Origin of the sequence: Brenneria uluponensis, assembly GCF_032395385.1 — a bacterium.
GTDB lineage: Bacteria > Pseudomonadota > Gammaproteobacteria > Enterobacterales > Enterobacteriaceae > Prodigiosinella > Prodigiosinella aquatilis.
The window spans coordinates 4,205,647-4,263,317 of the sequence record NZ_CP135917.1; the positions used below are offsets into that span (position 1 = coordinate 4,205,647).

The 57,671-nt window shown below is 51.3% G+C and carries 52 protein-coding genes, 3 tRNA genes and 1 pseudogene (1 of these 56 running past the window's edge); 25 read left to right on the plus strand and 31 right to left on the minus strand.

Features of this window, described 5'->3' with window-relative positions; all coding sequences use genetic code 11:
• Window positions 1-23: 23 nt before the first annotated feature.
• Entirely contained in the window at window positions 24-923 is a 900-nt protein-coding gene (xerD, locus tag RS889_RS19460; RefSeq protein ID WP_021014440.1) for a site-specific tyrosine recombinase XerD, read from the minus strand.
• 316 nt (window positions 924-1,239) lie between these two features.
• Here xerD and RS889_RS19465 point away from each other — a divergent pair, with 316 nt between their 5' ends.
• From RS889_RS19465 to fldB, 6 genes are all read left to right on the plus strand, one after another.
• Window positions 1,240-2,022 carry an IclR family transcriptional regulator gene (locus RS889_RS19465; protein ID WP_315708429.1) on the plus strand — a complete coding sequence of 261 codons (783 nt, stop codon included), beginning with the start codon at window positions 1,240-1,242 and terminating at the stop codon, window positions 2,020-2,022.
• Between the two features lie 35 nt (window positions 2,023-2,057).
• Window positions 2,058-3,263: an L-rhamnonate dehydratase gene (rhmD, locus tag RS889_RS19470; protein WP_021014438.1), complete on the plus strand. Its 1,206-nt coding sequence runs from the start codon at window positions 2,058-2,060 to the stop codon at window positions 3,261-3,263.
• A 71-nt stretch (window positions 3,264-3,334) separates the two neighbouring features.
• Entirely contained in the window at window positions 3,335-4,621 is a 1,287-nt protein-coding gene (locus RS889_RS19475) for an MFS transporter (protein ID WP_315708430.1), read from the plus strand.
• A gap of 25 nt (window positions 4,622-4,646) precedes the next feature.
• Window positions 4,647-5,483: a 2-keto-3-deoxy-L-rhamnonate aldolase gene (gene yfaU, locus RS889_RS19480; RefSeq protein ID WP_315708431.1), complete on the plus strand. Its 837-nt coding sequence runs from the start codon at window positions 4,647-4,649 to the stop codon at window positions 5,481-5,483.
• A gap of 341 nt (window positions 5,484-5,824) precedes the next feature.
• Entirely contained in the window at window positions 5,825-7,150 is a 1,326-nt protein-coding gene (locus tag RS889_RS19485) for an MFS transporter (protein WP_315708432.1), read from the plus strand.
• Window positions 7,151-7,310: 160 nt separating this feature from the next.
• Window positions 7,311-7,829: a flavodoxin FldB gene (gene fldB / locus RS889_RS19490; protein WP_315708433.1), complete on the plus strand. Its 519-nt coding sequence runs from the start codon at window positions 7,311-7,313 to the stop codon at window positions 7,827-7,829.
• A 171-nt stretch (window positions 7,830-8,000) separates the two neighbouring features.
• Here the strand turns inward: fldB and rlmF are convergent, their stop codons facing one another.
• From rlmF to sdhE, 3 genes are all read right to left on the minus strand, one after another.
• On the minus strand, window positions 8,001-8,933 hold the full coding sequence (gene rlmF / locus RS889_RS19495; protein WP_315708434.1) for a 23S rRNA (adenine(1618)-N(6))-methyltransferase RlmF: 933 nt from the start codon (window positions 8,931-8,933) through the stop codon (window positions 8,001-8,003).
• 200 nt (window positions 8,934-9,133) lie between these two features.
• Window positions 9,134-9,565: a protein YgfX gene (locus RS889_RS19500; RefSeq protein ID WP_315708435.1), complete on the minus strand. Its 432-nt coding sequence runs from the start codon at window positions 9,563-9,565 to the stop codon at window positions 9,134-9,136.
• Entirely contained in the window at window positions 9,546-9,812 is a 267-nt protein-coding gene (sdhE, locus tag RS889_RS19505; RefSeq protein WP_021014431.1) for an FAD assembly factor SdhE, read from the minus strand. The genes RS889_RS19500 and sdhE overlap by 20 nt, the downstream gene beginning before the upstream one ends.
• A 271-nt stretch (window positions 9,813-10,083) precedes the next feature.
• Here sdhE and ygfZ point away from each other — a divergent pair, with 271 nt between their 5' ends.
• Window positions 10,084-11,070 carry a tRNA-modifying protein YgfZ gene (gene ygfZ / locus RS889_RS19510; RefSeq protein ID WP_315708436.1) on the plus strand — a complete coding sequence of 329 codons (987 nt, stop codon included), beginning with the start codon at window positions 10,084-10,086 and terminating at the stop codon, window positions 11,068-11,070.
• Between the two features lie 67 nt (window positions 11,071-11,137).
• Here the strand turns inward: ygfZ and trhA are convergent, their stop codons facing one another.
• Window positions 11,138-11,785 carry a PAQR family membrane homeostasis protein TrhA gene (trhA, locus tag RS889_RS19515; RefSeq protein ID WP_315708437.1) on the minus strand — a complete coding sequence of 216 codons (648 nt, stop codon included), beginning with the start codon at window positions 11,783-11,785 and terminating at the stop codon, window positions 11,138-11,140.
• A gap of 226 nt (window positions 11,786-12,011) precedes the next feature.
• Here trhA and RS889_RS19520 point away from each other — a divergent pair, with 226 nt between their 5' ends.
• Window positions 12,012-12,620, plus strand: a complete 609-nt coding sequence (locus tag RS889_RS19520) for an HD domain-containing protein (protein ID WP_290181603.1) — start codon at window positions 12,012-12,014, stop codon at window positions 12,618-12,620.
• 367 nt (window positions 12,621-12,987) lie between these two features.
• Entirely contained in the window at window positions 12,988-13,920 is a 933-nt protein-coding gene (locus RS889_RS19525) for a restriction endonuclease (RefSeq protein WP_315708438.1), read from the plus strand.
• 480 nt (window positions 13,921-14,400) lie between these two features.
• Here the strand turns inward: RS889_RS19525 and gcvP are convergent, their stop codons facing one another.
• The 3 genes from gcvP to gcvT all read right to left on the minus strand — a co-directional run bounded on the left by gcvP (window position 14,401) and on the right by gcvT (window position 18,881).
• Entirely contained in the window at window positions 14,401-17,274 is a 2,874-nt protein-coding gene (gene gcvP / locus RS889_RS19530) for an aminomethyl-transferring glycine dehydrogenase (RefSeq protein WP_315708439.1), read from the minus strand.
• An 80-nt stretch (window positions 17,275-17,354) separates the two neighbouring features.
• Window positions 17,355-17,747 (minus strand): glycine cleavage system protein GcvH, encoded by a 393-nt coding sequence (gene gcvH, locus RS889_RS19535; protein WP_315708440.1) that lies wholly within the window; start codon window positions 17,745-17,747, stop codon window positions 17,355-17,357.
• Window positions 17,748-17,780: 33 nt separating this feature from the next.
• Complete coding sequence (gene gcvT / locus RS889_RS19540; RefSeq protein WP_315708441.1) at window positions 17,781-18,881, minus strand: glycine cleavage system aminomethyltransferase GcvT; 1,101 nt, start codon at window positions 18,879-18,881, stop codon at window positions 17,781-17,783.
• Window positions 18,882-19,799: 918 nt separating this feature from the next.
• Here gcvT and fucO point away from each other — a divergent pair.
• On the plus strand, window positions 19,800-20,951 hold the full coding sequence (gene fucO / locus RS889_RS19545) for a lactaldehyde reductase (protein WP_315708442.1): 1,152 nt from the start codon (window positions 19,800-19,802) through the stop codon (window positions 20,949-20,951).
• A gap of 135 nt (window positions 20,952-21,086) precedes the next feature.
• Here the strand turns inward: fucO and alsS are convergent, their stop codons facing one another.
• Together alsS and budA are read right to left on the minus strand one after the other, a co-directional pair.
• The gene (gene alsS, locus RS889_RS19550) at window positions 21,087-22,874 is read right to left on the minus strand and encodes an acetolactate synthase AlsS (RefSeq protein WP_425475090.1); all 1,788 of its coding nucleotides are present in this window, start codon (window positions 22,872-22,874) and stop codon (window positions 21,087-21,089) included.
• Between the two features lie 53 nt (window positions 22,875-22,927).
• A complete protein-coding gene (gene budA / locus RS889_RS19555; protein ID WP_021014420.1) occupies window positions 22,928-23,710 on the minus strand; it encodes an acetolactate decarboxylase in 783 nt (260 codons plus the stop codon).
• A 116-nt stretch (window positions 23,711-23,826) separates the two neighbouring features.
• Between budA and RS889_RS19560 the strand changes: the two genes are divergently transcribed.
• The gene (locus tag RS889_RS19560; RefSeq protein ID WP_315708443.1) at window positions 23,827-24,720 is read left to right on the plus strand and encodes a LysR family transcriptional regulator; all 894 of its coding nucleotides are present in this window, start codon (window positions 23,827-23,829) and stop codon (window positions 24,718-24,720) included.
• Between the two features lie 181 nt (window positions 24,721-24,901).
• On the opposite strand, the gene RS889_RS19565 is transcribed toward RS889_RS19560, so the two are convergent.
• The 11 genes from RS889_RS19565 to RS889_RS19615 all read right to left on the minus strand — a co-directional run bounded on the left by RS889_RS19565 (window position 24,902) and on the right by RS889_RS19615 (window position 34,655).
• Entirely contained in the window at window positions 24,902-26,320 is a 1,419-nt protein-coding gene (locus tag RS889_RS19565) for a gamma-aminobutyraldehyde dehydrogenase (RefSeq protein ID WP_315708444.1), read from the minus strand.
• A gap of 13 nt (window positions 26,321-26,333) precedes the next feature.
• A complete protein-coding gene (locus RS889_RS19570; RefSeq protein ID WP_315708445.1) occupies window positions 26,334-27,140 on the minus strand; it encodes an ABC transporter permease in 807 nt (268 codons plus the stop codon).
• Window positions 27,130-28,062, minus strand: coding sequence for an ABC transporter permease (locus RS889_RS19575; protein ID WP_173861220.1), 933 nt, complete (start codon window positions 28,060-28,062; stop codon window positions 27,130-27,132). Before RS889_RS19575 ends, RS889_RS19570 begins: the two co-directional genes overlap by 11 nt.
• Window positions 28,063-28,077: 15 nt before the next feature.
• A complete protein-coding gene (locus tag RS889_RS19580; RefSeq protein ID WP_315708446.1) occupies window positions 28,078-29,103 on the minus strand; it encodes an ABC transporter ATP-binding protein in 1,026 nt (341 codons plus the stop codon).
• Window positions 29,104-29,260: 157 nt separating this feature from the next.
• Window positions 29,261-30,418, minus strand: coding sequence for a putative ABC transporter substrate-binding protein YdcS (ydcS, locus tag RS889_RS19585; RefSeq protein WP_315708447.1), 1,158 nt, complete (start codon window positions 30,416-30,418; stop codon window positions 29,261-29,263).
• A gap of 159 nt (window positions 30,419-30,577) precedes the next feature.
• Entirely contained in the window at window positions 30,578-32,041 is a 1,464-nt protein-coding gene (locus RS889_RS19590; protein WP_021014413.1) for a gamma-aminobutyraldehyde dehydrogenase, read from the minus strand.
• A 146-nt stretch (window positions 32,042-32,187) separates the two neighbouring features.
• Window positions 32,188-33,096: a LysR substrate-binding domain-containing protein gene (locus RS889_RS19595; RefSeq protein ID WP_021014412.1), complete on the minus strand. Its 909-nt coding sequence runs from the start codon at window positions 33,094-33,096 to the stop codon at window positions 32,188-32,190.
• Window positions 33,097-33,311: 215 nt separating this feature from the next.
• Window positions 33,312-33,398, minus strand: a tRNA-Leu gene (locus RS889_RS19600).
• Window positions 33,399-33,428: 30 nt separating this feature from the next.
• Window positions 33,429-33,515: transfer RNA gene (locus tag RS889_RS19605), tRNA-Leu, on the minus strand.
• Window positions 33,516-33,549: 34 nt separating this feature from the next.
• Window positions 33,550-33,636, minus strand: a tRNA-Leu gene (locus RS889_RS19610).
• Window positions 33,637-33,752: 116 nt separating this feature from the next.
• The gene (locus tag RS889_RS19615; RefSeq protein ID WP_021014411.1) at window positions 33,753-34,655 is read right to left on the minus strand and encodes a LysR family transcriptional regulator; all 903 of its coding nucleotides are present in this window, start codon (window positions 34,653-34,655) and stop codon (window positions 33,753-33,755) included.
• 115 nt (window positions 34,656-34,770) lie between these two features.
• On the opposite strand from RS889_RS19615, the gene RS889_RS19620 reads away from it, so the two are divergent.
• Complete coding sequence (locus RS889_RS19620) at window positions 34,771-35,763, plus strand: aldo/keto reductase (protein WP_021014410.1); 993 nt, start codon at window positions 34,771-34,773, stop codon at window positions 35,761-35,763.
• A gap of 55 nt (window positions 35,764-35,818) precedes the next feature.
• Here the strand turns inward: RS889_RS19620 and rsmC are convergent, their stop codons facing one another.
• The gene (rsmC, locus tag RS889_RS19625; protein WP_315708448.1) at window positions 35,819-36,853 is read right to left on the minus strand and encodes a 16S rRNA (guanine(1207)-N(2))-methyltransferase RsmC; all 1,035 of its coding nucleotides are present in this window, start codon (window positions 36,851-36,853) and stop codon (window positions 35,819-35,821) included.
• A gap of 111 nt (window positions 36,854-36,964) precedes the next feature.
• On the opposite strand from rsmC, the gene RS889_RS19630 reads away from it, so the two are divergent.
• Both RS889_RS19630 and rimI read left to right on the plus strand, forming a co-directional pair.
• Window positions 36,965-37,378, plus strand: coding sequence for a DNA polymerase III subunit psi (locus RS889_RS19630; RefSeq protein WP_021014408.1), 414 nt, complete (start codon window positions 36,965-36,967; stop codon window positions 37,376-37,378).
• Window positions 37,347-37,790 (plus strand): ribosomal protein S18-alanine N-acetyltransferase, encoded by a 444-nt coding sequence (gene rimI / locus RS889_RS19635; protein WP_315708449.1) that lies wholly within the window; start codon window positions 37,347-37,349, stop codon window positions 37,788-37,790. Before RS889_RS19630 ends, rimI begins: the two co-directional genes overlap by 32 nt.
• Window positions 37,791-37,819: 29 nt before the next feature.
• On the opposite strand, the gene deoD is transcribed toward rimI, so the two are convergent.
• The 4 genes from deoD to deoC form a co-directional block, all read right to left on the minus strand.
• Window positions 37,820-38,539, minus strand: coding sequence for a purine-nucleoside phosphorylase (deoD, locus tag RS889_RS19640; RefSeq protein WP_021014406.1), 720 nt, complete (start codon window positions 38,537-38,539; stop codon window positions 37,820-37,822).
• A 56-nt stretch (window positions 38,540-38,595) separates the two neighbouring features.
• Window positions 38,596-39,819 carry a phosphopentomutase gene (gene deoB / locus RS889_RS19645; protein ID WP_315708450.1) on the minus strand — a complete coding sequence of 408 codons (1,224 nt, stop codon included), beginning with the start codon at window positions 39,817-39,819 and terminating at the stop codon, window positions 38,596-38,598.
• Between the two features lie 42 nt (window positions 39,820-39,861).
• Window positions 39,862-41,205, minus strand: a complete 1,344-nt coding sequence (gene deoA, locus RS889_RS19650; RefSeq protein ID WP_315708451.1) for a thymidine phosphorylase — start codon at window positions 41,203-41,205, stop codon at window positions 39,862-39,864.
• A gap of 89 nt (window positions 41,206-41,294) precedes the next feature.
• Window positions 41,295-42,047: a deoxyribose-phosphate aldolase gene (deoC, locus tag RS889_RS19655; protein ID WP_315708452.1), complete on the minus strand. Its 753-nt coding sequence runs from the start codon at window positions 42,045-42,047 to the stop codon at window positions 41,295-41,297.
• A 397-nt stretch (window positions 42,048-42,444) separates the two neighbouring features.
• On the opposite strand from deoC, the gene RS889_RS19660 reads away from it, so the two are divergent.
• Both RS889_RS19660 and RS889_RS19665 read left to right on the plus strand, forming a co-directional pair.
• Window positions 42,445-43,065 carry a helix-turn-helix transcriptional regulator gene (locus RS889_RS19660; RefSeq protein WP_315711124.1) on the plus strand — a complete coding sequence of 207 codons (621 nt, stop codon included), beginning with the start codon at window positions 42,445-42,447 and terminating at the stop codon, window positions 43,063-43,065.
• 141 nt (window positions 43,066-43,206) lie between these two features.
• On the plus strand, window positions 43,207-44,175 hold the full coding sequence (locus RS889_RS19665; protein WP_315708453.1) for a threo-3-hydroxy-L-aspartate ammonia-lyase: 969 nt from the start codon (window positions 43,207-43,209) through the stop codon (window positions 44,173-44,175).
• Window positions 44,176-44,323: 148 nt separating this feature from the next.
• Here the strand turns inward: RS889_RS19665 and lsrK are convergent, their stop codons facing one another.
• Both lsrK and lsrR read right to left on the minus strand, forming a co-directional pair.
• Window positions 44,324-45,919, minus strand: coding sequence for an autoinducer-2 kinase (gene lsrK, locus RS889_RS19670; protein WP_315708454.1), 1,596 nt, complete (start codon window positions 45,917-45,919; stop codon window positions 44,324-44,326).
• 258 nt (window positions 45,920-46,177) lie between these two features.
• Window positions 46,178-47,170, minus strand: coding sequence for a transcriptional regulator LsrR (gene lsrR, locus RS889_RS19675; RefSeq protein WP_315711126.1), 993 nt, complete (start codon window positions 47,168-47,170; stop codon window positions 46,178-46,180).
• A gap of 249 nt (window positions 47,171-47,419) precedes the next feature.
• Here lsrR and lsrA point away from each other — a divergent pair, with 249 nt between their 5' ends.
• The 6 genes and pseudogenes from lsrA to lsrG all read left to right on the plus strand — a co-directional run bounded on the left by lsrA (window position 47,420) and on the right by lsrG (window position 53,525).
• The gene (gene lsrA / locus RS889_RS19680; protein WP_315708455.1) at window positions 47,420-48,985 is read left to right on the plus strand and encodes an autoinducer 2 ABC transporter ATP-binding protein LsrA; all 1,566 of its coding nucleotides are present in this window, start codon (window positions 47,420-47,422) and stop codon (window positions 48,983-48,985) included.
• Window positions 48,979-50,056: pseudogene (lsrC, locus tag RS889_RS19685) on the plus strand (autoinducer 2 ABC transporter permease LsrC). Before lsrA ends, lsrC begins: the two are co-directional and overlap by 7 nt.
• A gap of 64 nt (window positions 50,057-50,120) precedes the next feature.
• The gene (lsrD, locus tag RS889_RS19690; RefSeq protein ID WP_315708456.1) at window positions 50,121-51,122 is read left to right on the plus strand and encodes an autoinducer 2 ABC transporter permease LsrD; all 1,002 of its coding nucleotides are present in this window, start codon (window positions 50,121-50,123) and stop codon (window positions 51,120-51,122) included.
• Between the two features lie 68 nt (window positions 51,123-51,190).
• Window positions 51,191-52,210 carry an autoinducer 2 ABC transporter substrate-binding protein LsrB gene (gene lsrB, locus RS889_RS19695; RefSeq protein ID WP_021014397.1) on the plus strand — a complete coding sequence of 340 codons (1,020 nt, stop codon included), beginning with the start codon at window positions 51,191-51,193 and terminating at the stop codon, window positions 52,208-52,210.
• A 70-nt stretch (window positions 52,211-52,280) separates the two neighbouring features.
• Entirely contained in the window at window positions 52,281-53,156 is an 876-nt protein-coding gene (gene lsrF, locus RS889_RS19700; RefSeq protein ID WP_315708457.1) for a 3-hydroxy-5-phosphonooxypentane-2,4-dione thiolase, read from the plus strand.
• 78 nt (window positions 53,157-53,234) lie between these two features.
• Window positions 53,235-53,525 carry a (4S)-4-hydroxy-5-phosphonooxypentane-2,3-dione isomerase gene (gene lsrG / locus RS889_RS19705; RefSeq protein WP_021014395.1) on the plus strand — a complete coding sequence of 97 codons (291 nt, stop codon included), beginning with the start codon at window positions 53,235-53,237 and terminating at the stop codon, window positions 53,523-53,525.
• Window positions 53,526-53,804: 279 nt separating this feature from the next.
• On the opposite strand, the gene RS889_RS19710 is transcribed toward lsrG, so the two are convergent.
• Window positions 53,805-54,122 (minus strand): hypothetical protein, encoded by a 318-nt coding sequence (locus tag RS889_RS19710; RefSeq protein WP_021014394.1) that lies wholly within the window; start codon window positions 54,120-54,122, stop codon window positions 53,805-53,807.
• A gap of 209 nt (window positions 54,123-54,331) precedes the next feature.
• Between RS889_RS19710 and RS889_RS19715 the strand changes: the two genes are divergently transcribed.
• Window positions 54,332-54,730, plus strand: a complete 399-nt coding sequence (locus RS889_RS19715) for a darcynin family protein (protein WP_315708458.1) — start codon at window positions 54,332-54,334, stop codon at window positions 54,728-54,730.
• A gap of 757 nt (window positions 54,731-55,487) precedes the next feature.
• Window positions 55,488-55,808 (plus strand): GIY-YIG nuclease family protein, encoded by a 321-nt coding sequence (locus tag RS889_RS19720; RefSeq protein ID WP_315708459.1) that lies wholly within the window; start codon window positions 55,488-55,490, stop codon window positions 55,806-55,808.
• Here the strand turns inward: RS889_RS19720 and RS889_RS19725 are convergent.
• Both RS889_RS19725 and ubiT read right to left on the minus strand, forming a co-directional pair.
• A complete protein-coding gene (locus RS889_RS19725; protein ID WP_021014391.1) occupies window positions 55,795-56,298 on the minus strand; it encodes a GNAT family N-acetyltransferase in 504 nt (167 codons plus the stop codon). The two genes, RS889_RS19720 and RS889_RS19725, sit on opposite strands and share 14 nt — an antisense overlap.
• A complete protein-coding gene (gene ubiT / locus RS889_RS19730) occupies window positions 56,292-56,816 on the minus strand; it encodes a ubiquinone anaerobic biosynthesis accessory factor UbiT (protein ID WP_021014390.1) in 525 nt (174 codons plus the stop codon). The genes RS889_RS19725 and ubiT overlap by 7 nt, the downstream gene beginning before the upstream one ends.
• A gap of 314 nt (window positions 56,817-57,130) precedes the next feature.
• On the opposite strand from ubiT, the gene ubiU reads away from it, so the two are divergent.
• On the plus strand, window positions 57,131-57,671 hold the 5' portion of the coding sequence (gene ubiU / locus RS889_RS19735) for a ubiquinone anaerobic biosynthesis protein UbiU (RefSeq protein ID WP_021014389.1). The gene runs 455 nt beyond the window's last position; 541 of the gene's 996 nt are visible here — the first part of the coding sequence; its start codon is at window positions 57,131-57,133; its stop codon lies beyond the right edge, outside the window.

The following is a 57,671-nucleotide window of genomic DNA, read 5'->3' on the forward strand; positions in this document are numbered from 1 at the left end:
CCATCATATCCGTAAATGGTCTGTCATGCCCGAGGATGATGCTGTTTATGCAGTTGTTTAAGGCGCTCTGTCGCGACATGTGTATAAATTTGCGTGGTGGAAAGGTCACTATGACCCAACAGCATCTGTACAACCCGCAAATCGGCACCGTGGTTCAATAAGTGGGTCGCAAAGGCATGACGCAAAACATGCGGAGAGAGTTTCGCACTATCAATAGAGGCGAGAATCGCATAGTGCTTGATACGATGCCAGAAAGTCTGGCGTGTCATTTTCTGACTCCGGTTACTGGGAAACATGATATCCAGTGTCCGACCATTCAGTAACCAGGGACGGCTGTATTCCAGGTACTGCTCCAGCCAGTAAACCGCTTCTTCCCCCAGCGGCACCAGCCGTTCCTTGTTACCTTTTCCGACTATGCGCACCACCCCCTGACGCAGGCTGACATCACTGATGGTCAGTCCCACCAGTTCAGAGACACGCAACCCAGTGGCGTACAACACTTCCAGCATGGCTTTATCCCGCAGTTCAAGCGGTTGCTCGACGCTGGGTGCCTTCAATAGAGAGTCGACTTGCGCCTCCGACAAGTCTTTTGGTAAACGCTGCGGTAACTTGGGAGAAGAGAGCACCGCACTAGGATCGTCCAGCCGCTGTTTTTCCCGATAAAGATATTGAAACAGGCGCCGCATGGCACTCAACAGACGAGCCGAACTGGTCGCTTTATAGCCACCCTCGATCCGTTCCGCCAAAAATGCTTGTAAATCCAGTGATTGAACCTGCAATAGATGATTGTCGTGATGCGCCAGCCACTCGGCCAGCGACTGCAAATCCAGCCGATAAGACGCCAGCGTATTCTCCGCCAGATTCCGCTCCAGCCATAAGGCATCGAGAAACTGCTCAATCAATGCCTGATCCTGTTCATGCATACGCTTTTCCTCTTTATCTTTCGGCTGACGCTTATCTGTCTCTACAGCCTATTTTCCGTTGCAACAGAACGTGAATGGAATAAAACCACACTGAATACCCCCCATGTTACGCCAACAAAAAATGAAGACGGCTCCGTAATATGAATTGTCAGTACAACCTGTTGTACTCAAAACAAAAAAAATCCGTGAAGTTGCTCACGATTATAAATGCTATTTTCCCGTTTTTTCGCACCACCTACGGTTACATGACCTCCGTCACATAATACCTGAAGAGAACCCACAATACTGATTCCACTAAGCAAGACAGGAGTCCAATATGTTGGAATCAAGCAAAGTTCCGGCGCTGACCCGCGCGATAGAGATCATGAATCTGATTGCCCACCGAGGTCCACTTTCAGCCGCAGAGATCATTGCTGAACTCACCATCCCGAAAAGCACCGCCTATCTGTTGCTGGCTGAACTGAAGCGGCATCGCTTCATCTCTGTGGATACCAACGATAACTATTGCCTGTGGACAAAACTGGTGGAGTTGGCAGAACACGCGCTTAGCAAAATCGATCTGCGTGAAATCTCCCGTGCACGCCTGACACAATTGATGGAGCAGACCAACCTGCTTTGTCATCTGGGAATCATTGACAATGGGAACGCCTACTACATTCTGAAAGTCGAATCCTCTTCCACCATCAGTGTGCGTTCACATGAAGGGAAAAGCCTGTCGCTCTCGCGTTCGGGTATCGGCAAATGTCTGCTCGCCTGGCAGCCGGAAGAACAGCGCGAAAAGATTATCGCCAATCTCGACTTCACAGCCAAAACCCCCAGCACCATCACGACACCGGAGCAATTACACACCGAACTCAACCATATTCGCCGCCAGGGCTGGAGCTATGACAATGGCGAAGATTATCGAGATGTTCGCTGCGTCGCCGCACCGGTATTCAACAGTCGTAACGAACTCACTGCCGCCATTTCGGCAGTAGGAACACGGTTGCAAATCAATAACGACAACCGTGATCTGCTCGCGAGCCAAACCCTCGCCTGCGCCAGGGATATTTCCCGTTTACTGGGTTGGAGAAGTCCGTTCGATTCCCAAACAGCCTAAACCTTATATATAACTACAATAGTGGAGAATGAAAGATGACCTTACCTACTATCAAACATATCCGCGCCTGGACCCTGGGTGGAGCCACCGCAGAAAAAGGCAGCGGTGGCGCCGATTACCACGATCAGGGTGGCAACCACTGGATCGACGATCACATCGCCACACCGATGAGCAAATACAAGCAGTATGAACAGTCACGTCAGTCTTTCGGGATCAACGTGCTGGGTACGTTGGTGGTGGAAGTGGAAGCGGATAACGGCCAAACGGGCTTTGCGGTGTCTACCGCGGGTGAAATGGGCTGTTTTATCGTCGAAAAACACCTCAACCGCTTCATTGAAGGCAAATGCGTCAGCGACATCAAGCTGATCCACGATCAGATGCTGAACGCCACCATGTACTACTCCGGTTCCGGCGGTCTGGTGATGAACACCATTTCCTGCGTTGATTTGGCGCTATGGGATCTGTTTGGCAAGGTCGTGGGGTTGCCAGTGTATAAACTCTTGGGTGGCGCAGTACGTGACGAGATCCGTTTCTATGCGACTGGCGCACGTCCCGACCTCGCCAAAGAAATGGGCTTTATCGGCGGCAAAATGCCCACGCACTGGGGACCGCACGATGGCGATGAAGGCATCCGCAAAGACACGGCCATGGTGGCGGATTTCCGCGAAAAATGCGGACCGGACTTCTGGCTGATGCTTGATTGCTGGATGAGTCAGGACGTCAACTACGCCACCAAACTCGCCCACGCTTGCGCGCCTTACAACCTGAAATGGATCGAAGAGTGTCTGCCGCCACAGCAATATGAAGGCTACCGGGAATTGAAACGCAGCGTGCCGGCAGGAATGATGGTCACCAGCGGTGAACACCACGGCACACTGCAATCCTTCCGTACACTGGCGGAAACCGGCATCGATATCATGCAACCGGATGTCGGCTGGTGTGGCGGCCTGACCACACTGGTCGAGATTGCCGCTATCGCCAAATCTCGCGGCCAGCTAGTGGTTCCGCACGGATCATCCGTCTATTCCCATCACGCGGTGATCACCTTTACCAATACACCGTTCAGTGAATTCCTGATGACCAGCCCTGACTGCTCCACCCTACGTCCGCAGTTCGACCCCATCCTGCTCAATGAGCCGGTGCCGGTAAACGGTCGTATGCACAAGTCAGTGCTTGATAAACCGGGATTCGGCGTCGAGTTAAACCGGGATCTCGGCCTGCTGCGCCCTTATACCCACTAATTGCGCCGTCACGGGCCCCATTACTGCTGGCGGACCGTGGCCACACATCACCTCTGACGAGGACACATACTATGAATACCGTTCTGGAAAGTGCGGTGAAGAAGAACCGTGCGCGGTTGATTCCGTTCATGTTGTCGTTATACATCCTGGCATTTCTCGATCGCTCCAATATCGGATTTGCCAAAGAGGCTTATCAGCTTGATACCGGTCTGAGCAACGAGGCGTATGCACTGGGTGCCGGTATTTTCTTTGTGGTGTACGCCTTCCTCGGCGTCCCAGCCAACCTGTTGATGCGCAAATGGGGAGCTCGTCGCTGGATTGGGAGCACCGCCCTGGTATGGGGTTTGCTCTCCGCCGTGATGGGATATGCTGATAGCGAAGCCAAATTCTTGCTCATACGTACCCTATTGGGTGCGGCGGAAGCTGGCTTCTTTCCCGGCATGATTTATCTGACCTCGCAATGGTTCCCACAAAACCATCGAGCCAGGATCATGGGACTGTTTTACATGGGGGCGCCGCTGGCGTTGACGCTGGGTTCCCCGCTATCCGGCGCGCTACTGGAGATGCATGGTTTTATGGGGCATCCTGGCTGGTACTGGATGTTCATCATCGAAGGCGGACTAGCGGTCATTGCCGGACTAGTGACATTCTTCTATCTTGATGACACACCACAACAGGCACGCTTCCTCAGCGCAGAAGAAAAACAGGCATTAATCACCCAGTTGGCAGGGGAAGAGGAGAAAAAAACCGCCTCTCGTTTTACCGATGCCATCACCAATGGTCGGGTCTGGCAATTAGCCATTATTTACATGACCATTCAGATTGCAGTATATGGATTGATCTTCTTCCTGCCGACGCAGGTAGCAGCGCTGATGGGCACCAAAGTCGGCTTTATCGTCTCTCTGGTTGCCGCCATTCCCTGGATAGCATCGCTGTTTGGTACGTTACTTATTCCCTATTACTCTGATAAAACCGGCAACCGTCGCAACCTCGCCGCGATGACGCTACTGGCAGCGGCATTCGGTATTGGTATTTCCGGCCTCGTCAGCCCTATATTGGCGATGATCGCTTTGTGTGTGGCGGCAGTCGGGTGTATCGCCGTACAACCGGTGTTCTGGACCATGCCGACGCAGTTGCTTTCCGGTACGGCACTGGCGGCAGGGATTGGTTTTGTCAATTTATTCGGCGCAGTTGGCGGTTTTCTGGCACCACTTATCCGTGTTAATGCCGAATCGTTCTTCCATAGCAGTGCTGCCGGACTATTGGCCCTCGCAGGCGTCGCGATTGTTGGCGCATTGATTATTCTCACCCTGAGTGTGGCAAAAAGGGCAACGCTGACGACCCAGGTCAATCGCTAAAGTACCACCTGAAGTAAGGATTATTATGAACAGTGAATTAGAAAAGGATGCCTTAAACAACAAGGTATTAGCCAACCCGTTCAAACGGGGACTCCAGAATGGAGAGGTACAAATCGGCCTGTGGCTCAGCAGTACATCGTCTTATCTGGCAGAGATAGCCGCAACATCATCTTACGACTGGCTACTGATCGATGGAGAACACGCACCCAACACGATGCAGGATCTCTATCATCAGCTCCAGGCCATTGCGCCCTATCGTAGCCAACCCGTTATCCGCCCGGTAGAAGGGCAACGCAGTGTCATCAAGCAGGTACTGGATATCGGTGCGCGTACCTTGCTGATCCCCATGGTGGATACCGCTGAACAGGCGCGGGACGTGGTATCAGCGACCCGTTATCCGCCGCATGGCATACGTGGCGTCGGCGCCAGCGTTGCCCGTGCCGCACGTTGGGGCAGAGTAGAAAACTATATGGCGAAAGCCAATGAAGAGCTGTGTCTGCTGATTCAGGCGGAAAGTAAAACCGCGCTGGATAATCTGGACGAGCTGCTGGAAGTAGAAGGCATTGACGGTATTTTTATCGGCCCCGCCGATCTCTCTGCGTCACTGGGCTACCCCGATAATTCAGGCCACCCGGAAGTACAGCGAATTATCGAACAGAGTATCCGACGCATTCGCGCCGCTGGCAAAGCCGCCGGTTTTCTGGCGGTAGATGTCGACATGGCGAAGCGATGTATTGCCTGGGGAGCCAATTTTGTAGCGGTTGGCGTAGATACCATGCTCTATACACAGGCGCTGGATGCGCGTCTGGCGCAGTTCAAACCCGCCACAGCCGCTGCAACGCAGCAAAAAACCAGCTATTAGTCGTTGTTCAACAGCCAGGGACGGCTGTACACCCGAGACGGTTTCACCGGTCAAAGCGTATCGTTTCTCATCAGAGCCGGCCGCTCCCTATTACCAACCCTTGCCTGTCAATTTCCCACTATTATTTTCCACAAGCATGAACGGGGTACAATTCGGCAATAACGCTCATATTTGTAACATCCTGTGGCAAAAACCAGACGTTAAGGAATTATGTTTCACCATTTCCCAATCTTCCGGGATACGCGCCCTACAAGGCCTGGCGACCAACGTTAGCCGAGTTTGAAAAGAAGTTTTTTCTATGCATAGAATGCGCGTTCGTATGTTAAAAAAAAGAAAAACTTATGCAAGCCTCCATCACATCCACCATCGAAAATGACGCTCTTGCCACACCGGTTAATTCCCGTAACAAGGTTGTGGTGGCTTCATTGATCGGTACCGCGATCGAATTTTTCGATTTTTATATCTATGCCACTGCGGCAGTGCTGATATTTCCGCATATTTTCTTCCCTCAGGGCGATGCCGCGGCAGCCACGCTACAATCACTAGCCACCTTTGCCATTGCCTTCATTGCGCGCCCCATTGGCTCGGCGCTGTTCGGCCATTTTGGCGACCGCATAGGACGAAAAGCCACACTGGTCGCATCACTATTAACCATGGGTATTTCCACCGTGCTTATCGGCCTGTTACCGAGCTATGCGTCTATCGGCGTTATGGCACCATTGCTGTTGGCACTGGCCCGCTTCGGACAAGGGCTGGGGTTAGGTGGTGAATGGGGTGGTGCCGCCCTGCTGGCAACAGAAAACGCCCCCGCCCATAAGCGTGCGCTGTATGGTTCATTCCCACAGTTAGGTGCGCCGATTGGCTTTTTCTTCGCTAACGGCACTTTCCTGCTGCTCTCCTGGGGACTGACCAACGAGCAGTTTATGAACTGGGGCTGGCGTGTACCGTTTATTTTCTCTGCGGTACTGGTCATCATCGGTCTTTATGTTCGAGTTTCCCTACATGAAACACCGGTGTTTGCCAAAGCGGTCAAAGCCGGGAAGCAGGTACGTATCCCGATAGGTACGCTGTTAAATAAACACCTAAAAGCAACAATTCTCGGCACTTTCATCATGTTGGCCACCTATACACTGTTCTACATCATGACTGTGTACTCCATGACATACGGCACTACACCAGTTCCTGTCGGTCTAGGCATCCCACGTAATAACTTCCTGTGGATGTTGATGATTGCGGTCATTGGTTTTGGCCTGACGATCCCGATAGCCGGCCATCTGGCAGATATTTTTGGCCGTCGCAAAACCATGATCGCGGTAACCTGCGCAATGCTGGTGTTCGCGATGATTTTCCCTTCTCTGTTGGGCTCGGGTAATCAAATACTGATCATGGCATTTCTGGTGTGCGGGCTGAGCATGATGGGATTAACCTTTGGCCCGATGGGTGCCCTGCTGCCGGAACTGTTCCCCACGGAAGTGCGTTATACCGGCGCATCGTTTTCCTATAACGTCTCATCCATTCTGGGCGCTTCCGTTGCACCCTATATCGCCGCCTGGCTGACCAACCACTATGGATTGTTCTATGTGGGTGTTTATCTGGCCGCAATGGCATCATTAACGCTGATTGCCTTGTTGCTGACCAAAGAAACTCGCCATCACTCGTTCGATTAATCTTCACGGTGAAGGCGCTATTGCCTTCACCGATTCCTGAACCGCATCATCATTTCGTCTATACGAGCACCGGATATTCCGTTAGGCTAGCGGCCATAACACCGTTCTGCCCATCGTGGTAAACGGTATCCTTCATCCATTCAATAATCATCAACTGCTTATGAATATCGGTCTTTTTTACGGTTCCAGCACGTGCTACACAGAAATGGCGGCAGAGAAAATCCGCGACATTCTGGGTGAAGAACTGGTTGAGTTGAACAATGTCAAAGATGTCGCCCCGCAACGCATGGAAGAGTACGACATCCTGATTCTTGGCATTCCCACTTGGGATTTTGGCGAAATTCAGGAAGATTGGGAGGCTATCTGGGCCCAGCTTCCCGAGCTGAATCTACGGGGAAAAATCGTGGCGTTATATGGCATGGGCGACCAGCTAGGGTATAGCGAATGGTTTCTTGATGCGTTGGGCATGTTGCATGACCAATTACGGCCACTGGGTGTGAAATTTATCGGCTACTGGCCGACCGAAGGTTATGAATTCATCAGTCCGAAAGCATTAACGGCGGATGGTAAACATTTTGTCGGACTGGCGCTGGATGAAGTGAATCAATATGACCTGAGCGATGACCGCCTCCAGCAATGGTGTGAACAGATTTTGCTGGAAATGGCGTCACTGCTGTGAATACCAGGCTCTGATACCGCATCACGCGATGCGTTATGTTCGACAACAACGCCATCACGAAAGGACCACTATACACGGGCCCGACACGCGTCGAGGCCCCTGCCAGAACCTCTCGCGCTCACCCTGAAATCCGACTCCGCTACGGTTTGCAGCTATTTTCCCGGCAAATGACTAACGTTTCTGAAACCATCTTGCACGCGCTGATGTATCAAAAAAGCTCCAGGCCACAAAGCGGCTTTGTTTCTGTCCCTGCGCCATATTGATGGTCCGCACTTTTTCGACGCCCACACTTTCCAGCGCACGATAAAGATCTGGCAGGTTTTCTTTACGGGAAACCAATGACGTAAACCACAGACACTGCCGGGCAAAAACGGCGCTTTCATGGATCATCTGGCTGATAAAGGCTTTCTCTCCACCTTCACACCACAGTTCATCCTGTTGACCACCGAAATTCAGCGGCGAATTTTTGTCCAGCCCAAGATTATGGAATTTACGCTGCGAGCCTTGTCGGGCATCGGCGGCTGACGCATGGAATGGCGGGTTACACAGAACGGCATCAAACGATTCACTCTTGTGGATGATCCCCGTCAGAATCGCGTTACTGTTTTTCTGACGGCGTAACCGAATAGCACGATTAAGACCGGGGTTCGCCTCAATGGTGGCATTCGCCGCCTGCATCGCCTGAGGATTAATCTCACTTGCAGTAAAACGCCAGCCATACTCTCGATAACCAATCAGTGGGTAGATACAATTGGCACCACAGCCAATATCTAGGATTGATGCATTACGCGGTATGACAGATTGATTATCCTCGGCCAGCAAATCAGCCAGGTAATGAATATAATCCGCGCGCCCCGGCACTGGTGGGCAGAGAAAGTCTGCCGGGATAATCCAATGCTCAATCTGGTAAAAATGGTGCAATAACGCCTGGTTCAGCGTTTTAACCGCCTGTGGGTCGGCAAAATCAACCGATTCATCACCATGGGCATTTACTTTCACGAACGGTATCAACGCCGGATGACTTTGTTTCAGCGTAGTAAAATCATAACGGCTGCGATGGCGATTACGGGAGTGCAGAACAGTTTTATCAGCGGGCGTGGTCATCAGCTTCTCTCTCATTGAACGGCGCGTAAGATACCTGCTGCGGTGCTCTCCGTAAATCATTGCCGTCATTTTTCTGCAAACGCCCAGCCACGAGACATCATGCAGGTGGGCAAAAAGTGTATCAACAGTATTGATAATAATGGGAAGGAACCGGGCCAGGCAGGAAAATTACAGACGCCGGCAAGGCGCAAAAAACCATTTTACATCAGGCGATCACTCTGCCAGTTCTTATGCTGCAACAGCAAATGACACAAATGACGCCACTCCTCGTTCCCCATACTGTCCGACGCCAGCCATAAACTACGGCGGCGCGGGCTTTTACCCTCTGTCGTGCGCAACGATAACAGGATACCGTTTTTCAATACCCACGGACGTTTTGTTATTTGCCATTCCCGGTGCTGCCAACGCAGATGGTTTTCGTTATATAGCACAATCTCCCCATGCCGGGATTTAATATTCCGTTGACTGCGAATAAAACCAAACATCACCAATGTCACCAGCCCCAGCCAGACAGACACATAACCATCTGGCCAAGGAGCCAGCAAAATCAGCAACACCAATAATCCGTGCGCCAGCAATGAGAAAAGCTGCATACGCCAGGAAACCCGCAAATTACATTGCCACTGGACCACGGTTTTTATTTCGCGTTTGAATAAGGGAAACCATATGCTTCAAGCCCTGATCCGTTGGCTCACCGTGATTCATCAGCCAGTTGAACAGATCGGGATCGTCGCACTGCAATAGACGGATAAAATTACGCTTATCGTCGTCACTCAGTGTGTCATAGTCATGCTCAAAAAATGGCATGATTGAAATATCCAGCTCACGCATTCCGCGTCGACACGCCCAGTGAATACGTGGTTTATTATCGATATCCATGCTCTTTGCCTACTGTATCTTGGTGATAACCACCAGCCGCGATGAGAAGCGGTAGTGTAACCCGATTTCATCCGGTGGTATTCAACTAATAGTAACACTTTGACATATTTTACCGCAGCATTGATTCCCGTACATTTATGCCCTGCGAACTGCATCGAAAATAAGCGTGGTAACCCCATGACTATTTATAAACCAATAACCGCTTGCAAAGTGTCGCCGCTCTTTTACCATGAAGTCATTCGCTTAAAGCACCTCACCGCAGGATGGTAATATGGCTAAGCCGCTTCCTTTTTCATCACAACCACTGTTTGCTTCATCCCAACTGCCCGCCACTCTGATGTCGCTGGAAGACTGGGGGATGGTCACCCTGTCTGGACCGGATACCGTCAAATACCTGCAAGGACAGGTTACTACGGATGTCGCAGCACTAACGGCGGAACAACACGTCCTGTGCGCCCACTGCGACGCCAAAGGAAAAATGTGGAGCGACTTGCGTCTGTTCCACTACGCTGACGGCATGGCATATATCGAACGCCGTAGCGTGCTCGAGACCCAACTAAACGAGCTGAAAAAATACGCCGTCTTCTCAAAAACCACCCTCACCGCCGAGGACAACGTGGTGCTGCTAGCTGCCGCCGGGCAGCATATCCGCGAACTCATCGCACCAGAGTTCGATACGCTGCCTGATGCAAAAAACACCGTAGTACAACTGCCGGGCGCGACATTGCTGCATTTTACGTTGCCTACCGAACGTTTTCTGTTGGTCCTTTCGGTTGAACGGGCGACCTCCCTGTTGGAAACGCTGGGAGACAGCATTCGACTCAACAACAGCCAGCAATGGTTAGCACTGGAAATAGAAGCCGGCCAGCCAATTATTGACAGCGCAAACAGCGCACAGTTCATCCCACAGGCGACCAATCTACAGGCGTTACAAGGTATTAGCTTTAGCAAGGGATGTTATGCCGGGCAGGAAATGGTGGCACGGGCCAAGTACCGTGGTGCCAACAAACGCGCCCTCTATTGGCTTTCGGGTAATGCGGCTATCGTGCCGGTAACGGGTGACAGTCTTGAACTACAGATGGGTGAAAATTGGCGGCGTACCGGCACCGTACTGGCCGCCTGTCGACTACAGGATGGGACGCTGTGGGTACAGGCAATACTGAATAACGATCTTGAGGTCGACAGTGTGCTACGGGTACGTGAAGACATCGGCAGTCAGTTGGCAATCCAACCGTTACCGTATTCACTGGAAGAATAACCGGATATTGGTCATCAAGCTCATGGTCACGGAAATAATGAGCTTGGTGACCAGCCAAGGCACGGAATCAGACATACAAATAGATCGCCAGAAAATGGCACAGACTGCCGCCCAGCACAAAACCGTGCCAGATAGCATGGTTGAAGGGAATACGCTTGCATACATAGAAGATAACGCCCAGCGTATAAAACGCGCCACCGATAACCAGTAGTGTAATACCGCCGGCAGAAATCTTCATCACCAACTGGTAGATGACAACCAGCGACGACCAACCCATAACCAGATACGTCATTAATGACAGCACTTCAAAACGGTGTGCGAACGCCAGCTTGAATATCACACCCAACAACGCCATGCTCCAGATGACAATCATCAACCCGTCAGCCAACGGGGTATTCAATCCCACCAACAGAAACGGCGTATAGGTTCCGGCTATCAGCAAATAGATGGCACAGTGATCAAACTTCTTCAGCCAGAGTTTTGCCCGTGGATGAGAAATGCCATGATAAAGCGTTGAAGCCAGAAACAGCAGAATCAAACTACCGCCGTACAGGCTGTAGCTGGTAATGGTCAGGGTATTATCACCATTGTTCACCGCCTGCACCAGTAGCAACACCAACCCGACAATCCCGAATACACAGCCAATCCCGTGGCTAATGCTGTTGGCAATTTCTTCTGCCAACGAATAATCCAAGCCCCATATTTTCTTTGTCATTGCCAACCTCTGGTACTGCGCGCAATCTCGCATCTCGTCAAAGACATTTTTGCGTCTGCGACGCACAAACCATGAACAGCTTAACTGAGAATAATTTCAGTGTACACGTGTAAGCTAAAATAAATCAGCTGATCCAACTTCATCACCTAATGGCAACCATCACTCGTATTAATCTCCACTCGCTTCCCCTACAATTGATGGGTTTTTATTGCCGGAGGTTACCTGGATGTCGCTTGCTTCAACCGTATTGAATTTTGGCTCCCTGACCGACGTAGTCGGGTTTTTAATGGAAATTGACAAGTTAAAAAGCGTGCAACGCCGTTCAAAAGTGATCGGCACATCACGCCATGAAGACTCCGCTGAACATAGCTGGCACTTTGCCGTCGCGGTAATGAGTCTGGCACCTTACGCGGGAAAAGACGTGGATATTCAACGCGTCATTCAGATGGCGTTAATCCACGACATCGTTGAAATCGACGCAGGTGATGTTCTGGTCTACGACTTGCCCGCTCGCGCTGCGGTACATCAGCAGGAAGTTGCCGCCGCCGCACGTATCTTCGGCCTGCTGCCGGAGCCGCAACGACATTATTTCCAACAGTTATGGCAGGAATATGAAACCGGGGAAACAGCCAGCGCCCAATTTGCGCTGATGATTGACCGCATCATGCCAGTCCTGATGAATTTGCATAATGGCGGTCAGAGTTGGGTTGAAAACGGCATCCGGCTGGAACAGGTATTGGCCCGCAACACCTTTATCAACGACATCAATCCAGAACTGTGGCAACACATGAAGCAACATCTGGAAGCCGCACAGAGCAAAGGTTGGCTGAAGTAGTCAGCTTTCTCATGCTTGAACAGAAGGTAAATCGGGTTCCGGCCACCGTGCTGGAATCTGATCTGCTATCGGGGGCGGTATCGCTTAAAACCCGATATGGGCGGTGATTTGCTCATGAGTGAAAGAAACCAGGCAAGTAATTGCTATAGATGTCATTGAGCCCTACACATTTTTCTCATATCCTCATCATGTTAGGTGTGACCATCTACTTAGGTTTGTGTTTTCCGATAAGAAGTCATCATTTACCTAACCCAATAGAAACCGTAAACCCTGCGGCAACACCGGAAATTCCGCTAGTGTCACGACCTTACAGATTTACAATGTTGACTGAAAACACCTGACACCTTCACAGAAAAAAGGACTGGACGTGATACCAAGTTACCAGCAATTTATGCAGCCTTTTCTTGAGATTGCCCATAATGCTCGTGGACAGGAAGTTAAACTGCGAGATGTTATCAATCAGCTTGCAAACCAGTTTGGTTTAACTGAAGAAGAGCGTGTTGAAACCCTGCCTAGTGGCAAACAACCGGTACTCGATAATCGTGTTGGGTGGGCCAAAACCTATTTGATCAAAGCAGGGATGCTAGATTCGCCCCGCAGAGCTCACTTTATCATCACTTCTCGTGGTATCGATGCACTGAAAGACCCCAACGTAGAGATCAATAACGACTACTTAAAGCAATTTGATGAATTTGTGGCCTTTAAGCAAAAAAGTAATGAGATAGAACTTCAGCCAACACAAATCTATGAACCCGGAATTGATACCGAGAGCGATATCACACCTGATGAAGCGTTGTTAAATGCATATAAACGTATTAACGAAGCTCTGGCTGAAGAAATGCTTTCTCGCACCAGAAAAGTATCCCCCGCGTTTTTTGAAACGCTGCTAATCGAGCTTTTACTTGCCATGGGCTATGGCGGTAGTGGCGAAGGCGCGGCCCAAGCATTAGGAAAATCTGGCGATAACGGTATTGATGGTGTAATTAACCAAGACCCGTTAGGCGTTGACCAAATATACATACAAGCCAAACGCTATGCCGAAAGCAATAACATTAGTGCCAGCGATATCCGCGACTTTTTTGGCGCATTGAACCTTAAAAAAGCACAGAAAGGGATTTTCATTACTACGTCAGATTTCACACCATCAGCAGTACAAACCGCCAAAGATCTATCTACGCGTATTGTACTAATTAATGGCGAAGAATTAGCCAAACTCATGTTGCGTTACAACATCGGCAGCCGTGATGAGCAGGTACTACACATGAAGAAAATTGACGAAGAGTTTTTTGAGGCCAGTTAAATGAGTCAAACGGAAGCACAAACCGGGGCAGAGTTAATTGATACACTATTGGCAATTTCCGGCTGAAATGTCAACGTTCCTACTCAGGTCGTCGAAGAGTTCGACATTCTCACGCAAGCGCTCAGGGAGTAAAAAAAACCGCACAGGTAGTGCTCTGGTTGATGCCCATATGCGAGATCAGGCCATGCTGAGAACGTGCTGTTTTTGGTTGACCGCTACAATTGCAAGAGATCAAACCCACCGCTAATAATGAAGTCCTGAAGCAATTTATCGACTTTCATGTTGACCTTGAATACCGAAATACAGATATGCCACCATGATGATACTTCTCTACTGACCTTTTTGATTTCGCAAACCCACATTGAGGCAGACACAAATTAAAACAAAAAAAGCGAACCTCTCGGTTCGCTTTTTCAGCTTTGGCATTTAACGACTTAGTTAATCACAGACTTAATTAACCGCCGTTAAATCTACTCGCTGTTACTCATAGTCGCTCATTGGTACACAGGAGCAGAACAGGTTACGGTCGCCATAAACGTCATCCAGACGCTTCACCGACGGCCAGTATTTGTGGCTCTGTCCAGCCGGGAATACCGCCAGTTCACGGCTGTATGTGTGTTGCCAGTCACCAGTCAGTTCGGTTTGCGTATGCGGCGCGTTAACCAACGGGTTGTCATCCAGTGGCCATTCGCCACTGACTACACGCTCAACTTCTTCCCGAATCGCCAGCATGGCGTCAATAAAGCGGTCCAGCTCAGCCTGGCTTTCAGACTCCGTAGGTTCAATCATCAACGTCCCTGCCACCGGGAATGACATGGTTGGAGCATGGAAACCGTAGTCGATCAAGCGTTTGGCAATATCCATCTCACTGATACCACTACTCTCCTTCAGCGGACGAATATCCAGAATACATTCATGCGCCACGCGTCCGCCATGGCCGGTGTACAACACGGGATAAGCCTCGTTCAGCCGGGCTGCCACGTAGTTGGCATTCAGAATCGCCACCTGACTGGCCTGCTTCAATCCTTCCGCGCCCATCATGCGAATATACATCCAGCTGATCGGCAGAATTGACGCACTGCCAAACGGCGCGGCAGAAACGGCGCCTTGCTGCGTCAGCATGCCATCCATTGTTACCACGGTATGGCCCGGAACGAACGGGGCCAGATGGGCTTTCACACCAATCGGTCCCATGCCCGGCCCACCGCCGCCATGCGGAATACAGAAGGTTTTATGCAAGTTGAGATGCGATACATCAGCACCGATGTAGCCCGGTGTGGTAATGCCGACCTGGGCGTTCATGTTGGCGCCATCCAGATACACCTGACCGCCATACTGATGCACAATCTGACATACTTCACGGATGGTTTCTTCATACACACCATGAGTAGACGGATACGTCACCATAATGCAGGCAAGATGATCATCCGCCTGCTGGGCTTTTTCCCGTAGATCGTGCAGATCGATATTGCCCTGTTTGTCACAGGCCACCACCACCACGTCCATTCCCGCCATATGTGCAGAAGCCGGGTTGGTGCCGTGGGCTGAACTGGGGATTAAACAGATGGTACGCGCCGCGTCGTTACGACTTTCATGATAGCGACGAATCGCCAGCATACCGGCATATTCACCCTGCGCCCCGGAGTTCGGCTGCATGCAAATGGCGTCATAGCCAGTCAACTGTACCAACCAGCCGGAAAGCTGTTCGATCAACTGACGATATCCCAGCGCCTGCTCTGGTGGGCAGAATGGATGCAGTTCGGCAAATTCCGGCCAGGTAATCGGCAGCATTTCTGCTACCGCGTTAAGTTTCATAGTGCAGGAACCCAACGGGATCATCGCCTGATTCAGCGCCAGATCCTTGCTCTCCAGACGATGCAGATAACGCATCATTTCGGTTTCGCTGTGGTAACGGTTGAAAACCGGATGGGTCAGGATGGCGTCATTCCGCCATAACGCTGCGGGAATAGACGCTGACTGAGCGCTGACGGCGGCATCGAGTGTATCAATGTTCAACCCGTGATTATCACCCAACAGAACGGCAAACAGCGTTAATACGTCATCACGGCTGGTGGCTTCATCCAACGCGATACCCACCGCACCGTTCAGATCACTGCGTAAATTGATGCCAAAATGTTGCGCCCGACTCAACACCGCGGCTTTATCAGCCACGTCAACGGTAATGGTGTCAAACCAGGTTTGATGACGCAGCGCCAAACCACGTTGTTGCAAGCCATAAGCCAGAATATCCGTCAGGCGATGAATACGCTGGGCAATCCGCGCCAACCCTTCAGGACCATGATAAACCGCATACATTCCGGCGATGTTCGCCAGCAATACCTGCGATGTACAAATGTTGGAGTTGGCCTTTTCACGGCGGATATGCTGTTCGCGGGTCTGCATCGCCATGCGCAGCGCCGTATTACCGGCGGCATCACGGGACACACCAATGAGTCGTCCCGGCATGGCGCGTTTGTATTCGTCATTGCAGGCAAAAAATGCCGCATGCGGACCGCCGTATCCCATTGGTACGCCAAAACGCTGGGCCGAACCAAACACCATATCGGCGCCTTGTTTGCCTGGTGCGGCCAACAACACCAGCGCCATGATATCGGCAGCCATACAACTGATAACCTTTCGTTTTTTCAGATCGGCCATCAGCGCGCTGTAATCATGCAGTTCGCCGGTCGTCCCACACTGCTGTAACAGCACACCAAACACATCTTCATGTTCCAGCGCATCCTGCGCCTTGCCGGTGACAACGTCAAAACCCAATGTCCGGGCGCGGGTGCGCACCACATCCAACGTCTGCGGATGCACATCATCCGCTACAAAAAAGCAGTTTGCCTGCTTGAGTTTGCTGACGCGCTTAGCCATTGCCATCGCTTCTGCCGCCGCAGTCGCTTCATCCAGCAATGAGGCCGAGGCCAGATCCAGGCCAGTCAGGTCTTGAGTCACCTGTTGGAAATTCAGCAACGCTTCCAGTCGTCCTTGCGACACTTCCGGTTGATACGGCGTATAAGCGGTATACCAACCTGGATTTTCCAGCACATTACGCAGAATCACCGGTGGCATCAGTACAGCGTGATAGCCCATTCCGATGTAGCTTTTGTAACGTTGATTGCGGCCAGCGATAGCTTTCAGCTCTGCCAGTGCCTGATGTTCCGTTACCGCCTCTCCCACCGCAGGCGGGCTGGGTAACTGAATATCAATAGGGACAATCTGCCGGGTAAGTGCATCCAGTGACTCGGCACCGATAGTCGCCAGCATCTGTTGCTGCTGGCTGACAGATGGGCCGATATGACGACCAACAAAAGCGCTGTCGTGTTCAAGTTGACTGAGAGTCTGGGTCATGACGGGAATTTCCTGCATCAAACAAAATCAAACGGGCACAATAAAACGCCCCGGTTCGTCTGGCGTCCGGGGCGTTGCGATTATTCGTCTTCTTCTAACAATAGCTGATATTCATTGGCATCAAGCAGTTCATTCAGTTCAGACTCATCAGCCGCTTTGATGCGGAACAGCCAACCATCACTATAAGGTGCGCTGTTAACCAGTTCGGGGGTACTTTCCAACGCGTCGTTGATTGCCACAATCTCACCGCTGATCGGCGCATAAATATCCGATGCGGCTTTCACCGATTCCGCAACAGCACAATCTTCACCCACAGCGACGGTCGTTCCTATTTCAGGAAGATCGAGAAACACCATATCACCCAACAATTCCTGGGCGTGTTCCGTGATACCGACACTATAAATACCATCACCTTCCGCCATCACCCACTCGTGCGAAGTGGTATATTTTAACTCTGCCGGGACATTGCTCATTGCCACTCTCTCCTTCAATTCATCACAAAACGGTTAATACTGAACAATCGATTTTCCTGCGCGGACAAAATTCGGTTTGGTTACTCGCACGGAGACTTCTCGATTACGAATCTGAACAATCGCGTTTTCACCAATACCTGCGGGTACCCGCGCCAGCGCAATACTGACGCCCAACGTCGGCGAGAATGAACCACTGGTGATAACACCTTCCTGCATGACGCCGTGGGTATCGGTAAAGTGGACCGGCAGTTCATTGCGCAGCACGCCTTTTTCCGTCATGACCAACCCGACCAACTGCTCAGTGCCGGTAGCTCGCTGGAGCTCCAGTGCTTCACGGCCGATGAACTGACGATCTTCCGGCTGCCAGGCAATAGTCCATCCCATATTAGCGGCCAGTGGTGAAATACTTTCATCCATATCCTGACCATAGAGATTCATACCGGCTTCCAGACGTAGTGTGTCGCGCGCACCCAGTCCACAAGGTTTAACACCCACTGCCAACAACTGCTGCCAGGTGCTGACGACCTGTTCTTGTGGCAGAGCGATCTCATAGCCCGCTTCGCCAGTATAGCCCGTCGTGGCAATAAACCAGTCATCTGCCTGCACGCCAAAAAATGGCTTCATGCCTGCAACCTGCTGACGCTGTTTTTCCGTCAGTAAACCTTGTACTTTTTCCTGTGCCTGCGGCCCCTGAATGGCGATCAACGCCAGATCGTCGCGCACCTGAATATCAACCCCGAAAGACGTAGCATGCTCGCTGATCCAGGCCAGATCTTTGTCACGGGTGGCGGAGTTCACTACCAGACGGAAATAGTCTTCTGTCAGGAAATAAACGATCAAATCGTCAATCACGCCGCCAGAAGGCAGCAGCATAGCGCTATACAGCGCTTTACCCGGTTGGGTGAGTTTGGCAACATCGTTCGCCAGCAGATAGCGCAGAAATTCACGCGTGCGTGCACCGCGTAAATCGACAATGGTCATATGCGACACATCAAACATCCCGGCACTGTTGCGCACCGTATGATGTTCTTCTAACTGAGAACCATAATGCAGCGGCATCATCCAGCCGTGAAAATCCACCATTTTGGCCCCATCGGCCACATGCTGTTCATATAACGGAGTTTGCTTTGCCATCTTTTCCCTCTGCTTAGCTGCGCCTTAAAGAGATAAAACCACGACGCAAACGTTATCTATACACTGAACTTACCACCGAAATCGTTTCGCCACCACCGCCACAGTCATAAGTTAATTTATATAATAATGATGTTTTTTCATTGATTTCAATCATCCAATGTCAGTTAATAACACCATTAAAATTATAAAAATAAGAATTTAATACAGATTAAAAATAAATTAATCGATTATTTATAGTGATTTTTATTAAAAACACAGAATTTTAAATAAATCATATATATTGTTAAAGCATTATTTAAAGTAATGCGAAAAACAGGCAAAATTAGATTATTTCAGGCAAGCGTACTTCATTGTGATCAGCGAAGGCAGCATCGTGATTCGTACCATGAAAACCAGACTGAAACATCTGATCTGCTCGCAGACACTGCCGCTCCATCGTCTCCCGCTTTCTTCTTCTGACTGCCACCCACCTGCCGATAATGGCAATTGCCGGAAGGTAACCTCTGCGCGTAAATACCATACTATTTGTAGTGGTACCAATTGGTTAAATATCGACATAAACGGGTTGAGCACAGACATCAGGCGCCCCTCCAGGTGCCTTCCCTGCCTATCCCAGTCTAGTTAACTGGACCATTCTGTATACCGGGATCACAGGTCTTTATCTTGCTGCCCATAGGGTTTGATTTGCATCAATGCCAAACAAACTTCCTGACTTGCCAAAGCATTACAGGATTAGAGTCATTGATAGATTGCGTCTTTTTCACATATAGGCACGGGTCGGTGGAGACAACAACTTACCTCTGTCGGTATCACCGACCCATCACAACCCGCTGACACTGCCGACCCGGTCTCCATACAGTGGGGAATCGAATTTTTGAGTCTGAAAGTTTAAAAATCAAAACGTTAAGGAGATACACCATGACACATAGAATGATACTGAACGAGACATCGTACTTTGGTAGTGGCGCGATCGCGCACCTCGTCGAGGAAGTAACAAGGCGGAATTTCAAAAAAGCGTTAGTGGTTACCGACAAAGATCTGATCAAATACGGCGTAGTGGGTAACGTAACCACACTGCTGGACAATGCATCGTTACCTTATGAAATATATGATGAAGTCGTTCCCAACCCTACCATCAGCGTGGTGCAGAATGGGGTTGCGCACTTTAAGGCCAGCAAAGCGGATTATCTGATTGCCATTGGTGGTGGTTCACCACAGGATACCTGCAAAGCCATTGGCATTATTATCAATAACCCGGAATTTGCCGATGTCCGCAGTCTGGAAGGCGTGGCGGCAACCAAACGGCCCAGTGTGCCGATCTTTGCTATCCCTACCACATCGGGTACGGCAGCAGAAGTTACCATCAACTACGTTATCACTGATGAAGAAAAGCGACGGAAATTCGTCTGTGTGGATCCGCATGACATTCCCATCGTCGCCATTATTGACGCCGATATGATGACCAGCATGCCGGCCTCGCTGAAAGCGGCCACCGGTATTGACGCGTTGACTCACGCCATTGAGGGGTTTACCACCAAAGGCGCCTGGGAATTGACGGATATGATGCACATAAAGGCCATCGAAATTATCAGCCGTTCACTGCGTGATTCCGTGGCTGGCAAGGCTGAGGGGGTGGAAGAAATGGCGCTGGGGCAATATATCGCCGGCATGGGTTTCTCCAACGTCGGTCTGGGGTTGGTACACGGAATGGCCCACCCGCTGGGGGCGTTCTATAACACACCGCATGGTGTCGCCAACGCGATTCTACTGCCGCATATCATGGCCTGGAACGCCGACTATACCGGTGAGAAATTCCGCGCTATCGCAGTGGCAATGGGAGTGAAAAATGTACAGAACATGTCGATATCCAAAGCCAGGGAAGCCGCTATTCAAGCTGTGAAGCAACTGTCGCAGGATGTGGATATTCCCGCCCGTCTGCGCCAGGTTGGCGTGAAAGAAGAAGATATTCCGGCATTGGCACAAGCCGCCTTTGATGATGTCTGCACCGGTGGCAACCCACGCTCCACCAGTGTGGAAGAAATAAAAACGTTGTATCAGTCTATCTTCTGATATTGAGAAAAATGCGCGTCTTATACGGAGTAAGACGCGCCGTGCGATAAGTATTCTTGTTGATATAACGACAACCGGGAATGTCGCACTCAAAAGCCACAGTAACTGTAGCAGGTAGGTACTGAATGAGAAGGATCAGATAAGCTGACTGATATTCAGATTCTCCATCAGGTAATGGTTATCGGAATAATCCACCGGAATCGCAATCACCGCAGGCCCTTGCACATCCATCGCCTGCCACAGCTTACTTACCAGCTCGTCAGCGGACTCTACTGCAAATCCTTTGGCGCCAAAGGCTTCGGCATAAGCCTTGAAGTCAATCGGGCCAAATTTCACGCCTGACGAACGGTGATATTTTTTCTCTTCCTGAATCTCAACCATGTTGTAGGCGTTATCAACCCAGATAATATGCAGAATATTGCTCTGCAAACGTACCGCGGTTTCCAGTTCCATACTGGATTGCATAAAGCCACCATCACCCGATACCGAAACCACCTTCTGATGCGGATTCACCAGCGATGCGCCAATTGCCCAAGGCAGCGCCACCCCCATCGTTTGCTGACCATTAGTCATCAGAATCTGGCGCGCCCGGAAGCTATACAAATAACGCGCCAGCCAGATATGAAAACTGCCCATATCCACACACAACGTGACATCCTTATTGACCAAATCCTGCATCGCCCGTACCAACCGTAACGGATGGATAGCAAAGCCGCTCATATCGATGCCGCGTGCAGCCAACTGTTGGCGCAGTTGGGTACGCTCTTCCAGAATGGCTATTGATGACGACGAAAGATGCAGAGGGGAGTGAATATATTCATTAAGCATATCGATGGTGATACAGATATCGCCCACCAGCTCGATATCCGGGCGATACGCGGTATCAATTTCGGCCGGTAAAACATCAATATGTATCAGCGTTGCGTTACCACTGTTCCACAGTGATGGCGCATATTCAATCGGACTGTACCCCACGGTAATGATCAGATCTGCCTGCTGTAACAGCTTGTCTCCCGCCTGATTATTGAACAAGCCAACCCGCCCGGCAAAATGGTCGAAATGTTGCTGGTCAATGACCCCAGCAGCCTGATAGGTACTGGTCACTGGCAACTGACTGTGGTGCAACAGACGGCGTAACGCCTGTGCATTCTCAGGCCGACTCGCCATTAATCCCAGCAACAAAATCGGATTTTTCGCTTTTTCAATCATGCGAGCTACCCGTTCAACATTAACCGCGGGTGCGCTATTAAAAGTCGGCAAATGTGGATAAGCCAAAATCGGACCGGTCGCCGGGTCATTAATAATATCTTCCGGCAAACTGATAAACGCAGCACCGGGACGGCCAAATTCCGCCGCACGAAAAGCATTGGCGAGCACTTCAGAAATGGCAGACGATGCGGTGATTTCAGCGCTGAACTTGGTTACCGGATGGAACAGGCTAACCGTATCCAGACTCTGATGGGTGAGCTTCAGCCGATCCGCACGCTTAACCGCCCCGCCCATCGCCACCACCGGATCGCCTTCCGCCGTCGCCGTCGCCAGTCCCGTCACCAGATTGGAGCAGCCAGGACCTGATGTTACCACTGTCACCCCAGCTTTCCCGGTCAAACGTCCTATTGCCGCCGCCATAAAAGCGCCATTCGCCTCATGACGTACCGGGATAGTCTGGATGGTTGAATCAACCAATGCATCATAAACACGATCTATTTTAGCGCCAGGAATACCAAACACATACTTAACCCCTTGCTTTTCCAGGTGTTTGACTATCAACTCCGCACCACTGGACCAGTGTTGCGGCTCTCCGTTTGCTGGTTGATCCTGTTTTCGGGGTTGATCAATACCCTTTTGTTGGCCAACATTCATTGTTCTATCAATGGGTTGTTCTCTATCAGCAACTAACTGCTGGCCGCCGGTGTATTCCATGATGTTATCCTCTGCGATTCATTGTGCTTACTTTTCAGTACCTTGCCAGCGGGTTAGCTTTCAACGGAATGAATAGCGCTATCGAGATCTTCCGGGGATAAGTTGGCGCGCAGGAAATCCTTGTTCTGGGGGAGGTCTAGCACCAATTTGGTGATAGTTCCGAAGGTAAGAACACCTTCCTCCAGTTGGTAATCAAGGATGTGTCCGCCGCCCTGACGGTCATCGGTAATAAAGTGTTCGTGATAACCAGCGACATTAATCCCCTGAACATAGGCAGGACTACGGAAACCGATCACGCTGCCCCGGCAACGCTCAAAATTGAACATGGGTTGCTGGGCAATCGCTTCTAACATCGGTTTATAAGGGCGTTCCTGGCGAGGTACTGTGCGGGTTACAACATGGCTAAAACAGCCATCTATCCGCAGAGCACAAAACAGATTGTCAGTGTCGATAAAATCGTCAATACGACGATGAAGATCATCACGGCTGATTTTCTGATCAAAGTGCATTTTTTCTGTTGGTCTAAAAAAAGTCATTACTGCAAAGGGCGTCTTTTGATAAGGCGTGGCAGCACGGGCACTACCGTCTGAACGAAGCTGGAAAATATGACTATTGAAGGCCACCAGCTCACCATCCAGATGGTTAAATGTTCCTAATCCAAAATCACCCTGTTGCAGCAGCTCCTTCATGGTTTTACTTCCTTCATAAACCCCATTAATAAGTCCACTCATTAATGATGTTTGATAAACAACGCTCTCCGGGTGGAGACTATGCTGATGGGACACAAAACTGGTGAGCTCGTCCACACAAGGATCAGCCCAGTTGAAATCTTTCATATCCCTTTTCTCCCGATCACGTTAACTTAAATTTATTTAATGATTAACTTGAATATTGGCGCGATGGTCACCAAAGTTCCAATATAGAGATGTGGCTATTTGGAGATCGAAAAAATATGGAACTACGTTACCTGCGCTATTTTGTTGCCGTGGCTTCAACGCACCATTTCACCCGGGCAGCAGAAATCCTGGGGATATCTCAGCCGCCGTTGAGCCAACAGATTCAAAAACTGGAACGGGAAATCGGGACACCGCTATTCAAACGGCTGACGCGAGGAGTAGAAATGACCGAAGCGGGTGAGGCGTTTTATCAGGATGCCAACCATATTCTGCAACTGACCGACTCAGCCATCGACCGGGTACGCAGTATCGCCCGGGGAGAAAGCGGATCAATTAATGTCGGTTTTTCCTGCGCTGTGACTTTTCATCCGTTGATATTGATGCTACTGCGCCGCTACCGCCAACACTTTCCCAGTGTTAAGTTGCAACCGAGAGAAGAGCATATTCAGCAGATTCTTGAGAGTCTGAGGAACCGGAATACCGATATCGCTTTCGTTCGGCTTCCCTGTGACATTGGCGAAGAGTTTGATGGCGAGATACTGACTGATGAACCCATGCAGTTGGTGTTGCCTGATAACCATCCACTTAGTAAACAAACACAGATCCAACTGAGTAACCTCAATCAGGAACCACTGATTATTTTCCCACGGGAACTCAGCCCCAGCCTGTATGACATGACTATCCGTGCCTGCTATCTCGGTGGCTATGAACCCAAAATCAATCCACTAGCGCCCCATATCACCGCAACTATCAGCATGGTTGCCAGCGGGTTTGGCGTGAGTTTCATTCCAAAATCGCTGTCATGCATTCAGACGGGTAATGTGTCATATCATGAGGTCGACACCCCACACCTGACCACACAAATTGCCGCTATATGGCGTGCTCATGAACGCTCAGCGGCCATCATGAATATGGTGCAGTTATTGCGCCAACTGGCACCACATCACTAACGACATCATCTGCCTACCCCCTGCACGCGGAACATTTGCTCTCACAGGTGGGTTTATCGGCACGGGAAACCAGGCATGACTGAAATACTGTGAGTTATATAAATTAAAATCAGGTTGGTGAGTCATTGCCTTGAAAATAGGCAACAGGGCTGCGTGGCAACCCGCAACCCTGTTGATGGAATCAGTGCTTAATCATGACATGGCGGATCGTGGTGTAATCTTCCAACCCGTACATCGACATGTCTTTGCCATAACCGGATTGTTTCTGCCCACCGTGTGGCATTTCGCTGACCAGCATGAAATGCGTATTCACCCATGTACAGCCATATTGCAAACGTGCGCTCAGACGGTGCGCATGGCCGATGTTTTGTGTCCACACTGACGATGCCAGCCCGTAATTTGACGCATTCGCCCAGTCCAGCACCTGTTCTTCAGTGTCGAATTCGGTCACACTGACCACTGGCCCGAACACTTCGCGCTGCACGATCTCATCGTCCTGATGTGCGCCGGCCAACAACGTTGGCTGAAAGTAATACCCTTCACCAGAAACCCGAGCCCCACCCGCCACCACCTGAATATGTGGTAACTGTTTTGCTCGTTGCACAAAACCTTCGACGCGTTCTAAATGCGCGGCCGACACCAGTGGTCCCATTTCGCTACTCTCGTCAGTGCCCAATTTAATGGTCGAAACCGCGTCGCCGAGCGCAGATACCAGACGCTCATACACGCCTTTTTGTGCGTAGATACGGCACGCGGCGGTGCAATCCTGGCCAGCGTTATAGAAGCCGAAAGCCCGTATGCCTTCCACTACCTGCTCAATATCCGCATCGTCGAAAACAATGACTGGCGCTTTGCCGCCGAGCTCCATGTGCGTGCGTTTGATGCCGCTGGTGGCCTGCGCCACAATCTTTTCGCCAGTCGCCACTGAGCCGGTCAGCGAAATCATCCGGACTTTATCGTGGTGCGTCAGCGTATTGCCAACTGTTTTCCCATCGCCGAACAGCACATTCAACACGCCCGCAGGAAACAGATCCTGCGCCAGTTCACCCAGTTTCAGCGCGGTCAGCGGCGTGATTTCAGAAGGTTTGATCACCACGCAATTCCCGGCCGCCAGCGCGGGTGCGATTTTCCATGCAACCATCATCAGCGGGTAATTCCACGGCGCGATAGACGCCACCACGCCCAATGGGTCACGGCGGATCATTGATGTGTGCCCGGCCAGATATTCACCGCTGGCTAAACCATTCAGACAACGGCTGGCACCGGCGAAGAAACGAAAAACATCCACTACCGCCGGAATTTCATCGTTTAACGCCAGATGATAAGGTTTCCCGCAGTTCAGAGACTCCAGTTTTGCCAGCGTTTCGGCGTTGGCTTCGAGGCGAGCAGCCAGCGCCAGCAGCAGCTCAGCACGGGTTTTCGGCGTAGTTTGCCCCCAGGCGGTAAACGCCGTATGCGCCTGATCGACCGCCTGTGTGGTTTGCTGTTCGCTAGCCTGCGCCAGACGCACAATCTCCTGCCCCGTATGCGGGTTGAAAACTGGCAATGACTCCCCTTCACCGGCAACCAGCTCACCATTAATCAACATGTTAGTTTGCATCGTTGTTTCCTTATTATTTTCCGTCACCGGCCACATCCGACCCGTTTCTTGTGAGATACCATGCCCCCAAAATCGGGAACATGGTCAGCACCATCAGGCACAGCGCCACTACGTTAGTGACCGGCACATCGCGCGGCCGCCCCAGCTGATTGAGCAGCCAGATAGGTAAGGTGCGCTCGTGACCGGCAGTGAACGTCGTGACAATGATTTCATCGAAAGACAGCGCAAACGCCAGCATCCCCCCCGCCAACAGCGCCGTGCTGAGATTGGGCAAAATGATGTAGCGGAAGGTCTGCCAACCGTCTGCCCCCAAATCCATCGAGGCTTCGATCAGGCTGTGGGTAATACGGCGGAAACGGGCGATGACGTTGTTGTACACAATCACCATGCAAAACGTAGCGTGGCCGATGACAATCGTCAGCATACCCGGCTCGATTTGCGCGGCGTGAAAGGCGTTGAGCAGTGCCAGCCCGGTAATAATTCCAGGCAGGGCAATCGGCAACATGAACAACAGCGTGATACTGTTCTTGCCGTAGAAATCACGACGGTACAGTGCCGCCGCCGCCAGCGTGCCCAGCACCATGGCAATAATTGTGGCGTAACAGGCGATTTGCACCGAAAGCCAGGCCGCGTCGAGAATGTCATGGCGCCCGGCCGCCACGCTGAACCAGTGCAGCGTGAAGCCCTTGGGCGGGAAACTGAAAGCCGCATCTTCAGTATTAAAGGCATACACCGCGATGATAAACAGCGGGAAATGCAGGAATACCAGCCCGCCCCACGCGGACAATTTTAATAACCAGGGTGCGCGTTTAGAGTGCATCGAAAGCCCCCAATCGTTTAACCAGCGACAGATAGATGGCAATCAGCACGATGGGCACTAGCGTAAAGGCGGCCGCCATCGGCATATTGCCAATCGACCCCTGTTCCGAATAGACCATATTGCCGATGTAATACCCCGGCGGCCCCACCAGTTGCGGGATAATATAATCGCCCAGCGTCAGCGAAAAGGTGAAGATCGAACCGGCCGCAATACCCGGCACTGCCAGCGGGAAAATCACATAACGCAGCGTCTGCCACGGCCTCGCGCCTAAGTCTTCCGACGCCTGAATCATCGACGGCGGCAGGCGTTCCAGCGCTGCCTGAATTGGCAGGATCATAAACGGCAGCCAGATATAGACGAACACCCAGAAGCGGCCTATTCCGGACGTCGAGAGCGTATTACCGCCAATGCCCGGCAAACTCAGCATGGCTGTCAGCAACGGTTCCAGCCCCAGATGCTCGAGGAACCATTGCAGCACGCCGCCTTTCGACAACAATAAAGTCCACGCATAGGCTTTGATGATGTAGCTAGCCCACATCGGCATCATGATGGCGATATAGAAAAACGCTTTCTTTTTGCCGGTAATGTAGCGCGCCATGTAATAGGCAATGGGAAATGCCAGCACGGCGCTGAAAAATGACACCAGCAGCGCCATCGTCACCGTGCGAGAAATAATGTCGGCATTGACCGGGTCAAACAGCGCGCGGATATTGGCAAAGGTCAGCGTCGAAGACACCGTCATGGTGAAATCGTCGAAGGTATAAAACCCCTGCCACAACAGCGCGAACAGAGAGCCTAAATAGATTGCGCCGAACCATAACAGCGGCGGCACCAGTAGCAACGCCAGATAAAATCCGGGGCGATGATGCAGAAATGTCACCAGCGCCCGGCCGCGCCGCGATCGCTTCTCATAAGAAGTCATGCTGATATCCATCTTTTAGCCCTCTCGCAACGCCACCATTGCATCCCGATCCCAACGGGCAACCACCGGCTGCCCTTGCTGGAAAACGTATTGTGACGCCGTCGAAAGGTTATTGGGTTCGCTGACAAACAGCCGCTCGCCGCTTTCCAGCGCCAGTTCATAACGCGTCGCCGCCCCCTGAAAATGAATATCCCTCAGCACCGCGTTCACCTGCACGTCGCTACTGTCAGCGACGGATTGTGGCGCAAGACGGATATGTTCCGGACGGATGGAGCGACTGCCGGAAAGGCCGGTGAGTTTCAGCGAGAGATCGGGCGTCAGCACATTCGCAGTACCAACAAACTGCGCGACAAACGCAGTGCGCGGGCAGAGATACAACTCACGCGGCGTATCGACCTGCTCGATTCGGCCATTGTTAAACACCGCCACACGGTCGGACATCGACAGCGCTTCGCTCTGATCGTGGGTGACGAAAATAAACGTGATGCCCAGTTCGCGTTGCAGCTTTTTCAGTTCGCCCTGCATCTGTTCGCGCAGTTTGAGATCCAGTGCGCCGAGCGGTTCATCAAGCAATAACACGCTAGGCTGATTGACCAGTGCCCGAGCCAGCGCCACCCGCTGACGCTGACCACCGGATAAAAACGCCGGTTTACGTGCGGCAACAAAACCCAGCGCCACCCGCTCCAGTGCTTCCATCGCACGCTGAATACGCTCTTTTTTCCCCACACCTTTCACCATCAGCCCATACGCCACATTATCCAGTACGCTCATATGCGGAAACAGCGCGTAATCCTGAAAGACGGTGTTCACATCCCGCTCATACGGCGCGAGATGCGAGGCTTCCTGGCCATGAATACGAATAGCCCCTGATGTCAGCGTTTCAAAACCGGCAATTAACCGCAGGCAGGTGGTTTTTCCCGAACCCGAAGGTCCAAGCATTGAAAAGAATTCGCCGTCCTGAATATCAATCGACACATTATCAACGGCTTTCACTTCCCCAAATGATCGGGAAACATTAATAAACTGTACGGCGGCCATCATATTCTCCCGGATTTTCATTTTAATAAAAAAACCAAACGCAAAATCATTTGAGTTGTATCAAGGCGGCAACTGAGTGAATCCCCGGAAGCTTACTGAAGTAAGTGACCGGGGTTCGCGAATGCAGCCAACGCAGAAACGGCCCAAAGGATGAAGCGGATCACCGACCGCCCATGATGGCGATGTAGTCCTGCGTCCAGCGACTATAGGGGACGTATTTCCCACCTTCGGATCGCGGGGTTTTCCAGAATGAAATCGCGGTGAATTTATTGAATCCGTTGGTTTCGCACCCGTTGGCGCCCAACAACGTACTGGCTTTACAGCCAGCCGGAACGCTTGGCACAGAGCCAAACCACGCCGCAACGTCGCCCTGCACTTTCGGTTCAAGTGACCAGTTCATCCACTTGTAAGCACAATTAGGATGTTCGGCATCTGCCGCTAACATGGTGGTATCCGCCCAGCCGGTAACACCTTCTTTCGGGAATACAGTGGTAATCGGCTGCTTCTCGCTTTTCAGCGCGTTAGCCTGATACGGCCAGGAACTGCTGGCTACCACGCCTTCATTTTTGAAATCACTCATCTGAACCGACGCATCGTGCCAGTAACGGTGGATCAGCGGATGCTGGACGCGCAGCAATTTCAGCACCGCCTGATACTGCGTTTCATTAAGCTGATAAGGGTCTTCGATTTTAAGATCCGGCTGGGTACTTTTCAGATACAGCGCGGCGTCAGCAATGGCGATCGGGCCATCGTAGGCCTGAACGCGCCCCTGATTGCTTTTGCCGTCGGGCAGAATTTGTGGAACGAAGATAACTGACCAACTGTCTGGTGCGGTCGGGAAGGTTTTGGTGTTATACATCAGCAGGTTTGGCCCCCACTGATACGGCGTGCCGTAAACTTTGCCACCAACATTAAACCATGCGCCTTTCACCAAACGCGGGTCGATATTCTTCCAGTTGGGGATCAGTGCCGGATTGATTGGCTGAACACGTTTGCCGTAGATCAGACGCAATGACGCATCACCGGAAGCGGTCACCAGGTCATAACCGCCCTTCGCCATCAGGCTGACCATTTCATCAGATGTCGCTGCGGTTTTGACATTCACCTTACAGCTGGTCTGTTTTTCAAACGGAGTGACCCAGTCGTAATTCTTGTCACTTTCGCCGCGCTCGATATAACCCGGCCACGCAATAATATTTAATTGTCCCTCGCCTTTGCCAATGCTTGTCGGCATTTCAGCCGCCAACGCGGTACTTAGAAAACTTAGCAGGCCCAAACAAATAGCAGATAGGGTGTAATTACCGTTAATCTTGTTCATCGCTTACTCCTGTCGTCGTATTACCCGTTGTCCTTCGCGCTGTCTCCGCGTTGGCCGCCTTTATTCACCCCGACCACTTACTTCAGTAAGCTTCCGGGGATTCACTCAGTCGCCGCCTTACGGCAACGCCAATTGACGTTGGGTAATTATTTTCTGTTTTTAGAATTGAGGTTTGAATTTCGCCATGATGTGTCTGACTACGCTGTAGTCCTGTAGTGAATAACTGGAAAGATCATTGCCGTAGCCGGATCGTTTTAATCCACCGTGCGGCATTTCACTGACCAATGAAAAGTGGGTGTTAATCCACGTGGTGCCATATTGCATGTGACTGGAAATCTGCATCGCCAGATCGATGTTCTGTGTCCAGACCGACGACGCCAGCCCGTATTCTGATTCGTTCGCCCAGTTCACCACCTGTTCAATGGTGTCAAAACGCGTCACGCTAACCACCGGCCCGAAGACTTCACGCTGCACGATTTCATCGCTTTGCAAACAGCCCGCCAGCAACGTCGGCTGGTAATAAAAACCGGGGCCGGAATGCGATGCCGCGCCGGTAATCCGCTCGATATGCGGCTGACTGAGCGCCCGTTCGACAAAGCTCGATACACGATCACGCTGCCGACTGCTGATCAGCGGCCCCATAACGTTTTCATTGTCGTTCTTTTTGGCGAAGGGCAATTGCGAAACCGCATCACCCAGCTTTTCCACCAGACGCTCATAAATACCGGCCTGTGCGTAGACGCGGCAGGCGGAAGTACAATCCTGCCCGGCGTTGTAATAACCCCAGGCGCTGACCGCCTGAACCACGTCATCAATATCGGCGTCGTTGCAGACAATCACCGGCGCTTTACCGCCAAGTTCAAGATGAGTACGCTTCACCGTTTTAACCGCAGCCTGCAAAATGCGTTGGCCGGTGATGATATCGCCGGTCAGCGATATCAGACGGACGTGAGAATGGCTGACCAGCGCACTACCGACGCCTTCACCGCTGCCAGTGATCACATTCAGCACCCCGGGCGGCAGGATTTCCTGCAAGGCCGGCAACAACGCCAGAATAGTCAATGGGGTATGTTCGGAAGGTTTGAAGACCACGGTATTCCCCGCCGCCAGCGCGGGGGCGATTTTCCACGCGGCCATCATCAGCGGGTAATTCCACGGCGCAATCGACGCTACCACGCCGAGCGGGTCACGACGCACCATAGAGGTATGGCCAGGAAGATATTCGCCTGAAAGCTGCCCCTGCTGGCAACGCACGGCACCAGCGAAGAACCGGAAAACGTCAATCGCGGCGGGCAGATCGTCGTTCAGCGCCTGATGCAGTGGTTTGCCGCAGTTAATGGCTTCAAGCCGCGCCAAAGCGTGCGCCTGCTTTTCAATTGCATCGGCAATGCGCAAGAGTATCGTGGCACGTTCAGCGGGTGTAGTGCGTGACCAGCGGTAAAACGCATTATTGGCCGCGCGGACCGCCTGATCGACCTGTGTCAGAGAGGTTTCTGCCACTTCGGCGATAATGTCACCCGTGGCGGGATTGAAAATGCTTTGCGTCGCGCCCTCGCCGTGCAGAAGGTCGCCATTGATCGCGTGTTTTTCAGAGAAACTGGCAACAAATTCTGCATCCGACATTGCACTACCCTCAAAGCAGAGAATTATCGTAAATTAACAAAAATGTTATATATCGGTAACAAATTGCCAATTCATATTAAGTAATTTCCCTGAGGGCAACAAATAGCAATTATTGAAGGCTGCATTCGGTTTAACCGAATGCTCTGTTACAACGGCTTGCGCTTGGCACTGTTCTCCCGTGCAATGGTCAGGAATGGCGTCACCAGTTCCGGTCGCGCACTGCCGCGCCGCCACGCCAATCCAATATCCAGCGGTTCGATGGAATCCTCCAGTTTGCTGGCCTCAATCATATTACCTTCCAGCGACCAGGCACGGTATGCCATGTCCGGTTGCACTGAAACGCCAAGCCCGGCGGCCACCAGACTGCGCACGGCTTCAGTCGAAGCCGTTTTCATCGCTATATTCGGTTTCAGCCCCGCCCGTGCCCACAGGCGCTGCGCGTGTTTTTCCATTTCGTCGACATTGAGCTGGATCAGCGGCTCATTTGCGATATCTGCCAGCGAAATACTTTCGCGCTCCAGCAACGGATGCAGTGGCGGCAACCACAAGCGATAAGAGGAATGGGTCAACACTTCGGTTTGCAGCGCGTCGCGGTCTTCGAGGTTTGAGAGGATCAGCACGCCGATATCAATTTCACCGCTGACCAGTAAATGCTCAATGTACTGGCGCTCATCCTCGACGACTTTGACTTCCACTTTCGGATAGTAGGCGTTGAATTGCTTGAGTAAATCCACCAGAAAATAGCCGGCGACCAGACTGGTTACGCCCAGAGTGAGGTGCCCGGTGACACTTTCGGTGCCCATTTGCAGGCTGCGTTTAGCATTGTCGACCGTCGCGAGGATCAGATACGACTGCCGTAAAAACTGATGCCCTTGATGCGTCAGCGTCATGCCCTTGGCGTGGCGGTCAAACAACCGCGCTTCGATTTCTGTCTCAAGCTGTTGAATTGCCTGCGTCAGGGAAGACTGAGAAACAAAAGAAGCCTGAGCCGCCGCGGAGATCGAACCGGTTTCGGCAACGGTAATAAAATGGCGAATCTGGCGTAACGTCAGCATAACGGGAGCCCTACCTAGACATAAAACCGAATTCAGGTGGAAAGCATTCGGTTTAAGTGAATGATCAAATAATGGCAGGCAGCGGATTTTTGTCAAACAGGTGAACAACCAGATGTGAAGGATTTGAAACAGAACACAAAAGTCATGCCAATGATCATGACTTAAGGAAGGGAAATTGCTGTGTGGGGAGTCAAAAAATAACCAATAATGGAGAGTGGTGCGAAGAGAGGGACTTGAACCCTCACGCCCGTTAAGGCACTAACACCTGAAGCTAGCGCGTCTACCAATTCCGCCACCTTCGCACGGTTTGTAGCATCAATTTGTATCACCAGTGGTGCGAAGAGAGGGACTTGAACCCTCACGTCCGTTAAGACACTAACACCTGAAGCTAGCGCGTCTACCAATTCCGCCACCTTCGCAGGTACTGTGTAATACAAATCGGTGTGGTGATATTGGTGCGAAGAGAGGGACTTGAACCCTCACGCCCGTTAAGGCACTAACACCTGAAGCTAGCGCGTCTACCAATTCCGCCACCTTCGCTGACCTGCAACATTACGTCACATGATGTCACCACGGGGGCGAATTCTAGAGATTTTCCCGTTAAGGTCAATGATTATTTCCGTTGTATGCAGCGGTTTGATGCAAAAAAAGTGACATCAGTCAGTCAGTTGTTGATTAAAAAGCTCATGCAGCCATTCGATCACCACCCGGATGCGCGGTGCCAGAAAACGGCCCGGTTGATACATCACATAAAGTGGCATATCCGGCGGGGGTGTTTGCGGCAAAATTTCCACCAGTTCCCCGCTTTCCAGCAACGGCGTCAAACCGTAACGCGGAGCCTGAATGATCCCCAACCCCGCACAACAGGCGGCGATATACGCATCCGCGCCGCTGACATCCAGACGGGAGGGAAGCATCCGGGTCACGAGTTGCTCCGCTTGCATAAATTCCAGCGGATAGCGCTGTGACGTTTGCAGGGAAAAGTACCCTATCATCTGGTGAGCAGCCAGATCGGACAGGCTTTCGGGCACACCATGGATTGCACAATAGTCAGCCGAGGCACAAGTGAGCTGACGAAGTGAAGGAAAATGACGTGCCACCAGAGAATCATCATCTGTCTGCCAGGCGCGCAGGACACAATCAACACCTTCACGCATCATGTTAATGGTAGTGTCATTGGCGCTCAACACCAACGTAATCTGCGGATAACGTTGGTAAAATTCGGGTAAGGCAGGGATCACTATTTGTCGTGCCAGTGAATGCGGCATATCGATTCTCACCCGTCCACTGGGTTGCTGACGCTGGTGGGAGAACAGCGCATCAGTCTCATCAATTTCTGCCAGCAATTGTATACAACGTTGATAATAAATCCGGCCTTCATCCGTTATCTGCACTTGTCGGGTGGTACGCAGTAACAGACGCACCCCCAACCGCAGTTCAAGCCGCTTCAATGTCTGACTCACCGTTGCTCGCGGCAATCCCAGATTTTCCGCCGCACGGCTAAAACTTTCGGCCTCCACAATGCGGACAAACACCCGCATGGCCTGTATCTGATCCATCTTTCCACCACACATTGTTTGCTTTTCTCAAACAGTGTTGCACAAACAACGTGATTTATCTTTTATTTCCCAACAACCATACTGAACCTCTCATTCGTATGACAGGGGTAACATAATGCAGCAACGTAAACTGGGTCAGCAGGGCCCGCTCGTCTCCGCCATCGGTCTGGGATGCATGGGAATGAGCGATTTTTACTCTACAGCGATGGATGAGAAAGAGGCTATCGCCACACTGCACCGGGCACTGGAGCTGGGTGTCACATTACTGGATACCGCTGATATGTATGGTCCTCACACTAATGAACAGTTAGTGGGTAAAGCCATTAAAGGCAAACGTGACCAGGTCTTTCTGGCTACCAAGTTTGGTATTCTGCGCAATCCAGCGAATCTGCAAGAGCGTGGTGTGTGTGGCAAACCCGACTATATCCGCAAATCGGTGGAAGGCAGTCTGCAACGGCTGGGGGTAGATGTCATCGACCTCTATTATCAGCACCGCATTGATCCAGCCGTGCCGATTGAAGAGAGCGTAGGCGCCATGGCCGATCTGGTAAAAGAGGGAAAAATCCGCTATCTCGGACTAAGTGAAGCCTCAGCCAACACGCTGGAGCGCGCTCACAAGGTCCACCCGATTACCGCGTTACAAAGTGAATACTCATTGTGGACACGTGACGTTGAAGAAACCATTCTGCCCACCTGTAAACGACTGGGGATCGGTTTTGTCCCCTATAGCCCATTGGGTCGCGGTTTCCTGACCGGCGCCATTCGCAGCATCGATGATTTATCCGCCGATGATTTCCGCCGAGCCAATCCACGCTTCAGCGGCGAAAACTTTGCTAAAAACCTGCAATTGGTGGATAAGATCAAACAACTGGCGCAAGAAAAAGGCGTCACTCCCTCACAGTTGGCACTGGCCTGGGTGTTAGCGCAAGGCGAAAATATTGTGCCGATTCCCGGCACCAAACGCCGCCGTTATCTGGAAGAGAATGTCGCTGCGCTGGATGTGACGCTGACGGCAGCCGAACTGGCGGCTATCGAAGCCATATGTCCGTTCCAGGCGTTTGCCGGTGAACGTTATACCCAGGAAGGTATGGACACTATTAACGTGTAATAATCGTCACAATAAGGCCAGCAAGGGAAATTGTCACACCATTGCTGGCCTGCTATTAACGCTTTGCTTTCGCTGCGCGCGACAAGACCGAACGATATACCTTAAAGCGTCCGTTCTGGGCGATAACTTCATGATTGCCAAAGGTGTCACTCAGCAACGCGGGGTAAGGCAGGAAGGCATTTGCCACAATGCGTAGCTCACCACCGATGTTCAGATGTAACGCCGCACCGCGAATCAGCGTTTCTGCTGCATGTAGGCTGGTCTTCATACCCTCATGGAACGGTGGGTTAGAGATGATCATATCGAAGCGACCCACAATGTCGGAATACACATTGCTGGCAACCACATTGCCCTCCAGCTGATTCAGTGTCAGCGTAGCTTTACTGGATTCCAACGCCGCCGCGCTGACATCACTGAGTGTCAGACGTATCTTCGGCGAACGCTTGGCGCACACCGCCGCCAGCACACCCGCGCCGCTGGCAATATCCAGCACTTTGCCCTTCTGATGAGCCTCCAGTGTGGAAAGCAACAGCTGGCTACCCGAATCCAGGCCATCGCGACTGAAAACACCGGGTAACGTGCGAACAGGAACACCATCCACATCATAATCCAGCCACCAGTCATCCAAAGCAAACGAGGTATTCGCATCCAAACGACCGTGGTACAGCCCACAACGCCGGGCGCTATCAATTTTATTCAGGCTGGCGATACCCTCAAGAATATTCTCCGCGCTGCGCACGCCACTGCGGTTTTCTCCCACCACGAAAATTTCACATCCCACCGGCAACAGAGACAGCAGGTTGGCAAGCTGAAACTGCGCTTCCGATTTACTCTTCGGCCAGTAGTAAATCAGGGTGTCGCACCCCTCCACCACACTGGCATCCGCCAACAGAGAAAAGTGAACGAGTTCACCCAACGTTGGGTGCAACTGCTGCCAGTGATGGTACTGCGTGGTATGCACGCGCACCTCTACCGCATCAAACTGGGCTGGCAGGCTATCCTGCAAATCGCCAGCAAACAGCACCCGGCGGGAGGTAAATTCATCACTATGGCGCAGTATCACTTCACTGGCGGGGGTAAAAGCGGACATCAGTCTCTGGCTCCTTAATTAACTAAGCGGCGATTATAGAGGTTTGTTGGCGCATGTACGATGGGTTTGCTAGCATAGCGCAGCATAATCACGCTCCAGACAGGGGATGGCATGACATCAAGACGGGACGAGCTGCTACAACAACTGGGGATCACGCAGTGGACATTGCGGCGTCCGACGGTGTTGCAGGGAGAAATTGCCGTCAGCCTGCCACCTGGCACTCGACTGCTGATCGTGGCGAATCCGCTGCCCGCCAGCGATGATCCGCTGCTACAGGATGTAATACACAGCCTGAAACTTTCACCTGACGAAACCTATGGCCTGACACCGCAGCAAGTGGTGATGCTCCCCGAACACACTCGCTGTCACTGCTGGCGGCTGGGCATCGAATCACCACTGCATCTGGAAGGTATTCAACTCACCAGCCCGGCGTTAGCCGAGCTTTACCACAATGCCGGAGCCAAACGCGCTCTATGGCAGCAGATTTGTCAACATGAACACAATTTCTCCCCTGCTCCCGACTGATTTGGCGTCAGCCTTTCAGATTGAACATTTAAGCCACGCCTTTCCGTGGACGGAACAAACCTTTGTCAGTAATCAGGGTGAACGCTACCTCAACCTGAAGTTATGTCATGACCAGCAACTGGTCGCTTACACGATCACTCAGGTGATACTGGATGAGGCCACATTATTTAATATCGCCGTGCATCCGGCGCATCAGCGCCACGGCTATGGCCGCCAATTGCTGGAGTACCTGATTGATACACTGGAAAAGAAAGGTATTCTGACGCTATGGTTGGAAGTCCGCGCTTCCAACCACCGAGCGATGGCCCTTTATCAAAGCCTGGGATTCAATGAGGTTTCTATCCGACGGGATTATTACCCCACGGCACAAGGCCGGGAAGACGCCATTATCATGGCGCTGCCGCTGGGATAAAAACACTGCCAGTAGCAGCGCTCGCCGGATTAATCCTTATCGCCCAACAGAACAGACGCCAGCGCAATCTCAATCATTTCGTTGAAGGTGGTCTGGCGTTCTGCCGCCGTAGTCTGTTCCTGAGTACGAATATGGTCAGACACCGTGCAGATCGCCAGCGCTTTGGCGCCGAACTCCGCCGCCACACCGTAAATCCCGGCGGCTTCCATTTCCACGCCAAGGATGCCATATTTTTCCATCACGTCGAACATGTGCGGATCTGGCGTGTAGAACAGATCGGCCGAGAACAGGTTGCCGACGCGCACATTGGCACCACGGGCGTTAGCGGCATCCACTGCATGGCGCAGCAAATCAAAATCAGCAATCGCGGCGAAATCATGATCTTTAAAACGCATACGATTGACCTTGGAATCGGTGCAGGCCCCCATGCCAATCACTACGTCACGTAGTTTCACGTCGTGGCGTACTGCGCCGCAGGAACCGACACGGATAATTTTTTTCACGCCGAATTCCGTGATCAGCTCTTTGGTATAGATAGAGCAGGAAGGGATCCCCATACCGTGGCCCATCACAGAAATACGGCGACCTTTATATGTCCCGGTAAACCCCAGCATGCCACGAACGTTATTGACTTCAATGGCATTTTCCAGAAAGGTTTCGGCGATATATTTGGCGCGCAACGGATCGCCAGGCATCAGCACGACATCCGCGAAATCACCTCTTTCTGCATTAATATGTGGCGTAGCCATCCTTCTTTTCCCTCTTCATCAACGTAAAAATAATATCGCGCATACTCCAACCTGGGTCAGAGCATCGATTTACCGTAATCCATCGGTGACAAGCCAAAATAACATGCGACCGTTTGTCCGATATCCGCAAACGTGGTGCGATGCCCCCGGGAACCCGGCAGTACCCGTGGACCGTACATCAGCACCGGCACATGCTCGCGGGTATGCTCAGTCCCCGGCCAGGTGGGGTCGCAACCGTGATCGGCGCTCAGGATCAAGATATCGTCCCCAGTGACTTTCGCCAGCATTTCCGGCAGGCGATGGTCAAATAACTCCAGCGCAGCCGCATAACCAGCCACATCGCGACGGTGACCATAGGAGGAATCAAAATCCACAAAATTAGTGAACACAATGGTGTTATCACCCGCCCGATCCATCTGTGCCAACGTCGCGTCAAACAACGCATCAAGACCGGTGGCCTTCACTTTTTGGGTAATCCCTACATTGGCATAAATATCAGCGATTTTACCCACCGAGACCACTTCCCCGCCTTTTTCTTCCACCAGTTTTTTCAGCACAGTCGGCGCCGGAGGCTCAACCGCCAGATCGTGACGGTTACCGGTTCGCTGGAAATTTCCTGCTTTGTCGCCGACAAATGGACGAGCAATCACGCGGCCAATATTGTAGTTGCCTGCATCCAATTCTTCGCGCGCTATCTCACACAGCGCATACAGTTTTTCCAGTCCAAAGGTCTCTTCATGACAGGCGATTTGAAACACCGAATCTGCTGAAGTGTAGAAAATCGGCTTGCCGGTTTTCATGTGTTCTTCGCCGAGTTTATCCAGAATTACCGTACCGGAAGCATGGCAGTTACCGAGATAACCTGGCAGTTCGGCGCGTTGTACCAGCTTGTCCAGCAGTGCCGGTGGAAAACTGTTCTGTTCATCACGAAAATAATCCCAGTCAAACAGCACCGGCACGCCAGCCATTTCCCAATGACCCGACGGTGTATCTTTACCAGAGGAGATTTCGCTGGCGTAAGCGTAAGCGCCGACGATTTCTGCTTGTGCATCCAGTCCTATCGGGAAATGTCCGGTAGATTCTTCCGCCGCTTTACCCAATCCGAGACGGCTTAGATTTGGCAAATGCAACGGACCTTTACGGCCCTGATCGGCTTTGCCCGCCGCACAAACTTGCGCAATGTGGCCTAGTGTATCTGAGCCAGCATCACCAAACTTTGCGGCATCGGCAGCACTACCGATGCCAAATGAGTCGAGCACCATAATAAATGCACGTTTCATGTTGTTATCTCCTGTGTTCTTTATCGGCGATTTGCGCCGCTTTCAATCGGAAAGCGATACATCCTTTGCACTTAACCGACGATAAATTATCGGCATTGGCTTCGGCGCACAGTCACTGACAACAATTGCTGCCCGGACTTCCTGCTCTGCCTGTCGCCATTGCGCTTCTGTATTGGCATGAATAATCGCCAGCGGACGCTGCGAATCCACACGGTCTCCCAGACTGACCATGTCACTCAGCCCAACACGATGATCAATACTGGCACCGGCCTGACGGCGACCACCCCCCAGCGCCACCACCGCCATCCCCAGCGCACGGGTGTCCATCGTGCTGACGATCCCATCATGTTCGGCAAACACTGGTTTGCTCAACGTAGCGGAAGAGAGATAACGATCATGATGCTCGACGAAATCCACTGGTCCACGCTGTGCGGCCACCATGCGGCCAAATACCTCCGCCGCCTTACCATTATCCAGCACCGCCTGTAAACGCGACCGGGCATCCGAACTGTTGTTCGCCAGATGTCCCGCCAGCAGCATATCTTCACACAGCGCCATAGTGACTTCATATAATCGCGGATTACGGTGTTCTCCCGTCAGAAAACGCACCGCCTCCCGGACCTCCAGCGCATTCCCCGCACTGGATGCCAACACCTGATTCATATCCGTTAGCAACGCACTGGTACGGCATCCAGCGTTATTGGCCACGCCGACAATCGCCAGCGCCAGTTGTTCAGACTGTTCATAGGTCGGCATAAACGCGCCCGACCCCACTTTTACATCCATTACCAGCGCATCCAGTCCTTCCGCCAGTTTTTTCGCCAGAATGGAGGCGGTAATCAGCGGGATGGAGTCCACCGTGGCAGTAATATCCCGAGTGGCATAGAACCGTTTATCCGCGGGTGCCAGTGAATTCGTCTGGCCGATAATCGCCACGCCCACCTGTTGGATAATCCGACGGAATTCGTCATTGTCGGGAAAAATGTCCAGACCAGGAATCGACTCCAGCTTATCCAGTGTTCCTCCGGTATGTCCCAGACCTCGCCCGGAAATCATCGGCACATAGCCACCGCAGGCGGCTATCATCGGCCCCAGCATCAACGAGGTCACATCACCAACACCGCCAGTGGAGTGTTTATCCACCAGCGGTCCGTTAAGATTGAGGCTTTTCCAGTCAAGAACCGTACCGGAATCACGCATTGCCAGTGTCAGCGCGACACGCTCCTCCATGGTCATATCATGGAAATAAATGGTCATGGCCAGTGCCGCAATTTGCCCTTCCGATACTGTGTTGTCACAGATACCGTTAACGAAAAAGCGGATTTCTTCCGCACTAAGCGGCTGCCCATCACGCTTTTTACGAATGATCTCCTGAATCAGAAACAAGGTGTTTTCTCCAGCATAAGGGACGGTTAATCAATACCGTAGCATCGGGATTTACGGGATCTCCAATAACCACGATGCGCAGCGGCAGTTTAGTGTCCCAGCGTATTTAACAGGCTACCCAGTAAGCTGGAAGCGCCAAAACGGAAATGACGCGCATCAGCCCAACCTGTACCCATAATCGTATCGGCAAGTTGCAAATACTGAGCCGCATCCTCAGCGGTACGCACACCGCCCGCCGCTTTAAAACCGACCCGTTCACCAACACCCTTATCACGGATGACGCTCAGTATCACCTCCGCGCTACGCAGGGTCGCGTTGACCGGCACTTTACCGGTGGAGGTTTTAATAAAATCGGCGCCAGCATCAATGGCTATCTCGCTGGCCTGGCGGATCAACGCATCCTCTTTCAACTCGCCGGTTTCGATAATCACTTTCAGCAGCACACTGGCGGCATCACATACTTCTTTGCACGCCTGCACCAGTTTAAAACCCACTTGGGCATTTCCCGCTATCAACGCGCGATACGGGAACACCACATCCACTTCATCTACGCCATAGGCAATAGCAGCGTTGGTTTCCGCCACAGCAATGGCAATATCATCATTACCGTGTGGGAAGTTGGTCACCGTCGCAATGCGGATGTCCGGCGTGCCCTGTTCACGCAACGTCTTGCGGGCCAGCGGAATAAAGCGGGGATAAATGCAGATGGCGGCCGTCTTGCCGGCCGGGCTATTGGCCTGATGGCAAAGTGCGGTCACTTTTTCATCGGTATCGTCATCATTCAGGGTGGTTAAATCCATCAAACCCAATGCACGCTGCGCCGCAGCGGTTAACTCTGTCATACAATACTCCAACTCTTCAGCCAGTTTGATCGGTAAATACAAAAGCAGGGCCAGCGATATTTAAGCAATACTCGGCATTCTGGTTCACTGAGAATAGCACTCAGCAGGGGACTCGTGTCGAGTAGCCAAACCCACCGCATTACCATCATTCATCACTGACAGGAGCGTATTCACCCGTTCCCTGATATTTGAATCTACATCGACACGCTTATTTGTAATTTTATTCACATAAATAGGTAAATACAGTCAAATAAATCACATTAGATGTGATTATTATCACACCAAAACAAATAACAAACCATGCGCCGCTGATTTTACTGTTTGTATAAAATTTGACAATTTATCCATATATAAATATTTTATCCAAAACAGACATGACAGGAGCACCGTGGTGACAATCCAATCCAGCGAGAAACTCGCTCTTCTGACACAAATATCCTGCATTGCACAAGGGTTGAGTGACACCTTTGCCCCGTTTTGCGAAGTGGTGGTTCACGACCTGAAAAACCCGCAACACGCCATTTTAGAAATTTATAATAGTCTTTCAGGCCGCGAAGTAGGTGAGCCGGCAACTGAGCTGGGGTTGGCGCGCATTGGCGATCCTGACTATCCGCAAGTCATTGCCAACTATGCCAACCAGTTTGTCGATGGCCGTCCGGTGAAAAGTACGTCAATCGGTATTAAGGATGAAAACGGTCAGTACGTGGCAGCGCTGTGCATCAATGTGGATATGACGATGTTTCGCAGCGTACAAAATGCACTGGCCCAGTTTAGCCAGCTTAACAGTAATGCGGTGACGGAATCACTCGAACCTGCCGGAACTGAAGCCATCAGGCAGCGTATTGACCAGTTTGCCGCCCGTCTGGCCAGCACGCCACGGGCATTGAAAACGCCGGAACGGCGACAGTTAATACTGGAGTTACGTGATAGCGGCCTGTTGGACGTCAAACGGTCAATGGACACCATAGCGCAACATCTTGGTATTTCGCGGGCTTCCGCCTATAGCTACGCCAAATAACGGTCTTTGATGCTGAACTGCCGGGTTTGCATCCACTTAACCCCCGGCACGACATCATGGCGTAGCGCTGAAAATGGAAGCGACTGCGTTTAATCCCGAACCGGGTGACCGAGTTGAAAATATTAACAGGAGCCACACATCATGATCCCGTTCAAACTTCCTACTTATGAAGATGTTATCGCCGCTGCCGAGCGCCTTGACGGCCATGCACACCGCACGCCGGTTGCCACCTCTCGCACCGTTGATAATGATTTCGGTGCCGAGGTTTTTTTTAAATGCGAAAATCTGCAACGCACCGGCGCCTTTAAATTTCGGGGAGCCATGAACGCCTTATCCCGGTTTACGGCAATGCAGCGCCGAGCGGGCGTGTTGGCCTTCTCTTCTGGTAATCACGCGCAAGGAATTGCGCTTGCCGCTCGTTTGCTCGATATCTCGGCGACAATCCTCATGCCGCAGGACGCCCCTGAATCCAAAATTGCCGCCACACGAGGCTATGGTGCCAATATTGTCACCTATGATCGCTATACGGAAGATCGGGAACAGATTGGCCGAGATCTGGCCAACAAAGCAGGACTGATGCTGATCCCTTCTTACGATCATCCTGATGTGATTGCCGGTCAGGGCACATCGGCCAAAGAGCTGATTGAGGAAACGGGAGAACTGGACGCGCTGTTTGTCTGTCTGGGTGGTGGCGGTTTACTGTCCGGTTCGGCGCTGGCAGCGCGCCGGCTGTCTCCGAGCTGTAAAATTTATGGTGTCGAACCCGTGGCAGGCAACGACGGGCAACAGTCTTTTCGCACTGGCAGTATCGTCCACATTGAAACGCCCAAAACGATTGCCGATGGCGCTCAAGTGCAGCATCTCGGACAATATACTTTCCCACTTATCCAGCAACATGTGGATGATATTCTGACCGTCACCGATGACGAACTGGTCGCCACCATGCGGTTCTTTGCCGAACGAATGAAAATGGTGGTAGAACCCACAGGTTGTTTGGGTTTCGCCGCCGCCCGTGCCATGAGTTCACAACTGAAAGGGCAACGAATCGGAGTGATTATCAGCGGTGGTAACGTCGATATCAGCCGTTACGCGGCACTGTTAGCCGGTTAAACATCACTTATTGGGCCGCAAATCCCCGCGCGAGTGCGGGGATATCACCAAACGTTTACGTTACCCGTGCCATTGACGTCATACCCGAGAAATCAGGCATTCATCAGATGGCAGTGATGCATACAACCCGACATTCGGTCGGACAACTTCACAGGCCAGGCGCCTTCCAGAGCGAGGTCGTCAACCCACTGTCCACCAGCGTCAGTTGATCGGTATACACCGCTTGCCAGTTGGTTTTTGCTGCCTGATATAGCGCTTGATGCTCTGTGTTCGGGATAAATTCCCGCTCCCAGCGCACCAGCCGCTCACCGGTTTTATCCAGGGCATCATACAGCCCGACGCCCACGCCGGCAGCAATGGCACAGCCTAACGCGGTGGCTTCTTTTACCACCGGCACTTGCACCGGGATACCGGTCACATCCGCCAGAATCTGGCTCCACAGCTTGCCTTTCGATCCCCCGCCGGCAAAGACGACAGACGAGGCTTTCACACCGGAGAATTTAGCGATTTCGGCCAGATTGCAAGCGGAGACGATAGCCGCATTCTCTTCCAGCGCACGGAATAACGTGGCTTTGTTGCATTTTTCAGGATCAATGGAGAGGTTGATAAAAGAAGGGGCGGCGTGATACCACGACTTAAACCGCATCACATCAGAGAAAATCGGCATGACCCCGTAAGCGCCGGCTGGCACTCTGGCCGCCATATCCTCCAACAAGCTGTAGGTATCCACCCCCAACCGCTGGGCCAGCAGTTTCTCTTCGGCACAAAACGCATCACGGAACCAACGCATGGTCAAACCGGTAAAGAAGCTGATGGATTCCGCTTGCACCATGCCGGGAATGACATGGGGGTTAATTCGGGTATTCATATTGGGATCGGTAATCGGCTTTGGCAAGTTAACGACCTGCTGCCAGAATGTCCCTCCCAATACCGCCGTCTGCCCCGGTTGTACCACCCCCAATCCCAGGCAACCCAGTTGTACATCACCACCGCCCATGACTACCGGCGTTCCCGCCAGCAAACCACAGGCTTCGGCAGCCTGTGCCGTGACATGCCCCAGCAAGGTTCCAGTCTCTTTTACCGGCGATAAAATGTCAGCCCGCAGCCCGGCCATTTCCAGCAACGTCGGTTGCCAGTCGCGGGTGGACAAATCCAGCATGCCGGTAGTCCCGGCATTCGAAGGATCAACGGCCAGCTCGCCACTGAGCATATTAGCCAGCCAGTCACTTATCATCGTTAACGTACCCGCCTGGCGGTAAATATCCGGACGATGATGAGCCAACCATAACAACCGGGGCATCGCACTCAATGCCAGCGTCTGACCGGAACACTGATAGACTTCCAATTCAAACCCATCATTGTGCAACTCTTTTAGCTCACTGACTTCATGGCTGGCGCGCGCGTCCACATTGGCGCAAGCCCAGATCGGCGTGCCACTGCGATCATAAAGCACAATCCCTTCGCGCATTGAGCAGGCAGCTACCGCACGGATAGCACTGGACGGCAAATTAGCCAGATGCAGTGCCTGACGAATACACTGGCACGTCAATTGCCAGTTAGTCGTCAAATCAAACTCCATCGATCCTGGTACATCAGGCACCGGTAAATGTATCCACTCAGCCTGTCCGGCCGCTATCTGATTGCCGTTAAGATCAAATATTACGGCCCGGACACTGCCAGTACCGGCATCCAGCGCCATCAGGTAATCACCCGATGCGGTAGTTGTTGTACAGAGCTGACTCATTACGCGTTCCTCTGTTTTAAGTGATTTTTATATCAATTCGCGAATAATTCTGTCTCCCACGGGGAAATCCCCCACTACTCACATCAAAAGTTAAAACCATCTCAAGCTGACAAGAGAAATAGCCTGCAACTGACACTTAATTGGCGTTATTGTCGCCGTCAGATTGAGTGCGGACTGCACGCAGGGACCGGAGCATACACGTAGTATGTGACGGTAACGAGCACAGCCCAATCTCAAGCTGACAAGAAAAATAGCCAATTAAATCAAATTGATTACTGACCGAGCCGTCACCTCATCCGTCACCAACGCATTCACATACTTCCCCTGCAATGCGGCGACAATGACGTCTGATTTTTCCACACCACCTGCCACGCCGATAACGGTCGGGATAGTGGTGAGATCTGTCAACGAAATACCAATCAATTCCTGATGAATCTGCATGTCCGGAACCAGGGAGCCATCGGCCTGCATAAAGTAGCCAAGGATATCTCCGACCGCGCCTTTACGGCTGAACATCAATTGCTCGCCTTCACTGATATAGCCGGAGCGCAAAATGGTGGCCTCTTTTTTCTGATTGACGGAACCAATGCCAACTACCGCCACATCGGCTGCACAGGCAGCCAGCATCACATCACGAACACTGTTTTCCTGACGGAATGTGTCGGCAACGCTGGCACTGGATGCTCGCAGCGGCGCAGGAATAATACTGACCTGGCAGGCGGCATCCAACTGACCGATTCCCGTCATATAAGAACCAACACCGCCAGATAACGTTACCAGTCGAACTTGCTGCGATGCGATAAAACCGCTCAGGTGCTGTAGCGCAGACATGGTGGTTTCACCGAAACCAACAGCCAGTAGTTGTTGAGGCTGTACCAAAGCCATCAATAAATGCGCGGCACCGATACCCAGCCGGCTGCTGATGCCTGGAGCAGCCAGAGAAGGCAAGATACGAATATGCTTAAGGCCAAAGCGCTGTTGCAGTGTGTTTTCCAGTTCCAGACAGCCTTCATAGCGTGAATTAATCTGTACCCGAATCACACCAGACTGCCGACCCTTTTCCAGTAACCTGGAAACTTTTAATCGGGCCAACCCCAGCAGTTCGCCAATATCCCCTTGTGTTAAGCCATCGTGATAATAAAACCACGCAATGCGAGCGAGCAGTTCCTCTTCACTCATGCTATTACCCGGATATTTGTATTCATCATTGGACGACATGTTTTTTTCTTTGCTCACCGACTTTTCTTTCATGGTTGGTTTTTCTTTCATCATTACTGACTGCTTTCTTATTCCCAGACTGAAACTGTGCGTCATGGTCATATTCCACTGGATAGTCACGCTAACAGTTTACGCAACATATTTGAACACATTTTAATTTAAATATTTTTATTCACAAAAATGTGACATTGATTACGCCATTTGAGGGATTATCAAGCTATCTTTTTTGAACATTTTTATTTTTAAATTATTTTTGTTCACTTTGATCACCAGGAGCCACTGATGCCATACACCGTCCCCCCTTCGCCACCGCTGCTCCAGGCTCGAGGTATCAGCAAGCAGTTTTCTGGCGTAGTGGTATTGAAAAGTATCGATTTCACTTTACGGTCTGGTCAGGTCCATGCACTGCTCGGGGGGAATGGTGCGGGAAAATCCACACTGATGAAAATCATTGCCGGAGTCTTACCACCGGATAGTGGCATCATCGAGATTAATGGACAGCCATGCTCCGACCTCACGCCGGCGAAAGCGCATCAGTTGGGTATTTATCTGGTTCCGCAAGAACCGATGTTGTTTGCCAATCTTTCGGTGCAGGAAAATATCCTGTTCCGTTTGCCAAAACATCAAACTGATAAAAAGAAAATGGCCCAGTTGCTGGAAAGCCTGGGTTGCCGCCTGGATCTGTCTGCCAGCGCCGGTTCGCTCAATGTTGCCGATCAACAGTTAGTGGAAATTATGCGCGGCCTGATGCGCGACTCGCGTATTTTAATCCTTGATGAACCAACCGCCTCATTAACGCCCGCCGAAGCCAATCGTTTATTCAGCCAGATCAAAATATTGCTGCAACAGGGCGTCGGTGTCGTCTTTATCTCTCATAAATTGCCTGAAATCCGCCAACTGGCTGACTGGGTCAGTGTTATGCGTGATGGCGGCATTGCGTTGAGCGGCGCCACCGCGGATTTTTCTACCGAAACCATTATTCAGGCCATTACGCCACAGAGTAAAAATGGAGCGTTAAGTGATACACAAAAATTATGGCTGGAGCTGCCGGGTAATCGCCGCACCCAATCACGCGCTCAATCCGATCAACCCGTAATGCAAGTGATAGACCTGAGCGGTGAAGGATTCATGCATATCTCCTTTGAAATCCGGGCCGGTGAAATTCTCGGATTAGCGGGCGTCGTTGGCGCAGGCAGAACGGAGCTGGCCGAGACATTGTATGGCTTACGTCCTGCCAGCAGTGGCCGTATTACACTGGAAGACGTTGATATCACTACGATGAAAACCGTCGATCGCTTAACGACCGGGTTGGTTTACCTGCCTGAAGACCGGCAGGCTTCTGGTCTCTACCTTGATGCCCCGCTGAGCTGGAATGTGTGTTCACTGACACATGACCGTCAGGGAGTGTGGACCCATCCGGCACAGGAAGCCGCGACGCTGGAGCGCTACCGCCGGGCACTCAACATTAAATTTAACCATCTCGAACAGCCTGTTCGCACCTTGTCCGGCGGTAATCAACAAAAACTGCTGATTGCCAAATGCCTGGAGGCTAATCCCCTGCTGCTGATCATCGATGAACCTACCCGTGGTGTGGATGTATCAGCCCGCAGTGATATCTATCAATTGATTCGCAGTATTGCCGCACAGCATGTGGCGATTATTTTTATCTCTTCGGATTTGGAAGAAGTGGTGCAGATGGCTGACCGCGTGCTGGTCATGCATCAGGGGGAAATCAGTGGCGCACTGAGCGGCGATGAAATGACCGTCGATACGATTATGCATATCGCCTTTGGTGAACAGCATATCGACACCCATCAACCTACCGAAAATGAGGGTGTAGCATGTTGAAATTTATTCAGAGTAACCGAGAAGGCACCGCATTGCTGGCTATCCTGGCCTTATTTGCGTTGCTGGCGGCCATCGACAGCAGCTATTTCAATCTGCAAACCTTCACTATGATTTTCAGTAGTGCCCATATCCTGATTTTACTGGCGATCGGCGCCACGATGGTGATGTTGACCCGCAACATAGATGTCTCTGTCGGCTCTATCACCGGCTTATGTGCCGTCACCATCGGTATGGCGCTCAATGCCGGTTTCAGTCTGGCGATCTCCTGCCTGTTGACCTTACTGGTTGGCATGGTGGCTGGTTGCTTTAACGGCATATTGGTGGCCTGGCTGCGCATCCCGGCAATTGTCGCCACACTGGGTACGTTGGGACTATATCGTGGCCTGATGCTGCTGTTGACGGGCGGGAAATGGATTGAAGGGTTACCGGAGGATCTAAAAAGTCTGTCAACGCCGATTCTGTTTTCCATCTCCCCCATTGGCTGGCTGATTATATTGCTTATCCTGGCCATGGCCTGGCTACTGGGTAAAACCGCTTTTGGCCGCAGTTTCTACGCAACGGGCGATAACTTACAAGGCGCCCGCCAGCTGGGCATTCGGACTGACAGTATTCGGATTTTTGCTTTTTCCATGAATGGCGTAATGGCGGCACTGGCCGGAATAGTCTTTGCCTCACAAATTGGTTTTATCCCCAATCAAACCGGTAGCGGGCTGGAAATGAAAGCTATTGCCGCCTGCGTATTGGGCGGCATCAGTCTGCTGGGCGGAACAGGGACGATTATTGGCGCCATTCTTGGAGCCTATCTACTGACACAGATCGACAGCGTGCTGGTGCTGTTACGTCTACCCGCCTGGTGGAATGATTTTATTGCCGGCCTGGTGCTGCTGGGCGTGCTGGTGTTCGATGGCCGCCTGCGTTGTGCTATTGAACGCAATATCCGCCAGCAGAAATATGCCCGATTCACCACCAACACGAATGCTACCGATAAAAAAAATCCACCGACAGAACACCCGTCAAAACCAGGTAACCATAAGCCATCGAACAGTAAATCTTTCGCCAGCCGTCCCGTGAATGACAACCAATCCTTCAGTGATGGCAAGCCTTTTAACCACCAGATTAAAAAAGAGGTAGTGCGATGAGTATCTATCGACGTTACGGATGGGAACTGTCTCTGGGCGCACTGCTGGTGTTAGAGATATTACTGTTCGGTTTCTCAAATCCGCGCATGTTGGACATCAATGTGTTGCTGTTCAGCACCAGCGATTTTATCTGCATCGGGATTGTGGCCCTGCCACTGACAATGGTGATTGTCAGTGGCGGCATTGATATCTCATTCGGTTCCACCATCGGATTATGCGCCATATTCCTTGGCGTGATGTTTAAGGCTGGCGTGCCGATGGGTATGGCGATCCCGTTAACCCTGATCGTCGGCGCGCTATGCGGTTTAATTAATGCCGGATTGATTCTGTATACCGGTGTCAACCCGTTGGTTATTACACTCGGAACAATGTATCTGTTTGGCGGCAGTGCATTATTGCTGTCCGGTTTTTCCGGCGCGACCGGTTATGAAGGTATTGGCGGTTTCCCGACGGCATTCACGGACTTCGCTAACCAAACACTGTTCGGCCTGCCAGTGCCACTGGTGATATTTATGGTGTGTGTGCTGCTGTTCTGGCTGCTGATGCACCGCACTCACAGTGGCCGCAACATTTTTCTTATCGGACAAAACAGCCGGGTAGCCCGTTACAGTGCGCTCCCCGTCGCCCGCACCTTATACCTGCTGTATGCCTTGACTGGCATGGCCTCCGCCATTGCCGCCGTCCTGCTGGTGTCTTACTTCGGCTCTGCGCGCTCTGACCTGGGAGCCTCTTTTCTGATGCCAGCCATCACTGCCGTGGTGCTGGGCGGTGCCAACATCTACGGCGGTTCCGGCTCTATCCTCGGTACCGCACTGGCAGTACTACTGGTGGGTTACTTACAACAAGGTTTGCAGATGATTGGCACGCCAACCCAGATATCCAGCGCGCTGTCTGGCGCACTACTGATTCTGGTAGTGGTTGGACGTTCTATCAGTCTGCACAGACATTTGATTAATGAATGGTGGCAACGCCGCCGCACCAGACGGTCGGTAATCTAACGACCTCTTTTTCGTATTGAAATCGCCAACACCTCTACCCCTAACAAGACAGTGATTCGGAGATAGCAATGAAACCACAAAGATTAAAAAAGCTGGCACTGGTTTGTACCCTCGGATTTGCCTGCATCACGACTGCACAAGCGACAGAACGCATCGCCTTTATCCCGAAACTGGTCGGGGTGGGTTTCTTCACCAGTGGCGGGAACGGTGCTATCGCGGCCGGTAAGTCGCTGGGGGTGGATGTCACCTACGATGGGCCGACGGAACCCAGCGTGTCCGGTCAGGTTCAATTGATCAATAACTTTGTTAATCAAGGTTATAACGCCATCGTGGTTTCGGCAGTATCACCCGATGGTTTATGCCCGGCACTAAAACGCGCCATGCAACGGGGCGTAAAAATTCTGACCTGGGATTCTGACACCAAGCCGGAATGCCGCTCCATTTATATTGATCAGGGAACACCTAATCAATTGGGGTCGATGCTGGTCGATATGGCCGCCCATCAGGTGAAGAAGGAGAAGGCGAAAGTGGCTTTCTTCTATTCCAGCCCGACAGTGACCGACCAGAATCAGTGGGTAAATGAAGCGAAGAAGAAAATTCAGCAAGAGCACCCCGGTTGGCAAGTGGTTACCACGCAGTTCGGTTATAACGACGCGACCAAATCGCTGCAAACCGCCGAGGGCATTTTAAAAGCCTACAGTGATTTGGATGCCATTATTGCCCCGGATGCAAACGCCCTGCCAGCGGCAGCACAGGCGGCAGAGAACCTGAAACGCACCAATGTGGCCATTGTCGGATTCAGTACTCCGAATGTGATGCGCCCGTATGTGGAGCGCGGCACAGTCAAGGAATTCGGCCTGTGGGATGTGGTTGATCAAGGCAAAATCTCAGTCTATGTCGCCAATGAAATGCTGAAAAAAGGCACGCTAAATGTCGGGGACAAGATTGATATCCCGAACGTTGGCACCGTTGAGGTCTCCGCGAACAGTATTCAGGGCTACACCTACGAGGCAAAAGGCAGCGGTATCGTCTTACTGCCACAGCGGGTCATTTTCACCAAAGACAATATCAATAAGTACGACTTTTAATCTCGGTAGCCCGCGGCTTCCGGTCGTGGGCTGAAATGATACTTTTCACCTCCGGTTGGAGTAATTCAAGATGGCTGATTTAGACGATATCAAAGACGGTAAAGATTTCGGTATTGGTGTACCACAGAAGAACCCTGAATTTACGCTTAAAGGTTCGGGCTCGCTGGATTGGGGCATGCAATCCCGTCTGGCACGCATTTTTAATCCCAAAACCAACCGTACTGTGATGCTGGCATTCGATCATGGCTATTTTCAAGGGCCGACTACCGGTCTGGAACGTATTGATATCAATATCGCGCCACTGTTTGAGTATGCCGACGTATTAATGTGCACCCGCGGCATTTTACGCAGCATTGTTCCGGCAGCAGCCAATCGCCCGGTCGTATTGCGTGCCTCCGGCGCTAATTCAATTCTGACCGAGTTATCCAATGAAGCGGTTGCTGTCGCCACGGAAGATGCTTTACGTCTCAACGCCTGCGCGGCGGCCGCCCAGGTTTATATCGGTACAGAACACGAGCACCAGTCAATTAAAAACATCATCCAACTGGTTGATCAGGGAATGCGTTATGGCATGCCAACCATGGCGGTGACTGGCGTAGGCAAAGATATGGCTCGCGATCAACGCTACTTCTCGCTGGCAACCCGTATTGCTGCTGAAATGGGGGCGCAGATCATCAAGACGTATTATGTCGATAGTGGCTTTGAACGCATTGCCGCCGGTTGTCCAGTACCTATCGTGATTGCTGGCGGGAAAAAGCTGCCAGAACATGATGCGTTGGAAATGTGCTATCAGGCCATTGATCAAGGGGCTTCCGGGGTTGATATGGGTCGCAATATTTTCCAGTCAAAAGCCCCGATTGCCATGTTGAAGGCTGTTCATGCCATTGTGCATGAAAATGAAAATGCAGAAGCGGCTTACCAACTGTTCTTACATGAAAAAGGTTAACCGGGAACACTAAAACAACCGGTTGGTAAAGCGTGACAGTCTGGCAGCTGATGGCACGCTAACTACAAGGAGAAAAGCATGCACGTTACCCTCGTCGAGATTAATGTGAAAGAAGACAAAATTGATCAATTCATGACTGTTTTTACTGCCAATCATCAAGGCTCTATCAAAGAAGCCGGCAATTTACGCTTTGACGTGCTCAGGGATGAACATATCCCAACCCGCTTTTATATCTATGAAGCGTATGTCGATGAACAGGCCGTCGCCGCCCATAAGCAAACGCCGCACTACCTGAAATGTGTCGAGCAACTGGAGGAACTGATGACCGGCCCACGCAAGAAAACCGTATTTATCGGCCTGTTGCCTTAGCACAGACAGTAACGCCGGTTCGGCTCTCGCCACCATTCAGGGAAAGAGCTTATTCTCTAAGCCTTTCCCTGCCCAGTGACTGACACGTTTTCTATGTCAGGGTGATCTCTCCACGGCCCAGCACATATGCTGTTGCACGCCAGCTTATGTCATTAAGCCAGGCTTGCTGGATATGGTCTGAAATTACCAGACGGCTTTTCGTTTACACACGTTGAACGGATCGGGAAACCGTCATAATGCTTATCATAACGTCCGCAGGCAGATACAGGCTTTTTCTCTCTAATTCATAGCGTAGCACTTAGACGTTGCCACGTTCTGATCGGAGCCGGTTCCCGCACCTTTAAGAATGCAAATGATATAGTGCTTGTTGTTCTTGATGGTAACAACCGGCCCATATTGACCAACATAAGAAGACACAACCTCTGCTCCTTTATTGAGCATTGTTTCCAGAGAGGAATTGACCGGCTCCAGCTTGGTCGGGAACTCCATTGCATTCCCAGGTACCTTCGCCCCAGTTACCGGCGGCCAGCCTGCCGCTGATACAGTAAAAGCACTCAAAAACAGCAGTAGATAAACGAACGTAAATGACTTTTTCACAGATATTCTCCACTATTAGTAGCGCAACACCGTCTGACAGAGGCAAAAATCTTGCTTCATATCCCGTTCTGAACGCTGTTATTACCGATGCCTATCTTCTTCATATAGGTGACATTCAATATTGCAGGATTAGGTGACATTTTAACGTTGCATCAATCCCCTGATAGTTTCAACGCAACGGAACCACAATGTCATAAAATTAAACATTTATGACTTTCACTTTCTATCCAGATAGCGGTATTTTCCTAACATCTGGAGATAAAAATGATCAAGCGCTTATGATTACTGTTTTTGTATTATTAAAAACCACCACAGAATGGCTACGACTACCACGAAGCGAGAGAAACAGGATCGCTGATGAGGTAATACCTACCGTACTTTCTGGCGGGAAAGTATCGTTAAGAATGTTTGATGCTGAAGCATTCACAACGAAATGCACTGATGTGGCAATGTTCCACGCCGATGACATGGAATCATTCTATTTCGCTATCGAAAGGCTGAGAGATTCCACGCTGATAACCAAACCTTACTTCGAGATGATAGAAATCATCCCAACCATAGAAGATGGGTTTAAGAAATTCGAAGAAAAATCTCATATAGGCACTTAATTTCAATTTATCATCACATCAGTTACACGCCACTTCAGCATCTATTTGTCCTCGCTCGATACCCCGGCCCCGATGTCACATCACGCTGGGAACTCTCGTCCCGGCCCATCGCCGCCTGTCGTGGCGGCCTGCGCCCAAATAGATATTGACTGAATCGTCCGATTCGAGCCACCAGACTTACGCTAGTGTTGTGCTACACAGGGCTGCACCATAGGTCGGCTTGTCATCATAAATACTATCTGCACTGACTTATGCAATTTCGGATTTTAAGCCCATTGTGTCTGTTTTAAAAAAATTAAAAAATAGGGTCTCATATACAGGGAGTTAACGAATTTATAGGTGATGATTCAACATGAGCGGCATATTGAATAGGCTATTCAGACGGAATGAGTTGTCCTTGATTATTTTTTCTCGTTTGTAAAATTTCAAACGGATCTGGTTATTATATCCGATAACTTATTCTGCTTAATATTTGTGTTAGCTGGAATACTACATTCATGACGGTTTACCCTCGCAGGTACGGAAACCATCTAAAACTATCTCACTGTTTAATAATAAATTTTAAGCGTTCATAAAATCCGCCGACTTTCTCTGTTTTATAATAACGGTACTTGTTAATAAATAAAGATTAAAAAACAGGTATTGGCAGAGTTTACATTCTGCCAATTTATACCAGGATTTTAGCTTATATCGTTGCTTCCCTCAGAAGCATAACACCGTAGAATAAGCACTCTTCTCTTTACTGCGCTGGTTGAGCATGTTGAATCAGGTGATAACTGAAAATCCCGTACCGTGCTGGTCTCTCTATATGCTGCGTACCGCCAGCGGACTACTCTATACCGGTATCACTACCGATGTGCCACGCCGTCTGACACAGCATCAAACCGGAAAAGGTGCCAAAGCGTTACGGGGAAAAGGCGAACTGGTGCTGGTTTATCAGTGTGTTGCAGGAGATCGATCTACCGCGCTGAAATGGGAATATCGCATCAAACAGCTCAGCAAAGCGCAAAAAGAAAGGCTGGTACAAGACCAGCCCGAGACAGTAACCGCATTTCTTTCCGCATTCACAAATGGCTAAATGGCTCCGCATACTCCACCAAACCGCTGGTACCTTCAAAATGATTATCCGCCAGCGGATAAACCTGAAACGATTTCTCTGTACCTGGCCAACGGCAACGTAACTGTTGTTCAATTGCCAGAACAAAGCCAAAACGGGAATAGTAAGCCGGGTTACCTAATACCACCACTGCGGTATAACCAAATTCGTTGAGTGCATCCAGCCCTTCATATACCAGTTGCTCCCCCAATCCCTGACACCGAAAGCGTTCATCGACTGCCAGCGGTGCCAACCCCACCCACTGCCGGTCTTCATTTTCAATCGTTACGGGACTGAACGCAGCATAGCCAATCACACCACCTTCATCATCAGTCGCTACGATGCCTAAGGTCAGTTGCCCATTTTCACGCAATTGACGCACCAACTCAGCCTCGGCACCGGTCGGAAATGCCTGCCGCAACAAACTGTCAATGCCGGGTGCATCAACCGGAATTTCAACCCGAACTAGCATGACGCCGATGCGTGTACCGTTGATTGATCCACGCCCTCCTGCAAGCCCGCAGCAATAAATTCAGCCAGCTGTAACAATGTGACGCGCAACGGCGCCGGCATATTTTCCAGTTCAACGGCATCCATAAGGTTCTTCACATACAACCCCAGCTCAGTATCACCTTCAATACGCAGGCGACGCTGGAAAAACAGAGTATCGGGATCTTCCTTTCGAGCAGCGATCAGGATCAAATCATTGGCATCGGCACTAAAACAAACATCAGCCATTTCGTTATGACTCACCACCAGGTGATTATCCTGCAGCGTCATAAACCAGTGTAAATCCACATCACGGACGTCTATTTTCAGCCAGCGGCCTTCCAGAAACGCCAGTTCACCATCCTCCAGCGCTTGCCGAAACTGCCACGTTAGCAGTTGTTCCAGTACCCGATGCTGCAAGGCAAAAGGCGTGAACTTCAGTGGTTTGCCCAATAACCTCGGCCCTTGACGCACAATTTGTGCCCGTAGTTTTTCCAACACTGGCGTACTCCTATAAAGCGATGCTGACCTACTTGATAATCTGCCATCATTTTGCCACATCACACAAATGCAGCAGAGGCCTATGTCAATAATTTAACCTGTTATCGTGGAAATCACGACACATAGACGACATCAATCTTGTTTTCATCGCACATATGCTGGTTTAAATCAAAGTCCCGTGCCAGCGGGTTAACTAATATTCTGTTTCGTTAAAAACATTCATTGACTGATAACAACCTTCATCAGTCCGCCAACGTTATTGATCGCATCTGGGGGAATCCGATCGGGGAACCTTGATGTGTGAAGGAATTTGTATGGAACTGCTTTGCCCCGCTGGCAACCTGCCAGCATTGAAAGCTGCTATCGATAATGGTGCAGACGCGGTCTATATCGGGCTGAAAGACGATACGAATGCCCGACATTTTGCTGGCCTCAACTTTACCGATAAAAAACTTCAGGAAGCCTGCGAATATGTGCGCCATCACCGGCGCAAGCTGCATATCGCCATTAACACCTTTGCTCATCCCGATGGGTATCAACGTTGGCAGCGAGCAGTAGATATGGCCGCGCAAACCGGTGCGGATGCGTTGATTCTGGCCGACCTGGCGATGCTGGAATATGCGGCAGAACGCTACCCCCACATTGAACGACACGTTTCCGTACAGGCATCAGCCACCAATGAAGAAGCCATCCGCTTTTATCAACGTCATTTCGACGTTTCCCGCGTGGTATTGCCGCGCGTGCTATCAATTCATCAAGTGAAGCAACTGGCACGTACCAGCCCGGTTCCGCTGGAAGTATTCGCTTTCGGTAGCCTGTGTATCATGGCCGAAGGACGCTGCTATTTGTCATCCT

Coding starts and splice junctions, on each gene's coding strand:
- deoB (WP_315708450.1), bottom strand. CDS start 39,819: ATGAAACGTGCATTTATTATGGTGCTCGACTCATTTGGCATCGGTAGT.
- RS889_RS19565 (WP_315708444.1), bottom strand. CDS start 26,320: ATGCAAACTAACATGTTGATTAATGGTGAGCTGGTTGCCGGTGAAGGG.
- RS889_RS19465 (WP_315708429.1), top strand. CDS start 1,240: ATGTTGGAATCAAGCAAAGTTCCGGCGCTGACCCGCGCGATAGAGATC.
- rhmD (WP_021014438.1), top strand. CDS start 2,058: ATGACCTTACCTACTATCAAACATATCCGCGCCTGGACCCTGGGTGGA.
- lsrK (WP_315708454.1), bottom strand. CDS start 45,919: ATGAGTCAGCTCTGTACAACAACTACCGCATCGGGTGATTACCTGATG.
- lsrG (WP_021014395.1), top strand. CDS start 53,235: ATGCACGTTACCCTCGTCGAGATTAATGTGAAAGAAGACAAAATTGAT.
- xerD (WP_021014440.1), bottom strand. CDS start 923: ATGCATGAACAGGATCAGGCATTGATTGAGCAGTTTCTCGATGCCTTA.
- RS889_RS19720 (WP_315708459.1), top strand. CDS start 55,488: ATGTTGAATCAGGTGATAACTGAAAATCCCGTACCGTGCTGGTCTCTC.
- RS889_RS19620 (WP_021014410.1), top strand. CDS start 34,771: ATGCAGCAACGTAAACTGGGTCAGCAGGGCCCGCTCGTCTCCGCCATC.
- fucO (WP_315708442.1), top strand. CDS start 19,800: ATGACACATAGAATGATACTGAACGAGACATCGTACTTTGGTAGTGGC.
- RS889_RS19570 (WP_315708445.1), bottom strand. CDS start 27,140: ATGCACTCTAAACGCGCACCCTGGTTATTAAAATTGTCCGCGTGGGGC.
- RS889_RS19485 (WP_315708432.1), top strand. CDS start 5,825: ATGCAAGCCTCCATCACATCCACCATCGAAAATGACGCTCTTGCCACA.
- RS889_RS19715 (WP_315708458.1), top strand. CDS start 54,332: ATGACTTTCACTTTCTATCCAGATAGCGGTATTTTCCTAACATCTGGA.
- yfaU (WP_315708431.1), top strand. CDS start 4,647: ATGAACAGTGAATTAGAAAAGGATGCCTTAAACAACAAGGTATTAGCC.
- trhA (WP_315708437.1), bottom strand. CDS start 11,785: ATGACAAAGAAAATATGGGGCTTGGATTATTCGTTGGCAGAAGAAATT.
- lsrA (WP_315708455.1), top strand. CDS start 47,420: ATGCCATACACCGTCCCCCCTTCGCCACCGCTGCTCCAGGCTCGAGGT.
- gcvT (WP_315708441.1), bottom strand. CDS start 18,881: ATGGCAAAGCAAACTCCGTTATATGAACAGCATGTGGCCGATGGGGCC.
- fldB (WP_315708433.1), top strand. CDS start 7,311: ATGAATATCGGTCTTTTTTACGGTTCCAGCACGTGCTACACAGAAATG.
- ydcS (WP_315708447.1), bottom strand. CDS start 30,418: ATGAACAAGATTAACGGTAATTACACCCTATCTGCTATTTGTTTGGGC.
- RS889_RS19580 (WP_315708446.1), bottom strand. CDS start 29,103: ATGATGGCCGCCGTACAGTTTATTAATGTTTCCCGATCATTTGGGGAA.
- RS889_RS19615 (WP_021014411.1), bottom strand. CDS start 34,655: ATGGATCAGATACAGGCCATGCGGGTGTTTGTCCGCATTGTGGAGGCC.
- RS889_RS19475 (WP_315708430.1), top strand. CDS start 3,335: ATGAATACCGTTCTGGAAAGTGCGGTGAAGAAGAACCGTGCGCGGTTG.
- deoD (WP_021014406.1), bottom strand. CDS start 38,539: ATGGCTACGCCACATATTAATGCAGAAAGAGGTGATTTCGCGGATGTC.
- gcvH (WP_315708440.1), bottom strand. CDS start 17,747: ATGAGCAATGTCCCGGCAGAGTTAAAATATACCACTTCGCACGAGTGG.
- RS889_RS19575 (WP_173861220.1), bottom strand. CDS start 28,062: ATGACTTCTTATGAGAAGCGATCGCGGCGCGGCCGGGCGCTGGTGACA.
- RS889_RS19590 (WP_021014413.1), bottom strand. CDS start 32,041: ATGTCGGATGCAGAATTTGTTGCCAGTTTCTCTGAAAAACACGCGATC.
- rimI (WP_315708449.1), top strand. CDS start 37,347: ATGAACACAATTTCTCCCCTGCTCCCGACTGATTTGGCGTCAGCCTTT.
- deoC (WP_315708452.1), bottom strand. CDS start 42,047: ATGACAGAGTTAACCGCTGCGGCGCAGCGTGCATTGGGTTTGATGGAT.
- lsrF (WP_315708457.1), top strand. CDS start 52,281: ATGGCTGATTTAGACGATATCAAAGACGGTAAAGATTTCGGTATTGGT.
- alsS (WP_425475090.1), bottom strand. CDS start 22,874: ATGGAATACACCGGCGGCCAGCAGTTAGTTGCTGATAGAGAACAACCC.
- rlmF (WP_315708434.1), bottom strand. CDS start 8,933: ATGACCACGCCCGCTGATAAAACTGTTCTGCACTCCCGTAATCGCCAT.
- rsmC (WP_315708448.1), bottom strand. CDS start 36,853: ATGTCCGCTTTTACCCCCGCCAGTGAAGTGATACTGCGCCATAGTGAT.
- budA (WP_021014420.1), bottom strand. CDS start 23,710: ATGAAAGATTTCAACTGGGCTGATCCTTGTGTGGACGAGCTCACCAGT.
- RS889_RS19595 (WP_021014412.1), bottom strand. CDS start 33,096: ATGCTGACGTTACGCCAGATTCGCCATTTTATTACCGTTGCCGAAACC.
- RS889_RS19560 (WP_315708443.1), top strand. CDS start 23,827: ATGGAACTACGTTACCTGCGCTATTTTGTTGCCGTGGCTTCAACGCAC.
- RS889_RS19725 (WP_021014391.1), bottom strand. CDS start 56,298: ATGCTAGTTCGGGTTGAAATTCCGGTTGATGCACCCGGCATTGACAGT.
- RS889_RS19665 (WP_315708453.1), top strand. CDS start 43,207: ATGATCCCGTTCAAACTTCCTACTTATGAAGATGTTATCGCCGCTGCC.
- gcvP (WP_315708439.1), bottom strand. CDS start 17,274: ATGACCCAGACTCTCAGTCAACTTGAACACGACAGCGCTTTTGTTGGT.
- lsrR (WP_315711126.1), bottom strand. CDS start 47,170: ATGAAAGAAAAGTCGGTGAGCAAAGAAAAAAACATGTCGTCCAATGAT.
- ygfZ (WP_315708436.1), top strand. CDS start 10,084: ATGGCTAAGCCGCTTCCTTTTTCATCACAACCACTGTTTGCTTCATCC.
- RS889_RS19630 (WP_021014408.1), top strand. CDS start 36,965: ATGACATCAAGACGGGACGAGCTGCTACAACAACTGGGGATCACGCAG.
- RS889_RS19520 (WP_290181603.1), top strand. CDS start 12,012: ATGTCGCTTGCTTCAACCGTATTGAATTTTGGCTCCCTGACCGACGTA.
- sdhE (WP_021014431.1), bottom strand. CDS start 9,812: ATGGATATCGATAATAAACCACGTATTCACTGGGCGTGTCGACGCGGA.
- lsrB (WP_021014397.1), top strand. CDS start 51,191: ATGAAACCACAAAGATTAAAAAAGCTGGCACTGGTTTGTACCCTCGGA.
- lsrD (WP_315708456.1), top strand. CDS start 50,121: ATGAGTATCTATCGACGTTACGGATGGGAACTGTCTCTGGGCGCACTG.